We start from the raw sequence: 56,554 nt of genomic DNA on the forward strand, positions 1-56,554 counted from the left end.
TTTTAACCCCGCGGAGGCTTTCGGGTTTCCGTGCAGGTGTGTGGATGGGTAGGGGAGCGTCGTGCCGGGGGTGAAGCAGCCGAGTGATCGAGTTGTGGACGCGGCACGAGTGAGAATGCAGGCATGAGTAGCGAAAGAAGGGTGAGAAACCCTTCCGCCGGATGACCAAGGGTTCCAGGGCCAGGTTAATCCGCCCTGGGTGAGTCGGGACCTAAGGCGAGGCCGAGAGGCGTAGTCGATGGACAACGGGTTGATATTCCCGTACCCGCGAAGGAGCGCCCGTGATGAACCTCGTTGTGCTAACCACCCAAACCATTTGAGACCTTCGGGTTGATGGTGGGGAGGCTGGGAACCTGGCGGGTAGTAGTCAAGCGATGGGGTGACGCAGGAAGGTAGCTGAGCCCGGCCGGTGGTTGTGCCGGGGTAAGCGTGTAGGCCGTGTTGTAGGCAAATCCGCAACACATTGAGGCTGAGACGTGATGCCGAGCCGATTCAGGTGAAGTCAGTGATCCTATGCTGCCGAGAAAAGCCTCTAGCGAGTTCCGAGCGGCCCGTACCCCAAACCGACACAGGTGGTCAGGTAGAGAATACCAAGGCGATCGGGTGAACTGTGGTTAAGGAACTCGGCAAATTGCCCCCGTAACTTAGGGAGAAGGGGGGCCGGAGACGTGAAGCCCCGTGCGGGTGGAGCGTTGTATGGCCGCAGAGAGCAGGGGGAAGCGACTGTTTACTAAAAACACAGGTCCATGCGAAGAAGTAATTCGATGTATATGGACTGACGCCTGCCCGGTGCTGGAACGTTAAGGGGACCTGTTAGCTCTTCGGGGCGAAGCGGAGAACTTAAGCGCCAGTAAACGGCGGTGGTAACTATAACCATCCTAAGGTAGCGAAATTCCTTGTCGGGTAAGTTCCGACCTGCACGAATGGCGTAACGACTTCCCCACTGTCTCAACCACAGGCCCGGCGAAATTGCAGTACGAGTAAAGATGCTCGTTACGCGCGGCAGGACGAAAAGACCCCGGGACCTTTACTATAGCTTGACATTGGTATTTGAGTTAGCTTGTGTAGGATAGGTGGGAGCCGGTGAAGTCCATACGCCAGTATGGGTGGAGGCAATCTTGAAATACCACTCTGGTTGATTCGGGTATCTAACTTCGGGCCGTTATCCGGTTCAGGGACAGTGTCTGGTGGGTAGTTTAACTGGGGCGGTTGCCTCCTAAAAGGTAACGGAGGCGCCCAAAGGTTCCCTCAGCCTGGTTGGCAATCAGGTGTTGAGTGCAAGTGCACAAGGGAGCTTGACTGTGAGACTGACAGGTCGAGCAGGGACGAAAGTCGGGACTAGTGATCCGGCACTTGCGTGTGGAAGCGGTGTCGCTCAACGGATAAAAGGTACCCCGGGGATAACAGGCTGATCTTCCCCAAGAGTCCATATCGACGGGATGGTTTGGCACCTCGATGTCGGCTCGTCGCATCCTGGGGCTGTAGCAGGTCCCAAGGGTTGGGCTGTTCGCCCATTAAAGCGGTACGCGAGCTGGGTTTAGAACGTCGTGAGACAGTTCGGTCTCTATCCGCCGTGCGCGTAGGATACTTGAGAAGGGCTGTCCCTAGTACGAGAGGACCGGGACGGACGAACCTCTGGTGTGCCAGTTGTCCCGCCAGGGGCACGGCTGGTTGGCTACGTTCGGAAGGGATAACCGCTGAAAGCATCTAAGCGGGAAGCTCGCTTCAAGATGAGGTATCCCACCACACTTTGTGTGGGTAAGGCCCCCAGTGAGACGACTGGGTTGATAGGCCGGAGATGTAAGCTCGGTAACGGGTTGAGTTGACCGGTACTAATAGGCCGAGGACTTGACTACGAAGCTGCTACGCGTCCACTGTGCAACTCTTGACAAGCGAACAGCAGACCCGTGTGGGTGTTGTTTGATATGTCGATAGGGTTACGGCGGTTATGGCGGAGGGGAAACGCCCGGTTACATTCCGAACCCGGAAGCTAAGCCTTCCAGCGCCGATGGTACTGCACTCGGGAGGGTGTGGGAGAGTAGGACGCCGCCGGACATTCTTCACGTGAGGGCCACCCCTATGGGGTGGCCCTCACGTCGTTTTTCCCGGACCCGACAACCGGCCGACCGGGCTGCGGCTGGCCGATTCGTGGCCGTCCCGGACGGGGTGACCGGAATCCGGGCGTGCTTTCCGCCTCCTTGGTGATCGACCTTGCCGGTACGGGGTACCTGCGCAGGGACGGATCGAACCGGACCGCCCATGGGCAGGGCGGAGCAAGGAGACGCCATGAGGATCGGAATCATCGGGTCGGGCCACATCGGGGGCACCCTCACCCGCCGGCTGCGGGCCCTCGGGCACGAGGTGACCGTGGCGAACTCGCGCGGCCCCGAGAGCCTCACCCAGCTCGCCGAGGAGACCGGGGCCAGCGCGGGCACGGTGGAACAGGCCGTCGACGGGGCGGACCTGGTCGTGGTGGCCATCCCGCTGCTGGCCGTCCCGGCGTTGCCCGCCTCGATCTTCGACGGCACGGTGGTCGTCGACGCCAACAACTACTACCCCCAGCGCGACGGGGACATCGCCGAACTGCTCGACCGGAGCCTCAGCTCCAGTCGCTGGACGGCCGACCACCTCAAGGGCGCCCGGGTGGTCAAGGCGTTCAACAACATCCAGGCCCGGCACCTGCTGGAGCAGGGCCGGCCGGCCGGCTCCGGGGACCGGATCGCGCTGCCGGTGGCCGGTGACGACGCCGAGGCCAAGCGCCTGGTGATGGATCTGGTCGACGCCCTCGGGTTCGACCCCGTCGACGCGGGCAGCCTCGACGGGAGCTGGCGGCAGCAGCCCGACACCCCGGTCTACGGCACCGACCGGGACGCCGCCGGGGTGCGCCGGGGGCTGGCCGAGGCCCGTCCCTGAGGCCCGCAGCGACGCCGGGGCCACCCGGATGTGGTGAGGCCCCGCCGGCGGCTGCTGGCGGGGCCTCACGTCGTTCGGGTACCGGTCAGGAGGACGGCGCCCGCCCGCAGATGAAGCGCGGCTCGGCGTCGTAGCGCCAGCTGAACTTCTCCCGCTTGACGACCTTGCCGTCCTTCTTGATGATCCGGAAGGCGTCCTGGGCGAAGCCGTCGATGCCGTTGGCCGGGATGCAGGACGGGCCGGGTTCGAGGTAGACGACCTTCGGCTTGGTGATGTCCCGCCGGGGGCCGTACTCGGTCCTGACGCTGTCGTAGATCTTCGTGCTCCAGATCGACACCGTGATCGAACTCGACGTGTACGAGGTGTCGATCAGCACGCCGTACTCGGTGTTGTTGCGGAACTTGAAGTCCAGGTGCGGCCAGAAGATGGTCGACTCGATCACCGCCGGGTACCGGCTGAACCAGTACGAGTGCGGCTTGTGCTCCACGTCCTCCAGGCCGGCGTAGTACGTGGCGTTGAAGAGCGTGGTGGTGAACTGCGAGGTGCCGCCGCCGACGCCGGGGACGAGCTTGCCGTTCATGATGACCGGCGCGTCGTGGTACCCCTGGGCGTAGCCGCGCTCCCCGGTGTGGCCGTTGAGCGAGAAGGTCTCCCCGGGCAGGACGACGGTGCCGTCCACGTCCTTGGCGATCTGCACGATGTTCTTGCTGCGCGGCGAGGAGAGACCACCGGTGAAGTGGGTGGTGAACCGCGACACCCGCTCCTTGATGCCCAACTCGCCGATCTTCTCGGCGGTCACCTTTGGCTGCACCGGCTTGAGGTCCGCGGTGACCGTCCGGTCGTCGGCCTGCGGCAGCACCGCGAGCAGGTTCTTGCCGAGGTCCCCGGTGTCCAGCCGCTGACCGGGACGGCCGTCGTCGACGACCCTGGGCTCGCCGGCGGTCACCGCCATCCGGGCGTTGCGCGGCTCCACCTCGATCGCGTCCAGCTTGCCGTCGAGGGCGCTGCGCAGCCGCTTGACGTCGACCTTCGGGGTGAGCTTGCCGGCCTTGTCGGCGGTGAACCGCAGGCTCTTCGCGATGGCGGCCGGCGGGATGCTGACCGAACCCTTGTCGGTACGCAGCGTCACCGCCTTGGCGACCGCCGGGCGGGCCAGCTCGGCCACCATCCGGTCGACCTCCTCGGCGGTGGTCGCCGGGTGCTTCTCGACCAGCGGCACGGTGATCGGCTCCCCGGCCAGCCAGCCGACCCGGACGGCCTCGGCGGAGCGCTGCGGGTCCAGCGTCAGGCTGGGCTTCGGATGGGTGGCCTTCGGGGTGGTGCCCTTCCAGCCGATCGCCGGCATGGTCATCTTGCGGCCCTGGTTGCCCAGGACCTTGCGCAGGGCGGCGTCGAGCCGCTCGGTGTCCACGGTCACCACCGGCTCGACCGAGCGGGTGCCGACCAGGCGGCTGACCGGGGGCGCCTGCGCCTCGGAGGCCGCCGCCACGGTCGCGTCGACGTCCACCGCCAGCCCGACCGTGGCCGGGTCGATCTCGGCGGTGTTCTCGCCGACCCGGACGGTCAGCGGGGCGGAGAGGGCACCGGAGCGCCGGTCCAGCTCGGCCCGGAGCTGGTCGGCCGCGTCCGTGCGGCTGCGCCCGCCGACCTCGGTGCCGAGGACCATCGTGCCCCGGGGCACGTCCCCGGCGTACGTGTAGGCGCCGACTCCGGCGGCGACGGCGAGCAGGCCGACGGTGACCCCACCGGCGATCAGCAGGCGGAGCCGCCGCGAGCGGGGTGGACCGGCCCCCGGGCCGGCGGCCGGGGGCGCCGGCTGGGCCGGCTGCGCGGGCGGCGCGTCGCTGCCCGGCCAGCTCACCGCGGTGACCTGCACGGTGGGCCGGTCGTCGGCGGGTGGTCGTGGTTCACCGTACAGAGTCAAGGTCACCTCGATCGGGACGTACCACACGGGGACGCACTTCCCCGCGAAGACACCTACGGTAGCCAACCGCCGGTGGCCGTGGCAGCCGCCGCCCCGTCCGTGGTACGACCGGGGCCGGTCGGAGGCGTCGGCGACCCGTTCGACCGCAGCGGCGGTACCCGCTGGTGACGGCGCAGGCCCGCCCAGCGAACCGGCAGCCTGTCGTTATCGAAACGTAACGCACGGGCCGCCGCCCGACCCCGGGAGGGGGCCGGGCGACGGGCACTCAGAGCCGGGCGAGGGCCTGCCGCAGCGGGTCGAGCCCGAGCGCGCCCAGGTCGAGCGCCTGCTGGTGGAACTCCTTCAGGTCGAAGTCCGGACCCTTGCGGATTTTCGCGTCCTCCCGGGCCTGGAGCCAGATCCGCTCGCCCACCTTGTACGCGGGGGCCTGCCCCGGCCGGCCCAGGTACCGGTTGAGCTCGAAGCGCAGGTTCTCGTCCGGCACCCGGCAGTGCGCCCGCATGAACTCCCAGCCCAGCTCCGGCGTCCACCGCTCGCCCGGGTGGAAGTCGAACGGGTTGCCCTTGGGGATGGTCAGCTCCAGGTGCATGCCGATGTCGACGATCACCCGGGCCGCCCGGAAGGCCTGCCCGTCGAGCATCCCGAGCTTGTCGCCCGGGTCCTCCAGGTAGCCCAGCTCGTCCATCAGCCGCTCGGCGTAGAGCGCCCACCCCTCGCCGTGCCCGGAGATCCAGCAGAGCAACCGCTGCCAGCGGTTGAGCCGGTCGGCGCGGACCGCGGTCTGCCCGATCTGGAGGTGGTGGCCCGGCGCGCCCTCGTGGAAGACGGTGGTCACCTCCCGCCAGGTGGAGAACTCCGTGATCCCCTGCGGCACCGCCCACCACATCCGCCCGGGGCGGGAGAAGTCCTCGCTGGGCCCGGTGTAGTAAATTGCGCCGTCGCTGGTGGGCGCGAGGCGGCACTCGATCCGGCGGACCTGCTCGGGGATGTCGAAGTGGAGGCCGTGCAGGTCGTCGATGGTCCGGTCGGCCAACGCCTGCATCCAGTCCCGGAACGCCTCCTTGCCCTGGATGGTGCGGGCCGGGTCGGCGTCCAGCGCCGCGACCGCCTCGTCGATCGTCGCGCCCGCGCCGGCGATCCGGGCGGAGACCGTCCGCATGTCGGCCTCCAGCCGGGCCAGCTCCTCGAACCCCCAGGCGTACGTCTCGTCGAGGTCGACCTGGGCACCGAGGAAGTACCGCGAGGCCAGCTCGTACCGCTCCCGGCCGGCGGCCTGCTTCTCCCGCCCCAGCGGGGCCAGTTCGGTGCGCAGGAACTGGGCGAACTCGGCGGTGGCCGCGGTGGCCGCCGCCGCGCCCCGGCGCAGCTCGGCACCGATCGTGCCGTCGGCGTCGAGCCGGGCCACCAGGCTGTGGAAGACGTCGTCACCGTCCGGGTCGACCCAGGCGTCACACTGCTTGGCCACCTCGACCACCTGCACCCGGGGCGTGACGTGGCCGGCGGCGGCGGCCTCGCGCAGCGTGGTCTTGAAGCCCTCCAGCGCCCCGGCGTACCGGTTGAGCCGGGCCGCGATGTGGGCCCGCGCCTCGACGCCCTCGGTGGGCATCAGGTCGAAGACCGCCCGGAGATCGTGCAGCCCGCTGGAGAGCACGTTGAGCTCGCTGGCGGTCTCGCCGCTGTCGTACATGGCCAGTTGCAGGCCGAGCCGCTCGCGCATCGCCTCCCGGGCGTTGTGCTCCGCCGCCGACTCCGGCTCGGCGGCGTCGAGCGCGGCCAGCGTCCGCCGGTCCAGCTCGGCACGGGCGGCGAGACCGGCCGGGGTCAGGTCGTCGAGCTGGTCCTCGTGGCCGGCGACACCGGCGAACGTGGCACCCGTCGGGCTCAGGGCGGCCCAGTCGACCACGTACTGGTTGGCGAGGTCATCGATTCGTCCCACGAGGCGAACCCTACGTGACCGTGGCGCTGCCGCGCCGACCCTGTTCGGGGTGTTCCGGGGCGGCGTCCGGCCGGGTCGTGGCCCGGCCCACCGACCTTGGGAAAAGGTGGCGACAACGTCGTACCCCGGGTGGAGAGTGTCAGGTGTGACCGCGCAGACCGCTCCTGACCGGTCCGGGCTCCGTGCCTGGTTGCCCGGCTTCGTCGCCCTCGCCGCCATCTGGGGTTCCAGCTTCCTGTTCATCAAGGTCGGCATCCGGGAGCTGCACCCGGTGCACCTCGCCGGGTACCGGGTCGCCACCGCCACGCTGACCCTGCTGGTGGTGCTGGCCGTGCTCCGGGACCGGCTGCCCCGGGAGGGCCGGACCTGGCTGCACCTCACCGTGGTCGGGGCCTTCCAGGTGGCGCTGCCGTTCACCTTCTTCGCGTACGGCGAGCAGCGGATCGAGTCGCTGCTGGCGGGGATCTGGAACGCCACCACGCCGCTGGTGGTGCTGCCGATGGCGGTGCTGGTGTTCCGCACCGAGCGGCTGGACGCGCGCCGGGCGGTCGGGCTGGGGCTGGGCTTCGTCGGGGTGCTGGTGGTCCTCGGCGTCTGGCAGGGCGTCGGCGGGGTGCACTTCGTCGGTCAACTGTTCTGCTTCGCGGCGGCGGCCTGCTACGGCTTCGCCATCCCGTACCAGAAGCGCTTCCTCGCCGGCGGCACGCACAGCGGGGTGGCGCTCTCCGCCGGGCAGTTGGTGACCGGCACGGTCCTGCTGGCGCTGGCCGCACCGCTGGGCGGGACGCCGCCGCTGCCGACCGAGTTGTCGATCGAGGTGCTGGGCAGTGTGCTCGCGCTGGGCGCGATCGGCACCGGGCTCGCCTTCGTGATCAACATGCGGAACATCCGGCTGATCGGGGCGAGTCTCGCCTCGACGGTCACGTACCTGGTCCCGATCTTCGCGGTCGTGGTCGGGGTCGTCGTCCTCGACGAGCACCTCGCCTGGTACCAGCCGGTCGGCGCGCTGATCGTGCTGGCCGGGGTGGCGGTCTCGCAGGGCCTGCTCGGCCGCCGTCGGGCCCGGCGACCGGAGCCGCCGACCGAGGTGCTCAGCGTCCCCGCGCCCACTGCACCAGCAGCTCCGCCGGCCACGAGTTGACCACCCGGTCGGCGGGCACCCCGCACCGGGCCGCCCGCTCGCACCCGAACCGCTGCCAGTCGAGCTGACCGGGGGCGTGCGCGTCGGTGCTGATCGCGAACCGGCAGCCCGCCTCCAGGGCCCGGCGGATCAGCCGCTTCGGCGGGTCCTGCCGCTCCGGCCGGGAGTTGATCTCGACGGCCTTGTCGTGCTCGGCGCAGGCGGCGAAGACCGCGTCCGCGTCGAAGTCGCTCTCCTGGCGGGTCCGGGCCCGGTGCCCCCGGTCGCCGGGGCCGGTCACCCCGGCCGGCCGGGACGACACCATCCGGCCGGTGCAGTGGCCGAGGATGTCCAGGTGCGGGTTGGCGACCGCGGTCAACATCCGGCGGGTCATCCTCGACCGTTCGTCGTTCAGGCCGCTGTGCACCGAGCCGACCACCACGTCGAGCCGGGCCAGCAGCTCCTCGTCCTGGTCGAGGGAGCCGTCGGGGAGGATGTCCACCTCGATGCCGGTGAGGACCCGGAACCCCTCGGGCAGCGCCGCGTTGAGCTGCGCCACGTGGTCGAGTTGACGGCGCAGCCGGGCGGCGGTCAGCCCCCGGGCCACCTTCAGCCGGGGCGAGTGGTCGGTCAGGACCAGGTACTCGTGGCCCAGCTCGACCGCCGCGAGCGCCATCTCCTCGATCGGCGAGCCCCCGTCGGACCAGTCCGAGTGGGTGTGGCAGTCGCCGCGCAGCGCGGTCCGCAACGCGGTCGCCTCGGCGTCCAGGTCCGACCCCTCGGTGGCCACCAGCCGGCGCAGGTAGACCGGCTCCTCCCCGGCCAGCGACTCGGCGACGCAGCGGGCGGTGACGTCGCCGACCCCGGACAGCTCGGTGAGCCGCCCGTCCCGGGCCCGCTCGGCCACCTCCCCGGCGGGCAGCGCGGAGAGGGTGGCGGCGGCCGAGCGGAACGCGCGCACCCGGTAGGTCGCCTCGTTGGCCCGCTCCAGCAGGAAGGCGATGCGGCGCAGGTCGGCGATGGGGTCCCGGTCGCTCACGAGGACGAATCTACGCCCGGGTCACGGTTCGCGGGGGCAGCCGTGCTCGCGCTGCCAGCGGATCACCTCGGCGGCCGGCTCCCGGTTGCCGCCCCGACGCCACGAGTCGAGGTACTTCGCCGGCCAGATGACGCCCCGCCGGATCCACCAGTCGTCGCTGCCGGTGCACGGTGGGGAGATGCCGAAGTGCACGTGGCAGACGTTGTTGGCGTTGCCGGTGCGGCCCACCTCGCCGAGTTGCTGCCCGGCGCGGACCCGGGCCCCCTCGTCGACGCCGGAGGCGATCACCCTGAGGTGGGAGCCGTAGTAGCGGACCCCGTCGTCGCCGAGCAGGGAGACCGAGAGCCCGCCGTTGTTCGGCCCCTGCGGGCCCCGCTTGGAGTACCGGTCGACCCGGCTGACCTCCAGGATCCTCCCGTCGGTGACCGCGACGAACGGCTCGCCGCAGTCGGCGAAGAGGTCGGTGCCGGGGTACGCCGAGTGGGTCGGGTGGTAGTCGACGTCGTCGGCGCGTACCGGGAAGACGTGCCGCAGCCCGGAGCGGGTCGGCGACGGGTCGACGGTGGGCGTACCGGTCGCGGTCGGCGTCGCCGACCGGTCCGCCGGGGCGGCCTGGTCGGCGGTGAGCGGGGCGCCCGGGCTCTCCCAGCGCGGCGGCTCGGGCAGTTCGCGGCTGGTGGCGCAGCCGGCGGCGACCGTGGCCACCGCGAGCAGCAGCACCGGGTACGCCGAGCGGAGGCGGCGGTGGGCGGCGGATCGCGGGCGCATCCGGTCATCCTGGCAGACGACTAGGCTTGGAGGGGGTCGACGACCCGCCCGGCGCACGACGCCGCTGGCAGCACCAGCCCCCGGACGGCCCGACCGCAGAGGAGCGACGGCGATGACCCACCCGGCCTTCCGCCCCGACCCGGCGGCCGGCGTGCGCCCGCTGCCGCGTACCCCGTCGGGGTTGTTCCCGTCGGCGCCGCCCTCGCGGCCCGCCTACCGCGAACCGCATCCGGTCACCGGCAGCGGGGTCGCCGCCGGTGCGGCGATGGCCGCCGCGTGGCTGGTGCTCTTCGCCCTGCTCGGCGCCGACGTCACCGGCTACGCCCGGTGGACGCTGTTCGCCGGCACGATCGCCTGGCTCGCCGCGTTTCTGCTGGTCAGATCCGGTGACAGGGGGGTGGCCACGGGCATCGCGATCGTCACGTCCGGGGGATGGAGCATCGCCGCCACGGTGGTGGCGACGCGCTGGGTGGGCAGCGGAGACTGGCCGTTGTGGTGAGGTGTCGCTGCCGTGGGTGACCGACCGAATTCGATAAGAAACCCATCTTGACGTACCGGCGGCGCTGGGCGACCCTCGGCACTATGGCCTGGACCACCCCGCGGCTCGACCCGGACCGCAGTCGTCGCCGCCTCCAGATCCTCGCCGAGTTGGCGGGGGCCCGTGCGGTGCGCCAGCGGGAGCGACCGCAGCGGGCCCGTTCCGCGCAGCTCCGGCAACTCATCGCCATCCGTCGCCGGGTCACCGGCTGACGGCTCCGCTCAGCTCCACCCATTTTCTCGGCTTTGCCCACCCACTCGGGGCGTTGACCGGCCGCTCGCCGAGCTGACCGGTTACCGTGCACCCGTAACGAGTCGGCGTGGCAGTTTGGGGGGACCGTGTCGTACTTCGCTGCGGCCGTGGTACGCGACGACAGCGGCTGGACCGCTGCCGAGATCAGCCTCCGGGGCGCCACCGACGTCGAGGAGGTCGCGGAGCGGCTCCGGGACGTCGACCCGGACGCCGGGCTGTCCCTGCTCTTCGTCGAGGCCGACGACGCGTACCTGGTGATCCTGCGGCTGGACGAGGGCGAGGACCTGCGCATCTTCGGCTCGGACTCGGCGTACGCCGAGGAGTCCCGGCTGGGCGCGATGCTGGTCGGTGACCTGAAGACGTCGGTCACCGGGCTGGACGACGTCGAGGAGCCCCGGCCGGCGGCCGGTGGTGACGACGACGCCGAGCAACCGGCGATCGACCCGGAGGCCGACCCGGTCGGGGAGGCGGATCTCCTCGCCGACCTGGGCATCTCCGCGCAGCGCCTGCTCTCGCTCTGCGGCCACGAGGGCATGCTGCCGGCGGACGTCACCGCCGAGGTGTGCCTGGTGCTCGGCTGCGCGGACCAGGTCGAGGACCTGCGTGAGGTCTGAGCCACCCGGCTCCGACGGGTCGGCTGCGGGCGGGCCGACCGGGGGCGGGCCGGCTCCGAGCGGGCCGGCTCCGGGCGCTGGACCGTGGGCGGGGGCGGTGGGTGGGCCGGCCGACGCCACCGATCCGGCGCTGGAGACCGTCCGGGCCGGGCAGCCGACCCCGGGCAAGCTGGGCCGGGTCGGGCCGGGCGCGCACGAGAGCCTGGCCGAGGCGACCACGACCGGCCGGCGGCAGCGGCACGAGGTGTGGATGCGGCGGGCCCTGGAGGTGGCGGTCACCGGCCCGGACGTCCCGCCGGACCACCCGCCCCCTGGCCCGCTCCGCCCCGCCCCGCTCTCCGCCGACCCGCTCGCTTCCGACCCGTTCCTCGCCGACGGCGGCGAGCCGGCCGGGGACGTCCCAGTCGGTGCGGTGCTGTACGGCCCGGACGGGTCCGAGGTGGCGATCGGGCGCAACGAGCGGGAACTGACCGGTGACCCGACCGCGCACGCCGAGGTGCTCGCGCTGCGGCGGGCGGCCGGGCGGCTGGGCCGGTGGCGGCTGGACGGGTGCACGCTGGTGGTGACCCTGGAGCCGTGCACCATGTGCGCGGGTGCGCTGGTGCTGGCCCGGGTCTCCACCGTGGTTTTCGGCGCGTGGGAGCCGAAGACCGGTGCGGCCGGTTCGCTCTGGGACGTGCTCCGGGACCGGCGGTCGAACCACCGCCCCGAGGTCTACGGCGGGGTGCTGGAGCGCGAGACGGCGGCCGTGCTGCGGGCCTTCTTCCGCTGACCGGTCGCTTCTACTGGTCCGGGTGTGTCGCGGTCTCCGACGACGATGTGCGTGACCGGCATACCTGTTGGGTATTTTCATACCCGACAGGTATGCCGGTCGTCAGGGGACATCACCTCGGCGGCGGTGACAGGCTCAGGCGACGATGGTGTCGAGCGCGATCTCCACCATCTGGCTGAAGGTCTGCTCCCGCTCCTGGGCGGTGGTCTTCGCGCCGGTCTTGATGTGGTCGCTGACGGTCAGCACGGTCAGCGCCCGCGCCTTGAACCGGGCCGCGATCGTGTACAGCGCCGCCGACTCCATCTCCACCGCCAGCACGCCGTAGTCGGCGAGGGTGTCGTACAGGTCCGGCCGGTCGGTGTAGAAGGCGTCGGCGGCCAGGATCGGCCCGACCCGCATGGTGATGCCGCGCCGCTCGGCCACCTCGACCGAGGTGCGCAGCAGCCCGAAGTCGGCCACCGGGGCGTAGTCGATCAGCCCGTCGAAACGCATCCGGTTCATGTTCGAGTCGGTGGCGGAGCCGATCGCCGCCACCACGTCCCGCAGTTGCAGGTCCTCGGTGAGGGCGCCGCAGGAGCCGACCCGGATCAGCGTCTTCACGCCGTACTCGTTGATCAGCTCGTGGGCGTAGATGCTGGCCGACGGCATGCCCATGCCGGACCCCTGGACCGAGACGGCCACGCCGTTCCAGCGGCCGGTGAAGCCCAGCATCCCGCGGACCGTCGAGTAGCAGGTCGCGTCCTCCAGGTAGGTCTCCGCGATCCACTTGGCCCGCAGGGGGTCACCCGGCATCAGGACCCGCTCGGCGATCTCTCCCGGCTTCGCGCCGATGTGCGTACTCATGGCGAAGATCCTGCCAGGCCGGGCGCGGGGATACCGGTTCGGCGTCCGGGACCGGGCTGCTGTACCCTTCTCGGCGGTGGTGTGTCCGAGTGGCCTAAGGAGCACGCCTCGAAAGCGTGTGAGGGTTCACGCCCTCCGCGGGTTCAAATCCCGCCGCCACCGCTCGTGAGGTGCGAAAACGCCCGGTCGATCCGTCAGGACCGACCGGGCGTTCGCTGTCTCTGTCACAGGGCCGCCCGAGGCGGTAACTGACCTTCTCCGGGGTGCCGGGCGACCCGGAGAGCGGGGACCTCTTCGGGGGGACCCTCGCGGTCGGTGACGTGACCGGGGACGGCCGGGCGGACGTGTTGGTCGGGGCCCCGGGGGAGGCGATCGGCAAGACGGCCGGGGCCGGCCTGGTGACGCTGCTCAAGGGTTCCTCGGGCGGGCTGACCGGCGCCGGGGCCCAGGCCTTCGACCAGGGGCACGCGGTGGTGCCCGGTTCCCCGGAGAAGGACGACACCTTCGGCGCCTCGCTCGCCCTGCTGAACCTGAACGGCGCCGGTGGCCTGGACGCGGTGGTCGCGGCCAGCCACGAGGAGGTCACCGGCGACAAGGTCGGGCGGGGTTCCGGAATGATGGTCCGTTTCCACGGGTCGAAAAGTGGCCTGGTGCCGCAGACCACCTCGTGGAGCGGTCGCTCCCTGAACACGGACTGGTTCACCCTGCACGGTTACGGGAGCAGGGTCGCCGGATCTTAGAGCGGCGGCCGGCGCCTTCCGAGAAGCCGGCCGGCCGCCCTGGTGTCCGGCTGTGCAGCGGCGCTGCGGGGCGTCGGTCCGGCACCGCTCGTGAGGTGCGAGAACGCCCGGTCGGTCCGTCAGGACCGACCGGGCGTTCCGCTGTGCTGACGTCCGTCGGGGTGCCCGCGCGGTCAACCTCCGACGGTGTGCCGGGTCAGCAGGTGGTGTTGCGGCCCGGGACCCAGCCGTCCTGCGACGGGTACTCGGCGCCGTGGCCGTACAGCCAGATGTCGTCGTCGAGCCCCCAGACCTGGCCGTGCCAGCGGAACCCGCGCCCGGCGGTGAGGGTACGCAGGACGAAACCGCTCTGCGGGGCGGCCCGCAGCCAGGTGTTCTCCCTCAGGTTGCAGACGATGCCCCAGGCGTCGCTCGCCGAGGCCGGGGCGGGGACCGCCATGGTGCCGGCCAGGACGACGACCATGGTCGTCAGTGCGTGCAGGAGTCGGCGCTTCACCGGTGTCCTCTCGATATGAGGCAATGACGGTTCCCGATTCTTGTCCAGCCCCGCCCCGGACACCAAAACGACTGCTCAGCACGGGCCGTGGCCCTCGCGGAGGAGGTTTCGGGCCCAGATCCCACCGCGGCGTCGGCCCACGGCCCGGGTTGATCGTGCCTTCCGTCGATGGAATCTTGGGATCGACCGCGCCGCGAGAGAGGACCCCCGCCCGCGATGACTTCCACCCCGTACCTCGACGGCCGGCTCCGGCACCCCTTCTACCTGGACGGGGAGGGGATCAACCGACCGCCGGGGCCGGACAAGCACCGGTGGTACGCCGAGTTCGCCGCCGACGGCCCCGGGGTGGTGCCGATCGTGCGCGAGGTGGCCGGCGAGCCCACCCCGGCGTGGCTGGTCTGCCGGTACGCGGACGTACGGGAGGTGCTGCGCCGGCAGGACGTCTTCTCCCGGACCGCCGCTGCCGACGTCGACCCGGTGGACGTCTCCGGGACGATGCTCGGGATGGACGGGCCGCAGCACGCGCGGGTACGCGGCAGCGTGAAGGACGCCTTCACCCCGGCGGCGGTGGCCGGGCTGCGCGACCGGGTGGCGGCCGAGGCGCGGGCGCAACTGGCCGTGCTGACCGGGCGGGGCCGGCGGGGTGACCTGATCGCCGACTTCGCGCTCCCGTTCACCCTGCACGTCATCTGTGACCTGCTGGGGCTGCCGCCGGAGGATCGGCTGCGGTTCCGCCGGTGGGGCGACGACTTCCTCGCCGACGGCGGGGTGCCGCCGGAGCAGGTGGCCCGTTCGTCGGCGGAGATGGCCGGGTACCTGTGGGAGCAGGTGGAGCGGCGGCGGGGCTGCCCGGCCGACGACCTGATGACCCGGATCGCCGTCGAGGCCGGCGACCAGCCGGTCGACGTGCAGGTGAAGCTGCCGATCGCGCTGGTGGTGGGTGGCTGGGAGACGACGGCCGGCTCGATCGGCACGTTCACGTACCTCCTGTGCAGCCGACCGTACGGTGACCATCCGACGGGGTGGGCGTACCTGCGGGAGCATCCGGAGCGGCTGGACTCCGCCGTGGCCGAGCTGGAGCGGCTGTACTCGACCAGCAACGCCGACGAGCTGCCCCGGCGGGTGACGGCCGACGTCGAGCTGCCCAGCGGGTTCCTGCTGCGGGCCGGGGAGGTGGTGGTGCCGTCGCACGACGCGGCGAACCGGGATCCCCGGGTCTTCCCGGACCCGGAGCGGGTCGACTTCACGCGGGACCCGAACCCGCACCTCTCCTTCGGGCACGGCCCGCACCGCTGCATCGGGGCGCACCTGGGCGCCCTGGAGGTACGGGTGGCGCTGCGGCTGCTGCTGCGGGAGCTGCCCGGGTTGCGCCTCGCCGTGCCGCCGGAGCAGATCCGGTGGAAGGCGGGTCATGTGGTCCTCGGCCCGGAGGAGATCCCGGTGCAGTGGTGAACGGACTCAGCAGGGGCCGTGGCCCTCGTGGAAGAAGCGTCGGGCCCAGTCCGCGTACCCGGTGATCACCTTGCGGACCACCTCGCCGTCGTGCAGGAAGAGGTACGCCCGGTCGCCCCGGCGGGCGAGCAGGCCGTCGAACCGGTACGTCCCCTGTGGTGCGTCGAGACGGCTCAACGCCGGGTAGCGGGCCCGGACCTCGGCCACCGGCGAACCGGCGGAGACCCCTTCCGGGGTGCTCATCGGCTCGCCGGCCCAGAGCAGGACGAGCCGGTCGTCGACGAAGACCGGGCTGACCGTCTCGTGCCCGGCCAGCAGCGGCCCGCAGGCGTCGACGTCGGCACGGAGGATGCCGCGCGCGGCCAGTTCCTCCTCGGTGGCGCCGATCTCGACGTCCGGCAGCCCGTTGAGGTCGACCACCTCCGTGTGGCTGACCGGTTCGGCGTTGGCCGGTCCGCTGTCGACCGGAGCCGGGCCGGCCGACCGTGGCCCGCTGCCGGCGATCGCGGCGGCCGTGAGTAGCGTGGCGATAAAGACGAATTGTCGCAATTTCATGGAAGCCCCCAGTCCCCAACGTGGCGGGGGCGCCCAGGTTGCTGGTCGGTGCCGGATTCCTGCTCTTCCCACTCTTCGGCCAGCTCGTCCCAGTAGTCGGCGCTCAGTCCGCGCCGCCCGTGCGCCAGCCAGCCGGCCGTGTTCCGCTCCAGGTGCAGCCCCACCTCGGCGAACGGGTCGATCCACCGGCCCCGTTCCACGCCCAGCCGGTGCAGCGCCGCGTTGATCGGCCACTGCTCGCGGGGGCCGTCCAGCGCGGCGTCGAACACCGGCCCGAACCCGACCGCGCCGCCGAGCCACACCACCGACGCCTGCCGCCCCAGGCCGCCGAGGAACTCCGCCTCCAGGTACGCCACCGGCCCCAGGCGGGACCACCCCGCCAACGTCCCGGTGAACGACGCCGGGAGCACCACCCCGAACGGCTGCTCCGGGCTCGGGTCGCCGGCCGCGAAGTCCGGTGGGGTGCCGGTCAGCTCCTCCACGAGTTGCGGGGTCACCGGCAGCAGCGCGAAGTCCTGGCGCAGCGCGGCGAGGACCGCGTGATCCAGGTCGCCGGTCTGCTCCCGCAGCAGCTCGACATCGGCGACGACCGCGCTGAGCTGGTAACTCATCCCACTCCCTCGCCATCCACAAGCTGTGGATAGAACATGTGTACGACGGTCGTGCGCGTCCGGACGACAACGGCCCGCGCACGCCCGGACCGTACCGAAGGAACGCACGCACGGGCGGCCGGTCCGGGGACCGGCCACCCGTGGCCGCGCCGAGGGGCGGTGACCTCGTCAGGACGGGGGCGGGGAGGCGGCCTGGTGGGTCACCCGGTAGGTGGCGTCGACCGCGTCGGCCTGGAGGAGCACGGTCACCGGACCCGGGGGCAGGGCGCAGGTGACCGTCCGGGTGACGGCGTAGATCCCTGGCGCGCAGGGCTGCGTACCGTCCCCGGTCCAGAGCCACAGGCGGGCCCGGCCGGTGCCGGACGTCCGGGTCCAGGTGAAGCTCTCCCGTGCGGCATGGTCCCCGGCGGGGAGCGAGAAGCAGGCCACGAACCGGTCCGGGCCGGTGGCGACCGTGCTGCCCGCCGGGTCCGAGGCCAGCGCCGGGCAGGCCGGTGGCTCCGTCACCCGGACGAAGGCCAGCCGGTACGGGGCCGCCGGCACCCCGTTCGCCGCCTCGACGACCACGGAGAACGGGGCCACGCCGGTCAACTCGCAGCCGGACTCCCGCAGTTGCCAGTCCTCGCAGACCACCGTGCCGGCGGCGTCCACCACGCTCGTCCGCGCAGCGGTCGAGGTGCTCGCGTTCCCCGGGGCCAGGGCCAGCACCCGGGCACCGACCGGGCTGGTCAGCTCCCGGCAGTCGTACTGCCCGACGGCACCGAAGGTGCCCTCCTCCGGATCGGTCTGCCACCCCGCGTCGGAGGCCTGCGGACACGCGGACGGCGTCCACGGGAGCAGGGCGACCGCGTACAGGTGGTCGTTGTCGATCACCGTGCTGGTCGAGTTCGCCCCCAGCACCAGGGTGTACGTCCCGGCGGCGGGGAACTCGCACCGGACCTCGGCGCAGACCCGCAGCCCGGCGGCGTCGTACACGACCGGGTACTCCTGGTGGTTGTCCGCGCTCACCGCCTTGACCCGGTACGTCCCGGCGGCGGGGATCTCCAGGCTGCGGCAGCGGACGCCGGCCACGCCCCCGGCGGGCGCGGCGTTGTACGCGCCGGGCGTGACCGTCGGGCAGCCGGTCGCGGCGGAGAGCCGGCGGATCTGCACCCGGTACATCAGGTCGGTGCTGCCCGCGCTCCACTCCGCGAGGTGTGAGATCAGCCGGTAGGTGCCGGTGGCCGGCAGCACGCACCCGGTCTCGCCGCCCGGGGAACTGGTGCAGACGGGCGTGCCGGACGGGTCCAGCAGCCAGGAGCGGACCCGGTTGTAGTGCTCCGGCGCCAGGTAGGTGACCATCCGGTCGCCGGCCTCGCCCTGGAACGGCTGGCAGTTCGTCTGCACCGGCGAGGTCTGCCGCACCTGGAGGGCGTCGGGGGCCCAGGAGGTGTCCACGAGCGCCGTGCAGCCCTCGGTGCCGCCGAGCCCGGTCACCGCCACCTGGTAGGTGGTCGGCTCGATGAACCAGTGCGTATTCCTCGCCAGCACGGTGTACGCGCCAGCGGCCGGGAGCGGACAGTGCCGGGCGTTGGCGTACGACTCGCACACCTCGTCGCCGGCCGAGTCGTACACGCTCCAGAGCAGGTACTGCGCGTGGAACGGGTCGACGCGGACCACGACGGGCCCGGCGCCGCTCGTGGCCAGCGCATGACAGGTCACCTCACCGGGCTTGTGGACCGTGCCGTCGCCGACCGCGGTGCCGGGGTCCCCGAAGGTCGACAGCGGCAGCGCCGGGCAGCCGGTGGCCTGGGAGAGACGGGGCATCCGCAGCGTGTAGGTGGTCTCGGTGCCGTAGTACTCGCCGAGCAGCAGACGGTACGGGCCCGGCCCGCTGAGTTCGCAGCGCTCGACGTACCGGACGGTGCAGAGCGCCTCGTGGTCCGCGTCGAGGATCTGTCCCTGGAGGTCCTCGGGACTGCCCATGTCCCGCACGTGCAGCACCGAGTCAACGGGCTGGTCGAACCGGAAGCAGCGCGCCGCCGTGCCGGCCGGCATCGTCCCGGTGATCCCCGGCGAGGCGAAGGAGAAGAACGACTCCGGCAGGTCCTGACACCCGGCCGGGGTGCGGGTCGACTGCACGGCGAGGGTGTAGCTGCCGCTGCCCGACGGGTACGGCAACCGCACAATGACCGTGTACGTGCCGGCCGGACCGAGCTGGCAGGTGCCGGCGTCGACGGAGAAGAAGCAGACCTGGTTGTCGCTGCTGTCGGTGACGACGGCCCCGGCCTGGACGCCGGTGCCCCGGGTGAGCTTGGTGATCAGGCTGTCCTGGTCGACGGTGGTGGTGACCGTGAAGGCGTGCTCCTGCCCACCGGAGATCGCCGGGCAGTCCGCGATCACGCCGAAGGGCAGCGGCCCTCCACAGCCACTGTCGGCTTCCCGTGACGTGTCGGCGGTACCCGCAGTGCCGGGTGCCGGCGTCGCCGCCGGTTTCGCGGGGGCTGGTTTCGTTGCTGGCTTTGCGGCTGGTTCCGGGACGGCCGGCGGCTGAGCCGATGGCGGGGCGACAGCCGCCGGGGCGGGCGTCGCCGGTGCTGGTGCCGCCTGTGCCGGCGTCGCGGTTGCCGGCGTCGCGCCGATCAGCAGCGGAACGGCTGTCGCGACGGCAAGCGAGAGAGCCCGCAGCCGGCTGCGGGTGCTGTGTGGTCGGCGGACGCTGTGCGGTTGATGCGATGAGTGTGCGGACAGGAAGGTGCCCACTGGATCCCCGTTCTCCCCGTGCGCCGCGCTGCTGCGCAGGCGAGGAGATATTTTCACGGTGATCGATCATTCGCAATGGGTTGACCAGCAGATACCCTCGGTCACCGGGGATCGTGTCCGGTGGACAGCCGCCTGGTCATGGCCCCGCCGCGCTGCGGGCGACGGCGTCGTAGAGAACCGCGACCCGTACCACCCGTCCGCACCTCCAGTGGTGCCGCGCCAGGCAGGCCCAGGTGGCTTGCCCGCTCTCCCGGGGCGAGGGAGAGGGCGGTGCCCGCCGGTACCGTCAGCGGCGTCACCGGACCCCGCCAACGCCGGCGGCGTTCGCTAGGGCGAGCAGGTGTGGATCGGGTCGGTCCTGCGCGGTGAGCACTCCGGCCAGCGCCGCCCTGCCCGCAGGCCGAACCCGGACCTCCGCCGGCACGAGGCGGTCCGCTGTCAACAGCGCCCGCCCAGCCCCGGCGGGGTCGCCGCTGCGCACGTAGGCCGGTGTGACGTCGACCAGGTGGGCGGCCCGGTGTTCGAGGGTCAGGAGCGGCCATCCGGGGCCGGCCGTGAGGGCTTCGTGCAGGTCGACAGCGCGCCGACCCTCGCCCAGCGCTGCCGCTGCGGCGACTCGGGTGGCCTCGACGGCGGCGCGTTCTGGCCCGGCCGGCCCGGTCATCTCGTGGGCGTCGTCCAAGAGTTCGGCCACCGTCGGCGGGTCGTGCCCCTCGGCGGCGGCGAGCGCGGCTTGGAGCAGCAGTGTCACGCATGCGGCTCGTTCGGCGGGTGTGCCCTCGCTGTTGCTGAGTGGCGCGATCTGGTGTGCGCCGATGATGGTTGTCTCGAAGGCGTGGCGGTGTCGGCCGGCGGCGCGCAGGGCCTGGCCGAGTGGCGCGGTGGCGAGCGCCGCCAGTAGTGGGTCGTCCGTGCTGGCGGCGATGGCCAGGCCTCGGTCGGCGGTCAGCCATGCCAGGTCGGTAGCGCCGAGTTTGACCAGGGCCAGGGTGGTGAGCCGGTACGTCTGTACCCGTTGGTCGATCTCCGTTCGGTGGCTGTCGTGGAGCAGGTCGGGCAGGAGTCCGAGCAGCATTCCGTACCGGCCGTGCTCGTATGCCGCGTTGGCGTGTGCGGTGCGTGTCCGGTACCGGTCGGGGTCGGGTGCCGGTGTGGTCGGGTGGGTCGTCAGGGCGGGGTGCCGGGTCAGCGCTGCCCGGACGGCCTGTACGGCGTCCGCCGTCTCGGCAGGGGACTGCGCCGCCTCGCTGGGGGAGGCTGGTTCGGGGCGGCCGGCACCGGCGAGGAGGGTGTCGGGGTCGAGGGCGAGCACTGCGGCGACGTCGTGGATCACTGACACCCGGTCGAGGGAGCGGACGCCGCGTTCGACCTTGTCCACCCAGCTTTTCGACTTGCCGAGCCGGTCGGCGAACTGTTGTTGCGACATGTTCCGCCGGCCGCGCCAGTAGGCCACCCGCCGCCCGATCGGACCGTTCACCGAGCCACCCACTCCCGGAACCAGGCAAGCTCCGTACAGTCGGCGACGGTGTCACCCGTGCAGCGCCAGCAGGGCCGGCCCGCCTCGTGTGCGGCCACGACCCGGCGGCCCACGATGGCGACCGAAACCGGGTCGACGGCCTCGTCGACGCTCACCGGCCCTTCCTGCCGCCCCGCCGCCCGACAGGCACGGCCTCGGTCGGGGTCGGCATGTCGACCCGGGTCCGCTCGGCCTCCGCCAGGTCGAGGAGCCGCTGCTTCGCCGCCTCGTGCTCGGCGGCCTGGATTGCGGTGCCGGATAGTGGCGGGTCGGACTCCCGCCGGGTACGTCCTTTGGTCATGCCGTCCCCCTGCACTGGTTAGCCGGGGCGACACCGAGACCTCGCCGCCCCGCAGGATGTGGAGGGGCGGCGAAGGCTGTGGAAGGACTGTCACCGCTGCCCCTGAGCAGGACGGTAGGGCCGTTGGGTGATGACGCTATTACTGTTGGTTATGGCCGTACGGTGAGGTTCACCCGGGCAGCCAGCACCCGCAGGTCCTCCGGCACGCCCCGCCGCTGGGCACGGCGCACCATCGCCACCACCGCGCCCCTGGCCAGCGGGTTGAGCGCAAACGGCACCGGTGCCGCCCGCTCCGCTCGCACGAACGCGGCGAGAGCCTCCCCGTCCCGCCGCCCCGAACTGGCCAGCGCCCTGCCCAGTTCCAGCCAGTACGCCTGCCGCCGGTTACTCGCGATCAGCACCTGCGGCTGCACGGTGCGGGACAGTTCGATGACGCGGCCGTACTCGCCCAACTCGGCGGCGATCGACATCTCCCACAGGCCCACGTTGGTCGGCCCGAACCCGCACCCGTTGAAGCCGGAGCCGTCGGACGGATCTCCCAGGGTGGCCGCCTCGCGGGTGGCCTCGGCGAGGTGATCCCGGGCGACGTCCGGCCGACCGCTCACCGTCGACGTCAGCGCCGCTGAGAGGTGCAGTTGGCCGAGCATCTGCCGGACCCGTGTGTCGTCGGCATCCGCCTGCAACTCGGCCAGCGACCTGTCGGCCGTCCTGGCGGCCAGCGACGCTGACTCGATGGGCAGGCTCTGGGCGTACGCGAAACGGGCCGCCCCGATCCACGCGGCGTCGCCGCAGGCCTCGGCGGCGGACGCGGAGACCCGGGCCGCGTTGAGCGCCAGGTGCCGCCAGCCCAGGTGCCGCAGACACGTTGACGCCTGGTAGGCGACCCGTGCCAGCGTGGCACCGCCCCGGGCGGCGGACTCGATGAGCAGGTCGGGCAGGAGCCGGGCCATCGCGGGATAGTCGGAACTGGTGCGGAGCTGGTCGCTGCGGGCGATGCCGGCCGCCAACTCCTCCGGGGTGCGAGCCGGCTGCCGGCGTTCGCCCTCCTCGATCTCGATCAGGGCCGACCAGATGGCCGGGACCCATGCGGCGGCACTGTCCCGGGCCGGATCACCCGGCTCGCTGCCCTGGCCGAGCAGGTCGGCGACGGTGACCTGCAGGGCGGCAGCGATGTCGACGAGGGTGGACCGGCGGTCGATGGTCTTGCGGCCGGACTCGACCTGCGAGATGTAGGACTGGCTGACCCCGGCCAGGCCGGCAAGGACGGCCTGACTCATGCCGCCCCGGAACACGCGCCAGTACCGGATGCGGGCCCCGATGGTGTCGGTGACGGGCATGCTGCGCCTCTTCCCAGCTAGGGCCTGTGTCGAAGTCAGTGGTGGCGCCTGAACTGGTGTGACCGTTCGGCGTGTCGGAGGTCGAGACGCGGCGAGGTCTCCGGTAGATGGTTCAGCGACCAAGCAGAACCGGAAACCGGAGACCTCGTGGACACCTTAGCGGTGACGAGGCGGTTCGACCTGACCGACGTGCAGTGGGCGGTGCTGGAGCCGTTGCTGCCGGTGCCGAAGCGGCCGGGTCGTCCGTCGTCATGGACCAGGCGGCAGTTGATCGACGGGATCCGGTGGCGGATCCGGGTGGGTTCCCCGTGGCGGGACGTGCCACCGCACTACGGCTCCTGGTCGGCGGTGTATGCCCTGTTCCGGCGGTGGCAGCGCAATGGGTCCTGGCAGCAGGTCCTCACCGTGTTGCAGGCCCTCGCCGACGAGGCCGGCAGGATCACCTGGGACGTGTCGGTGGATTCCACCAGCGCTCGGGCCCATCAGCATGCGGCCGGGGCCCGGAAAAGGGGGATCTGCAGGTCGAAACGCCCGGGGGTGTCAGCGTCGAGCCGGACGACCACGCCCTGGGCCGCTCCCGCGGTGGGTTGACCACGAAGCTGCACCTGGCGTGTGAGCAGGGACAGAAGCCGCTGTCGATCGTGGTGACCGCCGGGCAGCGTGGGGACAGCCCGCAGTTCATCCCGGTCCTGGCCGCCATCCGCGTCCCTCGCCTCGGCGTCGGCCGGCCGAGGACCCGACCGGACCGGGTCCTGGCCGACAAGGCGTACACGTCGAAGGCCAATCGGGCCTACCTGCGCCGACGCGGAATCGCCGCGACCATCCCGAGCAAGGCCGACCAGGACGCCCACCGACGGGCCAAGGGATCCAAAGGTGGCCGACCCCCGGCCTTCGACCCGGTGATCTACCAGCAGCGCCATGCTGTGGAGTGCGGCATCAACCGGCTCAAACGCCACCGGGCCGTCGCCACCCGCTTCGACAAGCTGGCCGTCCGCTACCAGGCCACGGTGCAGATCGCCGCCATCAGCGAGTGGCTGTGACGGACTTCGACACAGGCCCTAGCGGTCCCGGTAGCGGCCCGCCGCCCGCTTCGACCGGCGGAACCGACACATCGGACGGTACGCCCGTGTCACCGAACGTGCCGACCCCCGGACAGGCGTTTCGCGCCGGGAGCGATTCGTCACGCGAGGTTGACCGGGCGCGGCGCGTGAGCCGGTACGCCCGGACGCGATGCTCGGTGATCCCCACAACCCAACTACCCGCGATCTTGCACTTTGGGCCCCCGGTAACTCCGACATGCCCCTTTTGCTGGGGCGTCAACTGCAAGATCGCGGAGGGGCCCGGTGGGGTCGGGTTCTTGGTCGGCGGGCGCAGGGGCGGGGTGATGTGACGGGGTGCGTGGGGTGACGGCCCGGGCTGCGGTGGCAGAGGAGTGCCCGGCCAGTCCCCTAAAGATCGTCAGGCCCGGTTGAGAAACCGGGCCTGACGTGCATCTTTGCGCCGATGCGGCGAGCGGAGGATACGAGATTCGAACTCGTGAGGGTGTGAACCCAACACGCTTTCCAAGCGTGCGCCCTAGGCCTCTAGGCGAATCCTCCGCGAGCCAGGATACAGGTCTTCGTCGGGTGGGCCAGCCCACCACCCCCTGAAGATCCACGACGGGTCGGGTAGGGTTGGGGGCACCTCCCGTGCGGCGGTATCTCGTGAACCTCCCCAGGGCCGGAAGGCAGCAAGGATAAGCGAGCTCTGCCGGGTGCACGGGAGGCCTTTCTTTTCTCCGGTGGTGCCCTGCGTGCCGCCCTGCCCTCCGGGCCTCGGGTGTGAGAAGGGGACCCTTCTCTACCGTATGCGTTAACAAGGGGCCCTTCCTTACCCCGCGGCGGCGGGGTGGGTGGTCAGCCGGGGCGGAGCGGCGCAGAATGGCTCGGTCGAGAGGAGGCGGATCGGGTGGCACTGGCGCTGTACCGCAAGTACCGGCCGCGTACCTTCGCCGAGGTCATCGGCCAGGAGCATGTCACCGAGCCGCTGTCGCAGGCGCTCCGCAGCGGGCGACTCAACCACGCGTACCTCTTCTCCGGTCCGCGCGGGTGCGGTAAGACCTCCAGCGCCCGGATCCTGGCCCGCTCGCTCAACTGCGCGCAGGGGCCCACCCCGGAGCCGTGCGGGCAGTGTGACTCCTGCCGCGCCCTGGGCGGCGACGGGGCCGGGTCGATCGACGTCATCGAGATCGACGCGGCCAGCCACGGTGGTGTCGACGACGCCCGGGAGCTGCGGGAGAAGGCGTTCTTCGCGCCGGCCAACAGCCGGTTCAAGATCTACGTCATCGACGAGGCGCACATGGTCTCGTCGGCCGGCTTCAACGCCCTGCTGAAGCTGGTCGAGGAGCCGCCGGAGTACGTCAAGTTCATCTTCGCCACCACCGAGCCGGAGAAGGTCCTCGGCACGATCAAGTCGCGGACCCACCACTACCCGTTCCGGCTGATCCCGCCGAAGGTGCTCCGGCCGTACCTGGAGCAGCTCACCCAGGCCGAGGGGGTCACCGTCGACCCGGCGGTCTTCCCGCTCGTGGTGCGGGCCGGCGGCGGAAGCGCCCGGGACAGCCTCTCCGTGCTCGACCAGTTGATCGCCGGGGCCGGCCCGGAGGGGGTCAGCTACGCCCGCGCCGCCGCGCTGCTCGGGGTCACCGACTCGGCGCTGATCGACGAGATGTGCGACGCGCTGGCCGCCGGGGACGGCGCCGCCGCGTACGCCACCGTCGACCGGGTCGCCGAGGCCGGGCACGATCCCCGCCGGTTCGCCTCCGACCTGCTGGAACGGCTGCGGGACCTGATCGTCCTCCAGCAGGTGCCGGACGCCGCCGAGAAGGGCCTGATCGACGGCCCGACGGACCAGATCGAGCGGATGACCGCCCAGACGCAGCGGCTCGGTCCGGCCACCCTGTCCCGGTGCGCCGACATCGTGCACAACGGCCTCGTCGAGATGCGCGGCACCACCGCGCCCCGGCTCCTGCTGGAGCTGATCTGCGCGCGGATGCTGCTGCCCGGCGCCGACGACTCCATCGGTGGCCTGCTCCAGCGCCTGGAGCGGATGGAACGCCGGATCACCCTGGGTGGTCCGGTCGCCGCCGACCCCGCGCCGGTCGCCCCCACCGCCGCGGTACGCCCGCAGTCGCCCGCCCCGACCGCGGCTGCCGCCGCGCCCGACCCGGAGACCGCCGGCCCGCCGGCGGCGGCCGGTGGGCCGACCGGGGTGGCCGCCGCGCGGGCCGCCGCAGCCGCCGCAGGGGCCCGTCCCGCCGCAGCCTCCGCCCGTCCGGCCCCCGCCGCTCCGGGCGGTGCCGCCCTGCCCGGTGCTGCCCCGTCCAGTGCGGTGCCGTCCGGTGCCGCCCCGGGCGGTGTCCCGGCCACCGCGCCGGCCGTTGCCGCGTCGGAGCCGGCGTCGGTCGCCCCGACCCGTCCGGCGGTGCCGCCGTCGGCCGTGCTGCCCGATCCGGCCACCCCCGCCCCACCCCGCCCCGGCACGGAGCAGCCCGGCGCGCTCGACGCGGTCGCGGTACGCCGGGTCTGGAACGATGTGGCGGCCAAGGTCAAGCGGAGCAACGTCAGGAGCAACAACCGGATCGCTGCCCTGATGCTGGACGCGGTCGTCCGCGACCTGGACGGGGAGACTCTGGTCCTGACCCTCAAGTCGTCGGTCCTGGCCAAGATGATGACGGACTACGCCCAGGTGGTCGCCGACGCGCTCTACGAGGAGTTGGGTGGCCGGTGGCAGATCCGGTGCGAGGTGGCCGGGGAACGGGGTGGCCTCCGTGCCGCCACCGCACCGGCCCGGCCGAACCCCGCACCACCACCCGCACCACCCGCCGCCCGGACGCCGGCCCGGCCGGCAGCCGGCGGGGCCGGGGGCAGCGCGCCCGCCGAGCCGACCGGCGGTGCCGCCGACGACGAGTGGCCCGAGCCGGCCCGCCCCGGCGGGGCCGCCCCGGCGGACCCGGGGCCGGGCGGGGCGGACGACTGGCCGGAGGCCGCGCAACCCGGTGGCAACGGTCGGGGCGCTGCGGCCGGTTCGGCTGCCGCCCCCGGGGCGGCCCCCGGCCCGGCGGCCGATGCCGGGCCGAACGGCACCCCCCGGCAACCGGGCGGTGCGGGCCAGCCGGGCAACCTGGGCCAGCACGGTGCCCCGGGCCAGCACGCTGCCCCGGCCCGGCCGGGCAACCCGGGCCAGCACGGCAACCCGGGCCAGTCGGGCGGCGGCCGGGAGAACGGTGGCCCGGCGCGGTCCGGTGGTGCGCCGGTCAGCAGCGCCATCGCGGCGGCGCGGGCGGCTGCCGCTGCGGCCGGCAACCGGCAGGGGCAGGCGGCGACCCGGGCGGGCCAGGGCGCGGCCCGGCCGACCGCCGACGCCGACTGGGCCGGGGAACCACCGTACGACCCGGACTTCGACGGGCCGGTACGCGGTGGGAGCCGGCCGCAGGCCAACGGCCAGCCGGCGGCGTACGAGGGGTTCGACCCGGGGGACGAGCCGCTGGACGACGTGATCGACGAGCGGGCCGCCCGCCAGTCGAGCGAGGAGCAGGCGGTGCAACTGCTCCGGGAGGCGTTCGGCGCCGAGAAGATCGACGAGGTCGACGCCCGGTAGCACCGCACCGGGTGCGAGCGGGCGCAGCGGCTAGGCTGGTCGCGGCCGACAGACGAGTGCGAGAAGGAGCCCTCCGTGCGCCCAGGTGGACAGCCGAACATGCAGCAGATGCTCAAGCAGGCGCAGAAGATGCAGCAGCAGCTCGCGAAGGCCCAGGCCGAGCTGGCCGAGGCGGAGCTGACCGGCACCGCGGGCGGCGGTCTGGTGACGGCCACGGTCTCCGGCAGCGGCGAGCTGAAGGGCATCCGGATCGACCCGAAGGCGGTGGACCCGGAGGACGTGGAGACCTTGGAGGACCTGGTCGTCGCGGCGATCCGCAACGCCAACGAGGCCGCCCGGGACCTGACCGAGCAGAAGATGGGCCCGGTCGCCGGCGGCATGGGCGGCCTGGGCATTCCCGGGTTCTGAGCCGACCGATGTACGAGGGTGCCATCCAGGACCTGATCGACGAGCTGGGCCGGCTGCCGGGCGTGGGCCCGAAGAGCGCCCAGCGGATCGCCTTCCACGTCCTGTCGGCGGATCCGGCCGACGTCAACCGGCTGGCCGGCGCGCTGCGCAAGGTCAAGGAGCTGGTGCGGTTCTGCACGAGCTGCTACAACGTGGCCGAGTCGGAGCGGTGCCGGATCTGCCGCGACCCGCGCCGCAGCGACGAGGTGCTCTGCGTGGTCGAGGAGCCGAAGGACGTGGTGGCGATCGAGCGGACCGGCGAGTTCCGTGGCCGGTACCACGTGCTCGGTGGCGCGATCAACCCGCTGGAGGGGATCGGCCCGGACAACCTGCGGGTCCGGGAGCTGATGGTCCGGCTCGGCCAGGGCGGGGTACGGGAGCTGATCCTGGCCACCGACCCGAACACGGAGGGTGAGGCGACGGCGACGTACCTGGGCCTGATGGTGAAGCCGATGGGGATCGCGGTGACCCGCCTGGCCAGTGGCCTGCCGGTCGGCGGCGACCTGGAGTACGCCGACGAGATCACCCTCGGCCGGGCCTTCGAGGGGCGCCGGAGCATCTGACAGCGGGTGGACTGGCCCGTTCGTTTGACGTAACAATCTCGCATCGCAGCCGACGAATTTTCGGCGTGCTGCCGCTTTCGCTTGCGATTCTTCGGTCTGGTGTGGACAAAGACACGATCCGATACCAACCCGTCTGGCAAGAGTTTCCCGCCGGTCCGAACGAGGGCTAAGGTTCCCGCCATCGGTGACCACCCTGTCACCACGTTGTCCGTACCCCTTAGGACGAGGTGAAGCACCATGCGTGCAACCAGGCCGAAGGCCGCCATCGCGGCCGTCGCGGTCGCGGCCCTCGCGGTAGCAGGCTGCGCCGAGAGTGACCGCGAAGAAGGCTCCGGCGGTAGCAAGAAGGACACCCTCGTCTTCGGCGTCGCCGGAGACCCGAAGGTGCTCGACCCCAGCCTGGCCAGCGACGGCGAGTCGCTGCGGGTGGCCCGCCAGGTCTTCGAGACCCTGCTCCGTGCGGAGGAGGGGGGCACCAAGCCGAGCCCCGGCCTCGCCGAGTCCTGGACCCCCGACTCGACCGGTACGGTGTGGACCTTCAAGCTCCGCTCCGGGGTGAAGTTCCACGACGGCACCGACTTCAACGCCGAGGCCGTCTGCGTCAACTTCAACCGGTGGTACAACGCCAAGGGTCTGATGCAGAGCCCCGACGTGACCGCCTACTGGCAGGACGTCATGGGCGGCTACGCCGAGAACGAGAGCCCCGACCTGGGCGAGAGCCTCTTCAAGTCCTGCATCGTGAAGGACCCGACCACTGTCGACCTGGCCTTCACCCGGGTCTCCAGCAAGATCCCGGCCGCGCTGATGCTGCCCTCGTTCTCCATCCACAGCCCGAAGGCGCTGGAGGAGTACAAGGCCAGCGACGTCACCGGCACCGCCGAGGACATCAAGTACCCGACGTACGCGCTGGAGCACCCGACCGGCACCGGTCCGTTCAAGTTCAAGGGCTGGGACATCGCCAACAAGACGCTCACCATCGAGCGCAACGAGGACTACTGGGGCGAGAAGGCCAAGCTCAAGACCCTCATCTTCAAGACCATCTCGGACGAGAACGCGCGCAAGCAGGCGCTGCGCGCCGGCGACATCCAGGGGTACGACCTGGTCGGCCCGGCGGACGTCGAGCCGCTCAAGGGTGAGGGCTTCAACATGCTCACCCGCCCCGCGTTCAACATCCTCTACCTGGCGATCAACCAGAAGGGGAACCCGAAGCTGGCCGACCTCAAGGTCCGCCAGGCGATCGCGCACGCGCTGAACCGGCAGGCGCTCGTCGACTCGAAGCTGCCCCCGGGCGGGCAGGTCGCGGTCAACTTCTTCCCCGACACTGTCGAGGGCTGGAACGGCGACGTCACCAAGTACGACTACAACCCGGAGAAGGCCAAGCAGCTCCTGGCCGAGGCCGGCGCGGCGAACCTGACCCTGCGGTTCCACTACCCGACCGAGGTCACCCGGCCGTACATGCCGAACCCGAAGGACCTCTTCGAGCTGCTCTCGGCGGACCTCCAGGCGGTCGGCATCAAGATCGAGCCGATCCCGCTGAAGTGGAGCCCGGACTACCTCAACGCCACCACCTCCGGTAACGCCCACGACCTGCACTTCCTGGGCTGGACCGGTGACTACGGCGACGGCTACAACTTCATCGGTACCTTCTTCGACCGGCAGAAGGACGAGTGGGGCTTCAACAACCCCGAGCTGTTCGCGCAGTTCAAGGACGCCGACTCGACCGCCGACCCGGCGGCCCGGGTGGAGAAGTACAAGGGCCTGAACAAGTCCATCATGGACTTTTTGCCCGGTGTGCCGATCTCGCACTCGCCCCCGGCGATCGTGCTCGGCAAGGACGTCACGGGGGTCACGGCGAGCCCCCTGACCGACGAGCGGTTCGTCACCGCCGAGTTCAAGTCCTGACCTGAGGCACGGACGCGGGCGGGCGCTGTCACCACGGCGCCCGCCCGCGCCCTCCGCACCCCTTTCCGAGGCCGCCCGTGTTCCGGTTCATCGTCCGACGCCTGTTGCAGCTGATACCGACGCTGTTCGGGCTCTCCATCCTGCTCTTCATCTGGCTTCGCCGGCTGCCCGGCGGTCCCGAGACGGCGATCCTCGGCGAGCGGGGCACGCCGGAGATGCGCGCCGAGATCCGCCGCAACCTCGGCCTCGACGAGCCGATCCTGGTCCAGTACGGGCGCTTCGTGCGCCGGATGCTGCAACTGGACCTCGGCACCTCCACGTCGACCAAGCGGGCGGTCACCACCGAGTTCCTGGAGCGGTTCCCCGGCACCGTCGAGCTGACCGTGACCGGCATGATCATCGCGATCGGCGTCGGTATCCCGCTGGGCTACCTGGCCGCGCGCAAGCGGGGCCGGATGCTGGACCACCTGTCGGTGGGCGGCTCGCTGATCGGCATCTGCATCCCGGTCTTCTTCCTGGCGTACGTGCTCAAGGCGATCTTCGCGGAGAACCTCGGCTGGTTCCCGGCCAGCGGCCGGCAGGACCCGACGATCGGCGCGACCCGGGTCACCAACTTCTTCGTCCTCGACGGGCTGATGACCCGGGAGTGGGACGCCGCCGCCGACGCGGTCTGGCACCTGGTCCTGCCGGGCCTCGCCCTGGCCAGCATCCCGCTGGCGATCATCGTCCGGATCACCCGGGCCAGCGTGCTCGAGGTGCTCAACGAGGACTTCGTCCGCACCGCCGAGGCCAAGGGCCTCACCGAGAACACGGTGCGCCGCCGGCACGTGCTGCGCAACGCGATGCTGCCGGTGGTCACCTCGATCGGCCTGCTCACCGGTGGCCTGCTCTCCGGCGCGGTGCTCACCGAGACCGTCTTCGCGTTCAGCGGCATCGGGGCCTTCGTCGCCGACTCGATCAGCCAGCGTGACTACCCGGTCCTGATGGGCTTCATCCTGATCATCGCCGTGGTGTACGTGCTGGTGAACCTGATCGTGGACCTCTCGTACAGCCTGATCGACCCGAGGGTGAGGGTGCGGTGACCGTCAACCTGGGCCGCAAGGGCGAGAAGATCGACCGGCTCGCCGAACTGGCGGCCGTCCGTGACGACGAGCGCGGGGTGAGCCTCTGGCAGGAGGCGTTCCGCCGGCTGCGGCGCAACCCGGCCGCGATCGTCGGCGCGGTGATCCTGGTGATCTTCGTACTGGTCGCGCTGGTCGGGCCGTTCTTCGTGCCGTACGGGCCGACGGACTCGATCGGCATCCGGGAGGGGCTGGTCCGCTCCGGCCAGGGCATCATCCCCGGCCCCTCCGGCGAGCACTGGCTCGGCTTCGACCACCAGGGCCGCGACGTGTTCAGCCGGATGGTCGTCGGGGCCCGGCAGACCCTGCTGGTCGGGGTGGTCTCCACCCTGATCGGGTTGGCCGTCGGCGCGGTGATCGGCGGCGTCGCCGGTGCCGCCGCCGGGCTGGGCGGCCGGTGGGGGCGCTGGATCGACAGCACCCTCATGCGCTTCGTCGACATGCTGCTGGCGCTGCCCAGCCTGCTGCTGGCGGTGAGCATCGCGGCCCTGCTCGGGGCCAGCCTGACCACCGTGATGATCGCGGTCGGCGTGGTCTCGGTGCCGGTCTTCGCCCGGTTGCTGCGCGGGTCGATGATCGCCCAGTCGAACAGCGACTACGTGCTGGCGGCCACCTCGCTGGGCGTCCGCAAGTCGAAGATCGCCCTCACCCACGTGGTGCCCAACTCGCTCGCCCCGGTGATCGTGCAGGCCACGCTGACCCTGGCCACCGCGATCATCGAGGCCGCCGCGCTCTCCTTCCTCGGCCTCGGCAACCCCGACTCACGGGTACCGGAGTGGGGGGTGATGCTCGCCGACGCGCAGCCGTACCTGGGCATCCGACCCGGACTGGCGATCTACCCGGCGGTGGGCATCATCATCACCGCGCTCGGCTTCACGCTGCTCGGCGAGGCGATGCGTGAGGCGCTCGACCCGAAGCTGCGGAAGTAGGCCGGTGCCGATGTACCCCCGGTACCGGACGGGCCGGCCGACCGGGCCGGCCCCGCAGTCGCGAACGAAAGGCCGATGATGGCACTGCTCGAAGTGGACGACCTCGCCGTCACGTTCGCCCGGCGCGGCCAGCGCGTGGTGCGCGCGGTCGACGGGGTGTCCTTCTCGGTCGACGCCGGCGAGGTGGTCGGCCTGGTCGGGGAGTCCGGCTGCGGCAAGAGCGTGACCTCCCTGGCCATCATGGGCCTGCTGCCGAGGCAACCCGGGCTGACCGTCGGCGGCCGGGCCGTCTTCGACGGCACCGACCTGCTGCGGCTCGACGACCGCTCCCGGCGGGACATCCGGGGCCGGGACGTGGCGATGATCTTCCAGGATCCGCTCTCCTCGCTGAACCCGGTCGTGCCGATCGGGTTGCAGGTGACCGAGGTGCTGCGCCGGCACCGGGGGATGAAGGGCGAGGCCGCCGCGAAGGAGGCCGCCGCCCTGCTCGACCGGGTCGGCATCCCGGACCCGCGTCGCCGCCTCAAGGAGTACCCGCACCAGCTCTCCGGCGGGATGCGGCAGCGCGCCCTGATCGCCATGGCGGTCGCCTGCCAGCCCCGGCTGCTGATCGCCGACGAGCCGACCACCGCGCTGGACGTGACGATCCAGGCGCAGATCCTGGAACTGCTCAAGGACCTGGTCCGCGACTCGGGCACCGCGCTGGTCATGATCACGCACGATCTCGGGGTGGTCGCCGGGATGTGCGACACCATCAACGTGCTCTACGGCGGGCGGGTGGTGGAGACGGCCCGTCGCCGGCCGCTGTTCCGCGAGCCCCGGCACCCGTACACGGTGGGGCTGCTCGGCTCGGTGCCCCGCCTGGACGCCGGGCGGGGCGAGCGGCTCGTCCCCATCCCGGGCTCGGTCCGGGACCTGCTGCCCTGGCCGGACGGGTGCGCCTTCGCCCCGCGCTGCGTCAACCGGATCGACGACTGCGTGGGCGCGCCGCCGGAGATGGTGCCCACCCACGACGGACGCGCCTACCGCTGCGTCAATCCGGCCCCGGCCGGCGGCACCACCACCCCCGCCGCCGCGGCCGGGTCCGCCGGCACGACCGTCGCCGCCGCTCAGGCCGGGTCCGCCGCCGCCGAGACGGCCGGCACCGCCCCGGCGGCCACCACCCCGCAGCCGGCGGCGTCGGCGGGCGCGGTGCCCGCCCCGCGCGAGGAGGAGAAGCCGTGACCGGGACCGACGTCCTCGTCGAGGTACGCGACCTGAAGGTGCACTTCCCGATCAAGCGGGGGGTGCTCTTCGACCGGACGGTCGGGCACGTGAAGGCCGTCGACGGGGTCGACCTGACCATCGTCCGGGGCCGGACGTACGGCCTGGTCGGCGAGTCCGGCTGCGGCAAGTCCACGCTCGGCCGGGCCCTGCTCCAGCTCACCCCGCCCACCAGCGGTGAGGTCACCTTCGACGGCACCGACCTGACCCGCCTGCCGGCCGGGAAGCTGCGCGCGATGCGACGCCGGATGCAGATGATCTTCCAGGACCCGATGTCGAGCCTGGACCCCCGGCAGAACGTCGAGTCGATCCTGACCGAGGGCCTGCACACCCACGGCATCGGCGGCAACCGGGACGAGCGTCGCCGGATCATCGGCGAGACCCTGGACAAGGTGGGGCTGCCCCGGTGGGCGCTGTCCCGCTACCCGCACGAGTTCTCCGGCGGCCAGCGGCAGCGGATCGGCATCGCCCGCGCCCTGGTGCTCGGGCCGGACCTGATCGTCGCCGACGAGCCGGTCTCCGCGCTGGACGTGTCGATCCAGGCGCAGGTGGTGAACCTGCTCGACGAACTCCAGGACAGCCTCGGGCTGACCTACCTGGTGATCGCGCACGACCTGGCCGTGGTCCGGCACATCTCCGACACGGTCGGCGTGATGTACCTGGGCGCGCTGGTCGAGGAGGCGCCGAGCGACCGGCTCTACACCGAGCCGCTGCACCCGTACACCCGGGCGCTGATGTCGGCGGTGCCGGTGCCGGACCCGGACGTGGAGGACCGCCGGGAGCGCATCCTGCTCGCCGGGGACCTGCCCTCACCGGCGAACCCGCCGTCCGGCTGCCGGTTCCACACCCGCTGCCCGTGGGCCCAGCCGACCCGCTGCGCCGACGAGCGGCCGGCGCTGCGCGAGATCGGCGACAGCCGGGTGGCCTGCCACTGGGCGGAACGGATCGCCAGTGGCGAACTCCGGCCGCACGACGTCCGCCCCCAGCTCACCCGCCCCGAGGGCGAGGGCGAAAACCCGTCCGTGGTCTCCGCCCCCACCGAACCAGGCTCGTACGTCTGACCGGACCGGCCGTGGCCCCGGCGGCTGTGGCCGCCGGGGGAGTCGCCCCGCCCTCCGGGCGCTGCCCCCGGCGTGAGCCGGTCAGCCCTCCGGGCGGTCGAGCAGGCCGACGGCCACGGCGTGCACCGCGTCCAGCGCGGCCGGGTCGGCCAGCGGGGCGCTGCCGCCGGTCACCGCGTACCACTCGTCGGCGTCCTTGTACTGCACCCGGACGGTGACCCGGCCGTCGGCGTACTCGGTGCGCAGGGTCAGCTCGCCGGTGACCACCCCGACCTCGTCGGTCATCACCCCACCCGGGCCGGGCACGATGTCGGTGCTCCGGCTCGGCCCGGTGGCGTCGGCGGAGCCCTCCGGGGCGGCCGGGCCGCCGGTCGGCGCCTGGCCGCTGCCGGTGGCCGCCGCCGCGTCGTCACCACCGGCGTCCGGCATCTTGTCCGGTGCCGGCGCGCCCCCGGCACCGGTCGTGGCCTGTTCCCCCATCAGCAGCCCTTCAGCATGTCGGTCAAGGCGTCCTTCTCCGCACTGGTCACCGAGAGTTCCCAGTGGTGCTTGACCTCAATCCAGTGCCCGGCGTACGTGCACCAGTATGACTGATTTGACGGCTTCCACTGGGACGGATCCTGGTCACCCTTGGACCGGTTGGAACTGGCGGAGACCGCGAACAACTGCGGCCGGTCCAGGTCGTTGGCGAAGTCCCCGCGCTTCGAGTCGTCCCACTCGTCGGCCCCGGAACGCCACGCGTTTGCCAACGGGACCATGTGGTCGATGTCCACCTGGGAGGGGTCGGTGAAGCTCCGGCCGTCGTAGACGCTCTCCCAGCTACCGCCGACCACGTTGCAGTCGGAGAGCTGGATGTTGCTGCCGTCGCGCTGGAGCACGGTGTCCCGGACGTCGCAGTTCTTGCCGGTCTTGCGCCAGTGCGGGAACCGGTTGCGGCTGTAGCCCTTCATCGCACCGGCGCTGGCCACGGTCAGCTCGCCGAGCATCGTCGTGGCGTTGCCACCACCGCCGGCCGGTGTCGACGGGCCGGCTCCCGGCTCCTCCAGTTCGACGCAGCCGCTCAGGGCGAGCAGCACGCTCGCCGCGACGGCCACCACCACACGGGATCCTGATCTGAAAGGCACGGACGACACCCCTTTAGCTTGCCGGGCTCCTGGCGAACCCGCACAGTACCCGGCGTGTGATTCGCCGCCGGAGTTGGCGATCCGTCCCGCGTGGCCGGATCGCGACGTGGGGTACTTTCGGCGTTTCCCGTCGTCGGGCCGCCCGGCCCGGCCAGATTGGTACCCATGACCCGATCCGCGCCCGCGCTGCGCCTCGCCGAACCCGCCGGCCGGGGCACGCTGCTCGCGGCGGTGCTCGCCTCCGGGATGGTCTTCCTGGACAGCACCGTCGTCAACGTCGCGCTGCCCCGGCTCGGCGCGGACCTCGGCGCGACCGTCGCCGATCTCCAGTGGACGATCAACGGGTACCTGCTGGTGCTCGCCGCCTTCGTGCTGCTGGGCGGGGCCCTCGGCGACCGGTTCGGCCGGCGCCGGATCTTCCTGCTCGGGGTGGTCTCGTTCAGTGTCGCCTCGGTCGCCTGCGGCCTCGCCCAGGGCACCGGCTGGCTCATCGTCGCCCGCTTCCTCCAGGGGGCCGGGGGCGCGTTGCTCACCCCGGGCTCGCTCTCCGTGCTCCAGGCCAGCTTCCACCCCGACGACCGGGGGAAGGCGATCGGCGCCTGGTCCGGGCTGGCCGGGGTCTCCACCGCCCTCGGCCCGCTGATCGGCGGCTGGCTGATCGACTCGCTGTCCTGGCGGTGGATCTTCTTCATCAACCTGCCGGTGGCGGTGCTCGTGATCCTCGCCGCGCTGCGCTGGGTGCCGGAGAGCCGGGACGAGAACGTGTCCCGGGCCGGTGGTCGGGGAGCCGGGCACCGGCGGTTCGACGTCACCGGCGCGGTGCTCGGCGCACTGGCCCTGGGCGGCGTGACGTACGCGCTGATCGACGCCCCGGTCCGCGGCTTCGCCTCGTGGGCGATCCTGGGGTCGGTACTGGTCGGCGTCCTCGCCGCCGGAGCCTTCGTGGTGGTGGAACGGCGCCGGGGCGACGCCGCGATGCTGCCCACCGGGCTGTTCCACAGCCGGCTCTTCTCGGCGCTGAACGTCTTCACCGTGGTGGTGTACGCCGCGCTCGGCGGGTTCACCTTCTTCCTCGCCGTCTACCTGCAGAACGTGGTGGGCTGGTCGGCCCTGCTGACCGGGCTGTCGACCCTGCCGCTGACCGTGCTGCTGCTGGTCGGCTCGCCCAAGGCGGGGGCGTTGTCGCAGCGGATCGGCCCCCGGCTGCCGCTGACCGTCGGGCCGGTGGTCGCGGCGGTCGGGCTGCTCCTGCTGCGCCCGGTCGGGCCCGGCGCCTCGTACTGGACGGACGTGCTGCCCGGGGTGACCCTCTTCGGAGCCGGGCTGACGCTGGTCGTCGCGCCGCTGACCGCCTCGGTGCTCGCCGCCGTGGCCGACCGGTACGCGGGGGTGGCGAGCGGGTTCAACAACGCCGCCGCCCGCGCCGGGGGCCTGCTCGCGGTGGCCGCGCTACCGCTGCTGGTCGGGCTGCGGGGCACCGGGTACGACCAGCGCGCCGAGCTGACCACCGCCTACCGGGGAGCCTTGCTCTGGTGCGCCGCCCTCCTCCTGGCCGGCGCCGCCCTGGCCGCCCTCCTCGTTCACCGTCCCCCCACCGCGAAGGAAGGGCCCCCTCTTAACACTCAGCGGTGAGAGGGGAACCCTTCTCTACCGTATGCGTTAAGAGGGGGCCCTTCCTTGCACCTCAGGCGTGGGCGCGGTTGACGGCGCTGGTGACCGCCTTCACCGAGGCGGTGACGATGTTCGCGTCGGTGCCGACGCCCCAGACGGTACGGCCGTCCACCTCGCACTCGACGTACGCGGCGGCGTGCGCGTCCCCGCCGGAGGAGAGCGCGTGCTCGTGGTAGTCGAGCACCCGTACCGCCACGCCGACCGCCTGGAGCGCGTTGACGTACGCGTCGATCGGGCCGTTGCCGACGGCGGTGAGCGAGCGGCGCTCGCCGCCCACCCCGACCTCGGCGCTGATCTCCACCTTTCCGTCGGCGGTGCCGATGGTGTAGTCGGCCAGCGCGACGGTGGGGGAGACCTGGTGGTCGACCAGGTAGTTGCGGGCGAAGATGTCCCACATGGTGTTCGGGTCGACCTCACCACCGGCGTGGTCGGTGACCTGCTGGACCACCCCGGAGAACTCGATCTGGAGCCGGCGCGGCAGGTCGAGCTGGTGCTCGGTCTTCATGATGTACGCGACGCCGCCCTTGCCGGACTGCGAGTTGACCCGGATCACCGCCTCGTAGCTGCGGCCCAGGTCCTTCGGGTCGATCGGCAGGTACGGCACCGCCCAGGTGACGTCGTCGACCGGGGTGCCGGCCGCCGCCGCGTCGGCGTTCAGCGCGGCGAAGCCCTTGTTGATGGCGTCCTGGTGGGAGCCGGAGAAGGCGGTGTAGACCAGGTCACCGGCGTACGGGTGCCGCTCGTGCACGGGGAGCTGGTTGCAGTACTCGACGGCCCGCTTGATCTCGTCGATGTCGGAGAAGTCGATCTGCGGGTCGACGCCCTGGGAGAACAGGTTCAGCCCGAGGGTGACCAGGTCGACGTTGCCGGTGCGCTCGCCGTTGCCGAACAGGCAGCCCTCGATCCGGTCCGCGCCGGCCAGCAGGCCCAGCTCGGCGGCGGCCACGCCGGTGCCCCGGTCGTTGTGCGGGTGCAGGCTCAGCACCAGGCTCTCCCGCCGGGGCAGGTGCCGGTGCATCCACTCGATCGAGTCGGCGTACACGTTCGGGGTGGCCATCTCGACGGTGGCCGGCAGGTTGATGATCAGCTTGCGGTCCGGGGTGGGGTCGATGACCTCGATGACCTTGGCGCAGACCTCCAGCGCGTACTCCAGTTCGGTGCCGGTGTACGACTCGGGGGAGTACTCGTAGTGGATCTCGGTGTCCGGGGTGTGGATCTCGGCGTACTTCTGGCACAGCCGGGCCCCGGTGGTGGCGATGTCGGTGATGCCGTCGCGGTCCAGGCCGAAGACCACCCGCCGCTGGAGCGTGGAGGTGGAGTTGTAGAAGTGCACGATCGCCCGGCGCGCGCCGCGCAGCGACTCGAAGGTGCGTTCGATCAGGTGCTCGCGGCACTGGGTGAGCACCTGGATGGTGACGTCTTCGGGGATCAGGTCCTGCTCGATGAGCTGCCGGACGAAGTCGAAGTCGGTCTGGCTGGCCGACGGGAACCCGACCTCGATCTCCTTGTACCCCATCTGCACCAGAAGCTGGAACATCCGGCGCTTGCGCTCGGGGGACATCGGGTCGATCAGGGCCTGGTTGCCGTCGCGCAGGTCGACCGCGCACCAGCGGGGCGCGACCTCCGTGCGCCGGGTCGGCCACTGCCGGTCCGGCAGGTCGATCCGGAACTGCTGGTGGTACGGCTGGTACCGGGTGTACGGCATCCGGCTGGGGCGCTGCCGGGCGATCGGATCGGTGTCGGTGTGCGCGGCGATCGGATCGGTGTCGGCGCGGCCGGCGGATTGAGCCATGGTGGAACGCTCCTGGTGAAGATCATGTGACGTCAGCGTCGGTGGTTCGGCACGGGTGCCGAGGGCGGGGACCTGGGCGGCCCCGCGAGGACGGATCGGCTGGTCGGCGCGCGTCAACTCCGCGACGAGGTGCCGGCCGGTGAGGCCTCGCCGCGGCAACGAAGAAGGAGGCTCGCCTGCCACATGACAGTCGTGACCCTACGTGATCAGGGTGGGCTCCGGTAGCCCGGTCCGGAATTTGGGACGCATGTCCCATTCGGCGGCTTCGGTGCGGTGGTCCGGCAGCTCAGCACAGCAGGAGGTCGTCGAGGGGGCGCCGGTGGCGCAGCGCCGTCTCCCGGCGGAGCAGGTCCTCGGGGAGGCTGAACGGGTCACCCAGCCGGCCGACCGCCACCACCGCGTGCGGGCGTACCCCGTCCGGCAGGTCCAGGTCGGCGACCAGCCCGGCGTGGTCGACGTCGACGAGTTGGTGGACGTAGAGCCCGAGCGCGGTCGCCTGCACGGTCAGGTGGGCCACCGCCTGCCCGAGGTCGTACGGGCCGGCCGGCGGGTCGGTGAGGTGGGCGGCGAGCAGCAGCACGGCGGCGTGCCGGGCCCACCGCTGGTCCCGGGCGGGCAGGTTGGCGAGGATCCGTTTGCACGTCTCGTCGTCGCGCCGCCCCACCGCGAACCGCCAGGGCTGCGCGTTCCCGTGGGACGGGGCCCAGCGGGCGGCCTCCAGCAGCGAGGAGACCTCGGCGCCGGAGAGTTCCGCCACCGGGTCGAACGCCCGGGGGCTCCAGCGGACGGCGAGCAGCGGTGTGAGGTCGACCATGCCACCGAGCCTCCCCTATGCCGCATTTCAGGCGCAAAACGGGCAGGGCGGATGTGAAGAAAACCACCCGTAACGCCCAGAAGGGTCAGGACGTTCCCGCGCCCCCGAGCACGGGGGTGACCGTCGAGCCCGCCTCCGGTCCCGCCACCGCCAGCGGCTCCCCGTCGATGACCGGGCCGGCCAACTGCACCGTGGCGGGCGCCGGGCCGGGCGGGCCGGCCAGCGTCAACGTGCCGGTGGCGGTCCGAACCGCGGTGAGCGTCCCGTCCCGGTCGTAGCAGTAGATCCCCACGTCGAGCGGCGGGGTCAGGGCCGCCGTGGTCGACTCGACCGAGAAGCACGCGCCGCTCGCCCCGGCGGCCCCGTCCGGTGGCCGCGCCGGTGAGACCGCCAGCGGTGCCCGCCGGTCGGTGAGCACCGCCAGCCAGTCGGTGAACGGGTGCTGCACCCGGGGATCGAGCCGGTACGGCACGGTGCCGTCCCGGTCGCCGAGGCGGACGCAGCCCGCCGCCCGCCCGGCCGACGGCAGGACGCACTGGTACAGCCCGTCCGTGGTGGCGGTGAGCGAGACGTCCACGGTGCCGCCCAGCGCCCCGCCGGCGACGTCCACCCGCCAGGTGCCGTCGTCGGCGCTGGTCACCACGACCACCCGGTCCGGCAGTCCCGGGCTGCGCAGCGTGTACCGGGCGGTGAGGTGCCGGTCCTGGGCCGTCGCCGCCAACGCGGCCAACTCGTCGCGGGCCGCGTCCAACCCCTGCGGGGTCGGCACCGGGGAGGGGGGCGGTGGGGCCGGTGGCCGGTCGGACGCGCAACCGGCGACCCCGAGCGACAGCACCAGGGCCAGCGGACCGGTCATCCGGCGTACCGGGGACAGACGGGCGGACACCGGCCCATTCTGCGGCCCGGCCCCGGCGGGGTGGGCCCCGGCCCGGCCCCGACGACCCGGCGTGTCGCGCGGGTCACGTCGCCCGGTGGATTCCCCGGTCGACGCGGCGTTTCCGCCGGCCGGACGCGGTCCGCCCGCCGGCTGTCCGGGCCGGATGGTGGGATCACCCGACCCGGCGTCGCAGGCCGCCCGATACCCTGATGGCGTCCGACCCACGCCGCCGGCCCACATCCCGGCGGCGTCGGCACGCTCAGGGACGCTGGGAGGGAGAGCACCGTCGTGGCACTCGTGGTGCAGAAGTACGGCGGGTCCTCCGTCGCCAATGCGGAGCGGATCAAGCGGGTGGCGGAGCGGATCGTGGCCGCCCGCAAGGCCGGTGACGACGTCGTGGTGGTGGTCTCCGCCATGGGCGACACCACCGACGAGCTGCTCGACCTGGCCAACCAGGTCAGCCCGCTGCCGCCCGGCCGCGAGCTGGACATGCTGCTCACCGCCGGGGAGCGGATCTCCATGGCGCTGCTCGCCATGGCCATCCACAACCTGGGGTACGAGGCGCGGTCGTTCACCGGCTCGCAGGCCGGCGTGATCACCACCTCGGTGCACGGTCGGGCCCGGATCATCGACGTCACGCCCGGGCGGCTCAAGGGCGCGCTGGACGAGGGCGCGGTGGTCATCGTCGCCGGCTTCCAGGGCGTCTCGCAGGACACCAAGGACGTCACCACCCTGGGCCGGGGCGGCTCGGACACCACCGCCGTGGCGCTCGCCGCGGCGCTGCACGCCGACGTCTGCGAGATCTACACCGACGTGGACGGCGTCTTCACCGCCGACCCGCGGATCGTGCCCAACGCCCGGCACATCAAGCACATCACCTACGAGGAGATGCTGGAACTGGCGGCCTGCGGCGCGAAGGTGCTGCACCTGCGCAGCGTGGAGTACGCGCGCCGGGCGGGGTTGCCGATCCACGTCCGTTCGTCATACTCGACCAACACCGGCACGATGGTCACCGGATCGATGGAGGACCTTCCTGTGGAGCAAGCACTGATCACCGGGGTCGCCCACGACCGCAGCGAGGCGAAGATCACAATCGTCGGGGTGCCGGACGAGCCGGGCGCCGCCGCGCAGATCTTCGACACCGTCGCCGGTGCCGAGATCAACATCGACATGATCGTGCAGAACGTGTCGACCGAGGGCACCGGGCGCACCGACATCTCGTTCACCCTGCCCAAGGCCGACGGCCCGACCGCGATGGCCGCGCTGAGCAAGATCCAGGAGCAGGTCAAGTTCAAGGGCCTGCTCTACGACGACCACGTCGGCAAGGTGTCGCTGATCGGCGCCGGGATGCGGTCGCACCCGGGCGTCGCGGCCGGCTTCTTCGCCGCCCTCGGCACCGCCGGGGTGAACATCGAGATGATCTCCACCTCGGAGATCCGGGTCTCCGTGGTCTGCCGGGACACCGACCTCGACAAGGCCGTCCGCGCCATCCACGAGGCCTTCGACCTGGGCGGCGACACCGAGGCCGTGGTGTACGCGGGGACCGGGCGGTAACCGACGGTGCGGGCGCTGCCCACCCTGGCCGTGGTCGGGGCGACCGGTGCCGTCGGTACCGTGATGTGCCAACTGCTCTCCGCCCGCCGCAACGTGTGGGGCGAGATCCGGCTCTTCGCCTCCGAACGCTCGGTCGGCCGGCGGGTGCGCTGCCGGGGCGAGGAGTTGACCGTCCAGGCCCTCACCCCGGAGGCCTTCGACGGCGTCGACGTGGCGATGTTCGACGTGCCGGACGAGGTCTCCGCCGAGTGGGCCCCGATCGCCGTCGCCCGGGGCGCGGTGGTGGTGGACAACTCCGCCGCGTTCCGGATGGACCGGGACGTCCCGCTGGTGGTGCCCGAGGTCAACCCGGACCAGGTACGCCACCGGCCCCGGGGCATCCTCGCCAACGGCAACTGCACCACCCTCGCGATGATCGTGGCGATCGCCCCGCTGCACCGCGAGTACGGGCTGCGTGAGCTGGTCCTCGCGTCCTACCAGGCGGCGTCCGGGGCCGGGCAGGTCGGGGCGGACGCCCTGCACGCCCAACTCGGCAAGGTCGCCGGGGACCGGATGCTCGGCTCCCGCCCCGGCGACGTCCGGCAGGCGGTCGGCGACGAACTGGGCCCGTTCCCCGCCCCGCTGGCGCTCAACGTGGTGCCCTGGGCCGGCGGTCTCGCCGACGACGGCTGGTCCTCCGACGAGGTCGACCTGCGCAACGAGACCCGCAAGATCCTCGGCCTGCCCGACCTGAAGGTCTCCGCCACCTGCGTCCGGGTGCCGGTGGTGACCGGTCACTCGGTGGCGGTGCACGCCGTCTTCGCCACCGAGGTCGACGCCGAGGAGGCCCGCGAGGTGCTCCGCAACGCCCCCGGCGTGATCATGGTGGACGACCCCGCCACCGGCGAGTTTCCGATGCCGATCGACGCCGTCGGCACCGACCCGACGTGGGTCGGGCGGCTCCGCCGCGCCCTGGACGACCCGCGCGCCCTCGACTTCTTCATCACCGGCGACAACCTGCGCAAGGGCGCCGCCCTCAACACCACCCAGATCGCCGAACTGGTAGCCAAAGAACTAACCCCCCGCTGACCCCCGGCTCTCTCCTGCCCCCCGCCCCGGGCCCCGCCCCGCCCCTCGCGCGATCTTGCACTTTGCGCCCTGGTTATGTCCCGAAAGCGCCTTTTGCCTGGGCGGCAACTGCAAGATCGTGGGGATGCGGGTGCGCAGGGACGCGGGTGTGTGTGGAAATCCCATGAGTGTTACTTCCCATGGGGTGGTCGAGCGTTGTTTGTCGCCGCAATTATGTGTTTCCGTATTGTGTCGCGCGAACCTGATCGTAGGCGGCGGGTCCCGAGCCGCCACGCGCATCGCCGCGATGAGTTGTTGCATCGAGACACGCCGATTGTTGAGTGGGGTGGCCGCCCTGCCAACTCGCCCGGTGACTGGGGCTGATGGGTGCACGTAGACATGCGTCACTTCCTGGCGAGCGGCCGATGGAGGTCCCGGGCCGCTCCCGGCGCGCGTTCGGTCGCCGCCCGAGGTGGAAATGAGAGGGCGTCGCGGGGTGGCCCGAATGGACGATGCGGGTCGACCGAAAGCGTCAAGAATTATGCGGTACGTCTGCGTTCGGTGGCGGGCGGCTGGTCTTTGTCGCTGCGTTCGGGAACCCCTATGGGCTAATTGCTTGGCCCGTACGGGCAGTCTAGGGCCTTGGCCCTGATCGTGCTTGCCGGGTGTGGTCGGGCTCGGGTGCCGCCGGGCCGCCCGGATGCGCGGTGTGCGTGTTCACGTGATTGCTCTGCGTGAAAAATCTTTCCATTCATTCCTGATGAATGCCTATATATGGGTCATTAACCACGTGGAAGGCGAGTGGAAGTTGCACCGACTCGCGTCTGTGCGTCGATGTGTTTCAGAGCGTTGCAGGACGTGCTGCGTGGTTGAGATACCCGTCGCTATCGGCGAACCTGTAGCCGACTCGGCCGTTGTCCGGCCGGATGCGCGATGCACGGCTTTCTCGTGTCGGGAAGGCCGCCGGGTTGCTGCCTGCTGGTCCGGGTGAATTCGGAGTGACGCGCATTGGAGACCCCCCGTTGCAGCGGGGGGTTTCCGTATTTGCGACAGCATTTAATTCGCCATTTCCGTGAGCGCCACGAAACATGACGTACGTACGGTTTCGTGGAGGGCGCGGCATTGACGGCGACCCCTTGCGGTACCCGGCGGCGCACCCGACGTTTCACTCTGGTGCAGTAGCTGCGCGGGTGGCATCTGTGCCTGATGATGGTCGGGTGTCGCGGATCTGCTTCTGGCTGCAACCAGGAAACGACACGTGGTTCCGCTGGGACGGAACCACCGCTTGACACATCCCCCGACCTTCCTGGAAGGCCCGGACCAGCAGGACGAGCGAAGGATCCCCTTCGCCGGCACAGACGGGGCGGCTCTCGCCCCGACCGGTGGTGACCGCGACGACGGTCGCTGTCCCGAGAAGAAGAGGAACAATGCAGGCTTTCCCCTCCCTCGGCCCCGACAACGGGCCGACCGTGACATGCGGGCCGCACGAGCCACGGCGGCAGCCCCGGCCCTGGCTGCCCGGGGTCATCGTGGTCATCATCGTCACCGCGGCGTCGGCGGCGCTGCTCACGGCAGGTCTGCCGATGGACCAGGCGCTGTTCGCCGCCGCCGCGCTGGTCCTGCTCTCGGGCGAGGTGGCGCGACGGATCGTCGGTACGGCAGGGGCCCTGCCCACGGTGGTGGTGACGGCGGCGGTGGCGGCGTGCGCGGGCCTGCTCCTCCACACCGGGCGGTCGCTGACCGAGGTGGTGGTCGCCGTCGGCCTCACCGGCGTGCTCGCCGGTGAGGTCGCCACCCGGCTGCTCGGCTTCCCGCGCCCCCGGTGGGGGGTGTAGCGCCGGTGACTTCTCGCCGGTGCGGGCCGCCCGTTCGTCTGGCGGACGGCGGCCGGCACCGGCGAGAACGGCGCGCGACCCGATGCCGACCGTGCTGACCGACGTACCTGCCGGCGACAGTGCCGTGCCCTCGACCGGCGGAAGTCCCAGTCCCTACCTCGACGAGCTGCTGCGGCGGCTGAAGCTGGCCTACCGTCAGGCCGGCAACCCGTCGTACCGGACCATCATCCGGACCACCGCCATCGCCATCTCCACCTCGACGATCAGTCGTACCTTCAACGCGAAGACGCCGCCCAAGTGGGAGAACCTCACCGAGTTGCTGCTCGCGCTCGGGGTCGCCCGGGAGGAGATCGAGACCACCTGGCACCGGCTCTGGATGTCCGCGGTCAACGAGGTGAACCCGTTGACGAAGGACGACAAGGCTGCCGGTGAACTGCTGCCCGCCGGGCGTCGACCGAAGGACGTGGTGGCCTGCCCGCGGTGTGGATCCTGGGTTGCGGACATGCTCCTGCACCGCAGGTGGCACGGCCTCGCCTCGCCCGACGTGCCCTCGGCTGACCTGCCACCGGCCACGGTGGCGCCCCGACGCCGTCGATGACCGCCGGAGACGAGGGGGTTCAGGTGGCCGGGGCGAGGTGGACGGCGTCGCGGCCGGTGCGTTTGACGGTGTAGAGGGCTTGGTCGGCGCGGCGGAGCGTGGCCTCGGGGGACTCGCGGGGCTCGGCGACCGCGACCCCGACGCTGATCGTCTGACCGGTACGGCGGGCCGCCTCGGCCAACCGTTCGCCGATCCGGACCGCCTCGGCGGGGCGGTTGACCTCGATCACCGCCACGAACTCGTCGCCGCCGACCCGGAACAACTCGTCGCCCTGGCGCAGTGCCTCCTGCAGGGCGCGGGCCAGTCCGACCAGCAGTCGGTCACCGGCCTGGTGGCCGTACGTGTCGTTGACGCTCTTGAAGCCGTCCACGTCGATCGCCAGCAGGGCGGTACGGCCCGGGGTGGCGGTGGCGATCCGTTGGCCGAACGGGCCGGTGTGCCGCAGCCCGGTCAGCGGGTCGGAGTTGGCCTGCTCGGAGAGTTGGGCCAGGGTACGGAGCCGGTCCAGGCAGGTCCACGCCTGCCCGGCGAGCAGCTCCATCAGGCTGACCGTGGTGGGGTCGGGGCTGAGCAGCCGCTCGTCGGCGACCAGCAGTACGCCACCGGTGTCCGGCGAACCGACCGGCACCACGACCAGGGTGCGTACCCCGGCGCGGGCCAGCGGTGCGTAGTCCACGGTCGGCGGGTGCCCCGCCTCGCCCAGCGTGTACGCCGCGCCGTGACGGTGCGCCCGACCGATCATCCGGCCGAGCGCCGGCGTACCCGCCTCGGCCAGCTCGGCGCGGAGGCGGTGCTCCAGCTCGCCCGGGGTGCGGGTGGGCGCGCCGAGCCGGGGTCCGTCCCGGCCGCCGAGGACCAGGACGGCCGCGGCGAGGGTGGAGACGTCCCGGGCCGCGCCGATCGCCGCGGTCATCAGCTCCCAGTCGGTCTGCGCGGCGGTCATCGCGGCGGCGTGCCGGAGCAGCTTCTCGCTGCGGCTCTCCGCCGGTGGGCCGCCGAGGGCCACGATCCGGGCGCCGAGCCGGTTGGCCAGCCGCTCGGCGGTCTCCCGCCACGGGCCCAGCTCCACCGGGTCCGACCACTGGAGGTCGAGCACGCCGATCGGCCGGCCCGCCGGGTCGAGCACCGGTACGCAGATCTCGGCCGTCACGTCCGGGCGCAGCGGCAGGTAGTCGGGGTCGTCGGCGACCTGCGCGACGGTGGCCCCGACCCCGGAGGCGTAGACCCGGCCGACGATGCCGGCCTTCGGCGGCACGGTGGAGAAGACGTGCCAGGAGCCGGTGGCCGCGATGCAGCGGAGCCGGTCGTGCACCTGGAGCAGGACGGAGATGGTGGCCGGGGCGTACCGGGCGAGCGCGTCGACGGTCCACTGGCACGCCTCGACGGCGGTCGACGCCATCGGCAGGCGGACCGTGACGTCACGGATGACCCGGTTGTGATCCAATCGCACGTCGTTCCAGGTAGAGGGGCGCCCGGCGGGGGTGCCGGGCCAGGTCAAGGGTACTCAGCGCCGGGCGGTCACCTCCCGTCGTACACATGTTCCATCCACAGGCTGTGGACGGGCGGCCGGGCTGGTCGCGGCTGGTCCGTCCGGGGCCGGGCCGGCGGCGGCCGGCCGGTCGGGGCCGGGCGCTGAACCGTCGGTGCGGCGATCTGCACGGCGGCGGGTCGCCGACCGTTCGTGCCGGCCGGCTCGACGTTCGGTGATCTCCTGCTCAGCCCGGCAGGTCCAGTTGCCGACGCGGGCCCGGCACGGTCCACAAGAGACGACACACGTCGGTAACCTCAGTCGCCCACGCCTCGGGCGTGGGGCGGACCGGCCGGGCAGTGGCCGGTCGTCATTCATCATCCGTGGGGGAATCGCGTGAGGAAGTTGCTGGGCTTCGCCCTGGCCACCGCCGTCGGGATCGGGGCGGCGGTGGCCGCCGCCGGACCGGCCCAGGCCGCCCCGCCGGCCATCGAGATCACCAGGGTGTACGTCAACGCGCCGGGCTCCGACACCCGGGCGAACAAGAGCGTGAACGGTGAGTACGTCAAGCTGACCAACCGGCGCTCCAGCACCATCAGCCTGAAGTCCTGGACGGTCCGGGACAAGGCCAACCACGTTTACAAGTTCGGTGACGTCAAGCTGAAGCCCAAGGCCAGCCTCTACCTGCACAGCGGGAAGGGCACGAACACCTCGACCAAGCGGTACTGGGGTTCCGGCTGGCACATCTGGAACAACACCGGGGACACCGCGTACCTGCGCAACTCCTCCGGGAAGCTGATCGACTCCTGCTCCTGGGGCAAGGTCAGCAGCTACAGGAACTGCTGAGGTGCCCGCTCTTCGGCGCCGGCCCCGGTCCCGGGGGTCGGCGCCGAAGGCGCGTCCGGGCCGTGGCCGGGGGCGGGTCAGCGGTCCCGGTTCGGGTTCCGGCGGAAGAAGGCCGAGTAGAGGTCCGTCAGGATGATCGCTCCGCCGAGCCCGGCCCAGGCGTACGGGAACCAGCCCATCCGCTCGCCGAGTCCGAGGAACGCGACCCACTCGGAGTGCAGGAAGAAGTTCAACCCGAACGCGATCACGCCGAGCCCCACGAGGGCCCCGATCACCGCGCCGGTCCGGCTCGGCGGCCCGGACCGTCGCCGCATCGGCCACCCGTGGTCGTACCCCGGCCGGTCGTCGTGCCCCGAGCGCGTGTCGACGGACCGGTGGTCGACGGGCCCGTGATCGGCGACCCTGTGGTCGAGGTGATCGGCGATCCGGGGGCTCGGGTCGGTGCCCCGGAACCCTCCGGCCGACTCGCGGAACCGCCCCGCCGACTCCCGGAGTCCGGTGGCCGACTCGCGGAGCCGCCGGATCCGAGCGGCCCAGCCCACCTCCTCGATTGGGCTGGTGATCCGGGCCCCGCCGACCTCCTCGATCGTGGACGGTCGGTCGTCGAGATGGTGGCGCACCCTGCGCAGTCCGCGCAGCGCCCGCGCGCCGACGAAGCCGACGATCAGCAACCAGAGCAGGCCGAAGGTCGAGAAGCCGTTGTCGAGCAGGTTGACGCCGCCGGCGATCAGCATCACGGTGGCCACCACCACCATCAGCACGGCCTGTGACCTGCTCGGCGGCACTCCTCGCGACGACATGGCGCCGACGGTACCCCGGGTCGTCCAGGGTCATCCCAGGTCGGAGCGGTCGGGCTCGAAGGTGGCGGCCAGGTGGAACCGGTCCACGCCGAGGAGGCGTACCCCGGCCATGCGCTGGACCCGGTCCCAGAGCGGCCCCCGCCCGACGCTGCCCCCGCCGGCCGCCAGCGCGGCGGCGTGCGCCTCGACGGAACTCCACTCGGCGTAGTTGAGCACCTGGGTGCCGTCCGTGCTGACGTGGAAGAAGCCGCCGATGCCACCCGCCGCCGGGTCGCTGGCGTCGAGGGCGGCGAGCACGGCGTCCACCCAGGCCCGCGCGTGGGTCTCGTCCTCGGTCTGGACCCGCACCGTGACCAGCGCGCCGGGCCGGGGCGCCGGCTGTGCCCGCCGACCCTGGTAGAGCCGGTACCGGATCAGCTCCAGCCGTTCGATGCCCGGTACCGCCGCGTCGATGTGGTCCACCCGCTGCTGTCGGCTGTCGGCGACGAACGCGTGGTACGCGGCCTCGTCCCGCCAGAGGGTGTAGTGCCGGAGGGTGTCCCCGTCGGTGCCCGGGAAGACGCTGTACGACAGCAGCCCGGCCGGCCCCGGCCGGTCGGCGTACGCCTCGACGATCGCGTCCACCGCAGCCTGTTGCCGCTGCGGGGTGCCCACCCGCCAGACACTGGCGAGGATCATTCCGGCATCCGGCCGGGCCGGATCCGGCCAGGCGTCGGTGCGCCGCATCGTCGGCGAATCGGGCCGCTGCGGCGGGTGGGACGGTGCGCTGCTCATCGCTGCTCCCCAGGCGTGACGGAGGGTGACCCGGCCGACGCTAGGCGCTCAACCGCGGTTGAGGTCAAACCCGTCGATCCGGAGAGCGGGACACCAACACCTGGGGGACCGGCCGGCACGGTGCGGCGGGGCGCGCCGGGTCGACCGGTCGGACGCGTCACGCCGACCGGTCGGGCACGGCGGGTCAGCCGGCGCGGGTCAGCCGGGCCGTCTCGGTGCCCTGGCCGTCGACCAGGACCAGCACCCCGTCGGCCAGGCCGACCCGCCGGGCGTCGTCGAGCCAGCTCGCCACCGGCACGTTCGCGCAGCCGATCAGGGTGGTCGGCCCGGTGACGGCGAGGAACGCGCCCGCCGGCCCGAGCACCCAGCGGCCGGCCTGGCCGTTGCAGCCGTCCGAGCCGCGCCACTCACCATCGGCGCGCAGCTCGACGTACGCCGCCCGGGGGCCACCCAGGGCCCCGCTGGCCGGCACCCACCGGCCCAGCACGCCGTCCCGGCCGGGTACGACGAGCGTCCCCGGAAGCCGGGCGGCCGGGTCCAGTCGCCGCCGCGCCTCGTCGGTCACCACCGGCGGCTCGGTGTCGGCCGGGGGGAGGTACGGCCCGGCGGTGGGCCGGGCACCGGGCTGGAGCCGGGCCACCACCTGCTCCTGCTCGTCGACGAGGACCCGGGCGTCGCCGTCGCTGCGGAAGCCGGTGGCCCGGGACAGCCACCCGGGGGTGACCGGATCCGCGCCGGTGCAGCCCCGGTCGCCGTCGAGGCTGCTGAGGTACGCGACGAAGAGCCCGTCCGGGTGCGCCCGCCACTGGCCGCGCCGGACGCAGTCCGCGACGAGCGTCAGGCCGTCCGGGGCGAGCCGCAGGACGCTGCCGGCAGCCCCCTCGACCCCGGCCACGGTCCACGACCCGATCAGCCCGGTCGGCTCGCCGACCGCCCACCCGACCGGGCCGCCGGGCGGCGCGTCACCGGGCGTGTCCTCGCCACCATCCGTGCTGAGGCAGCCGGTGAGCAGCAGCCCCAACACGGCCAGCACGCCCACGATCCGTGCGCTGGGTCGCATCCTGTCCTCCGATCCCCGTGTTCACCCCTGCTTGGACGCCGTGCCGGCACCGACGGTTCCCGGCCGACCCCGCTGGGTGAGCCGGCCACCGTGCCGGGCGGGCCGCAGACCGTGCCGGGCGGGCCGCAGACCGTGTCGGGCGGGCCGTCCCGGTCGGGCGGGGGCGGTCAGCGGTCGGGGCTGTCGGCGGCGGCCATCACCCGCAGGGCGTTGGCGTCCAGGCCGATCCGGATCGGCGTGCGACCGCACAACTCGCCGTCCACCTCGACCCGCGCCGGTCGGTCGGTCTCCACCCACAGCTCGCCGACGGCCAGGAACGGATCGTCGCCGAGGGTGCGCCGGTGGCCGGTCACCGCGTTGCGCGCCGTCTCCCGGAGCAGGCCACGCCGGGTCGGGCCACCCACCGGGTACGCGACCAGCAGCCGGTCGTCGGCGTCGGCGTCGGCGGTGATCGGCCGCCCGGCCTGGAACCCGCCGTTGGCCACGAAGAGCTGGTGGGTGACGAACTCGTACTCCTGACCGGCCGCGCGCACGGTGGCCCGCATCGGGCGGTGCCGGGACAGCAGGGCCAGGGCGGTCGCCGGGTACGCCAGCCGCCCGGTGGCCCGCTTCAGCCGGTGCGGGGTGTGCCGCATGATGTCGGCGGAGAGCCCGATGCCGACGTGGTTGGCGAACGGCATGTCACCGGCGAGCCCCAGGTCGACATCGATGACCTTCCCGTGGGTGAGCACGTCGACCGCCCCGTCCAGGTCGATCGGCACCCCGACGGTCCGGGCGAAGTTGTTGGTGGTGCCCAGCGGCAGCAGGCCCAACGCCATGTCGGCGTGGGCGAGCAGCCGGGCGGCGGCGCTGAGCGTACCGTCGCCACCGCCCGCGACCAGGAGGTCCGGCCCCAGGTCGACCGCTGCGGCGAGGCTGCGTTCCAGCTCGCCCGGCCGGTCCACCGGGTACGTGCCGAGCAGGTCGAAACTGGCCGCCAGCAGCCGTGACCGGGCCTGCTCGTAGAGCCGGCGACCGCGCCGGGACCGGGCGTTGATGACCAGTGCCGCCCGTCGGTGCCGCCGGATCGCCGCGCTCAGCTCCTGCTTGGTCCGCATGGCCTCCGACCCTAGCGGGGAGAGGTGAAGACCCGGTTCGGGCCGGTGGTCCACCGCCGGTCGCGGGGCGGCCCGTCGTCGGATACCCGTCCCTCGTGGCGTGCCCTTGGTCACGGCGCCGCCGGACGCATCGGCTACGAGCACGTTAAATGTCTTTCCGCCCGGCGGAAAACGCCAGCCGGGTGTCACCCCCTCGTGGGATCGTGTCGGGTGGCCGTGGGGCCGTGGGGGCCGGCGCCCCGGCGGAACGGGGCCGACGACCGAACAGGAAACGGGCAGCCGCGCACGGTGTGGTGCGCGGCCCAGCGGCGTTTCCCGTCGCCTGATCAGGAGATTCCGTGAGCAGTCAACCCGTGGCAGTGTCGGATCGGCTCGACGCTGCCGTACTCAAGGTCGCCGGGGTCGTCGTCCTCGGCGCGATCATGTCGATCCTCGACGTGACCGTGGTCAGCGTGGCGCTGCCCACCTTCCAGTCCGACTTCGACGCCTCGTACGCCCAGGTCGCCTGGACGATGACCGGTTACACGTTGGCCCTGGCCACGGTGATCCCGCTGACCGGCTGGGCGGCGGACCGGTTCGGCACGAAACGGCTCTACATGGCCGCGCTGGTGCTCTTCACCCTCGGCTCCGGCCTCTGCGCCACCGCCGACTCGATCGGCCAGCTCATCACGTACCGGGTGTTGCAGGGGCTCGGCGGCGGCATGCTGATGCCGCTCGGCATGACCATCATGACCCGGGCGGCCGGCCCGGAGCGGATCGGCCGGTTGATGGCCGTCCTGGGCATCCCGATGCTGCTGGGCCCGATCGGCGGCCCGATCCTCGGCGGCTGGCTGATCGACATCGCGAGCTGGCACTGGATCTTCCTGATCAACCTGCCGATCGGCGTCGTCTCGCTGGTCTACGCGCAGAAGGCGCTGCCGAAGGACGCCCCGGAGCCGTCCGAGTCGTTCGACTTCGTCGGCATGCTGATGCTCTCCCCGGGCCTGGCCCTCTTCCTGTACGGCGTCTCCACGCTGCCCGAGACCGGTACCTTCGTCGACACCAAGGTCTGGCTGCCGATGCTCGTCGGCGGGCTGCTGGTCGTCGGCTTCGTGCTCTACTCGTTCACGCCGAAGCACCCGCTGCTCGACCTGCGCCTGCTGCGCAGCCGCAACCTCACCGTGGCGTCGGTGACGCTGGCCGTCTTCACGGTCGCGTTCATGGGCGCCGGCCTGCTCTTCCCGAGCTACTTCCTCCAGGTACGCGGTGAGTCGACGCTCGACGCCGGCCTGCTGATGGCCCCGCAGGGCATCGGCGCGATGGTCACCATGCCGATCGCCGGGATGCTCGCCGACAAGATCCCGGTCGGCCGGACCGTACCCTTCGCCATCGCCCTGATGGCGGCCGGTTTCTTCGCCTTCACCCAGGTCGGCACCGACACGTCGTACCTGCTGCTGTGCGGGGCGCTGTTCGTGATGGGGCTCGGCATGGGCGGCACGATGATGCCGATCATGACCTCGGCGCTGAAGACGCTCACCAACCACGAGGTCGCCCGGGGCACCACCCTGCTGAACATCCTCCAGCAGGTGGCCGGCGCCGTCGGTGCGGCGATCATGTCGGTGATCCTGACCAACGAGCTGAACGGCTCGCCGGCGATCCCCGGCATGGTCGACCCGCGCACCGGCGCGCCGGTCACCGAGGCCGGCCTGGCGATCGCCGTCGAGCGCGATCCGGCGCTGGCCCAGCAGCTCCCGGTGGAGCCGGGCCTGCTGCAACGGGGCCTGGAGTTCGTGGCCGACTCGTTCGCCACGACGTTCCTGGTCGCCTTCGTGCTCATCCTGGTGACCTTCGTGCCGGCCTTCCTGCTGCCCCGCAAGCGCCAGGAGTCCCACCTGCTCGACGACGAGGCGGGCGGCGACGGTGAGCGCCCGGCCGCCCCGGTGCTGATCCACTGACCCACCCGCACCCACCAACGGGGTACGCGCCTGTCGCGCGTACCCCGTTGCCGTGTCCGGGCGGGTCACGCCGGAGGTCAGGCCGCGCCGATGGCGGTGGCCAACCCGAGCAGGCCGGCCGGTGCGGCCCCGCTGCGGGTGACCGTGGTGACCAGGTCCCGGGCCACCGGACGGACCCGGACCTCGGCGGGAGCGATCCGGTCCGCCTCGACCAGCAGGCGACCGGCGGCGGAGGGGTCACCGGAGTCCAGGTACGCGCGGGCGACGTCGAGCAGGTGGGCCGCCCGGTGCTCGACGGGTAGGCGCTGCCAGGCATTCCGGCCCGTTGCCCGCTCGTACCGGTCGACGGCGTCGCCGGGGGCACCGAGAAGCGCGGCGGCGGTGGTCCGAGCCAGCTCGACGGCGGTCGGCCCGAAGCCCGTCCACTGGTGGTCGTGACCGTCGCCGACCAGTCGAGCCAGCTCGGCGGCTTGTTCGAGCAGGTCGGCGACGCCGTCGGGCTCCGGGCAGTCGGCGGCGGCGAGGGCCGCCTCGACGAGCAGCGTCCCGCACACCGACAGCTCCACCGGGGCGGCCTGCCCCAACATCGGCGGTGCGGCCCGGTCTGCGGCGGCGAGCGTCGCCGCCAAGGCCAGCCGGGGACGATCGAGGGTACGCAGGGCCGCTCCGAGCGGCACCGTGGCGGCGGCTGTCAGCAGGGGGTCACCACCGGCAGCGTTGACGGCCCGGTCGGCGGCGAGCCAGCCGAGATCCGCCTCGCCGAGCTTCACCAGCACCTGCGCGGTGATCCGGTACGCCTGTACCAGCAGACCCGTGGTCGGGTCGGCATCGCCCGCGTACCGGTGGCGGGCGGCGCCGAGAAGATCCGGCAGGAGCCGGAGCACCTGCGGGTACCGGGCGTGCTGATAGGCCAGCCAGGCATGCTCGACCTGCCGTGCCACGGCGTCGGCCGACGGCACCAGCCGGCCGCCGGGTCGGCTCGGGGCGGCGTCGCGGATGGCGAGAGCCGCCCGCACCCCCTCGACGCCGTCTGTCGCGGCGGCGGTGACCGGCGGTGGGGTGCCCTGACCGAGCAGCGTCACCGGGTCGACACGCAGGACCTCGGCGACCTCGTTCAGGACCGATACCTTGTCGAGGGCGCGCACGCCGCGTTCGACCTTGTCCACCCAGCTCTTCGACTTGCCGAGCCGGTCGGCCAGCACCTGCTGTGTCATCCGGCGGCGCACCCGCCACTGCGCCATCCGGCGGCCTATCGGCAGTTCGCCGCCGGGCGGCTGATCATCGCTGGCCACGGCGTCCCCGCCGGTCCGGCACGGCCCGGGTGGTCTCCTCGACCGGTATCCGCTCCGCCTCGGCCAGCGCGAGGATTCGCTGCCTGGCTGCCTCCCGCTCGGCTTCCTGGATCCGCTCACCCAAGGTCCGTACCGGGTCCTTGTCCTTCTTACCCATCGCCGACTCCTGTCCGATCTTCCGTCTGCCGCTGTCCGGTATGAGCCGTGAGCGACCTGCTGTTACGTTTGCGGATGCGCCGGGTGGCTGACGAGTGTCATCTATGAGGACAGGACGTTGTCCCCTTCCTGCCACCCCGACCGGGGCGCGATACTCGGGGACATGGCGAGCGGTGGCGCACCCGACGACCCTCGACCTGCCTGGGCGCGGCGCTTGCGAGCCGAGAGACAGGCCCGAGGCTGGTCCCAAGGGGACGCCGTTCGTGCGCTGGAGAGTCACGCCGACAAGCCCCTCCCGTCTGCGGCGAGCCTCCTACGGAACTGGAAGAGGTGGGAGACGGGCGAGGTCGAGCCGGACAACTTCTACAAGCCGCTCATCGCTCGGACCTTCGGCACCGTGAGCGCCGCCATGTTTCCCCGCCCGGGAAACCGGGACGCCGACACCGGACTGGTGTCCGGCGGCGGCCTGGACACACTTGAACTCGTGTCGCGACTACGCGTCTCGGACGTCTCCACGACGACGCTCGAAGCGCTGCGCATCACGGCCGACCGGCTCTGCTCCCAGTACCCGTACCTCGCCCCCGGCCAGCTCGCCGTCGAAGGGCATGCCTGGCTGCGGCGGATCGGTAGCCTGCTCGACCGGCGGCTGACCCTCGCACAGCACCGGGAGGTGCTCTCCCTGGCGGGCACGGTGTCCCTACTCGTCGGGTGCGTCGAGTACGACATGGGCCGGCGACAGGAGGCCAAGGCGACCCGTCGGGCGGCGCTCTCGCTGGGTCAGGAGGCCGGCGACGTCGACGTGGTCGGCTGGGCGTACGAAATGGCCGCCTGGTTCGCCATCACGCAGGGCGACTACCGTGGTGTCGTCGCCGCTGCCGAGGCCGGTGAACGGGCTGCCCCCGGGCGTAGCGTGACCGTTCAGCTAGCCGCCCAGCGGGCGAAGGCGTGGGCGCGGATCGGGGATCGTCGGGAGATGGAGAAAGCCCTCGACCATGGCCGCGCCATCCTTGAGACGCTGCCGTACCCGGAGGACGTCGACCACCACTTCGTGGTCGACCCGGCCAAGTTCGACTTCTACGCGATGGACTGCTACCGACTGGCCGGTGAGAACGACCGAGCAGTCGTGTACGCCGACGAGGTCATCCGCTCGTCCACCGATCTCGACGGCACGCTGCGCAAGCCGATGCGGATCGCCGAAGCGGAGATTACCCTCGCCGTCGTCGCTGCCCGGCAGGGTGACGTCGAGCGAGCGGTGGCTCTGGGGCGACGGGCGATCTCCGGCGAACGGAAATCCCTGCCATCCCTGCTGATGGTCTCCGGTGAGCTGAGCAGGGTGCTTTCGGCCGACTATTCGGACGTGTCGACGTCGGCGGACTTCCTGGAAGAGCTGCGTGCCCTCGGAACGGGCAGCGTCGACCTGTA

At 72.1% G+C, this 56,554-nt stretch carries 50 protein-coding genes, 2 tRNA genes, 2 rRNA genes and 1 other RNA gene (2 of these 55 running past the window's edge); 29 read left to right on the top strand and 26 right to left on the bottom strand.

Annotated features, from left to right (window positions below):
• The 3 genes from ACQUFX_RS27725 to ACQUFX_RS27735 all read left to right on the top strand — a co-directional run.
• Positions 1–1,856, top strand: a 23S ribosomal RNA gene (locus tag ACQUFX_RS27725); it begins 1,256 nt to the left of the window's first position.
• A gap of 82 nt (positions 1,857–1,938) precedes the next feature.
• Positions 1,939–2,055: ribosomal RNA gene (gene rrf / locus ACQUFX_RS27730) — 5S ribosomal RNA — on the top strand.
• Positions 2,056–2,286: 231 nt separating this feature from the next.
• Positions 2,287–2,913, top strand: a complete 627-nt coding sequence (locus ACQUFX_RS27735; RefSeq protein ID WP_428963161.1) for an NADPH-dependent F420 reductase — start codon at positions 2,287–2,289, stop codon at positions 2,911–2,913.
• Positions 2,914–2,998: 85 nt separating this feature from the next.
• On the opposite strand, the gene ACQUFX_RS27740 is transcribed toward ACQUFX_RS27735, so the two are convergent.
• Positions 2,999–4,843, bottom strand: coding sequence for a VanW family protein (locus tag ACQUFX_RS27740; RefSeq protein WP_428963162.1), 1,845 nt, complete (start codon positions 4,841–4,843; stop codon positions 2,999–3,001).
• A 259-nt stretch (positions 4,844–5,102) separates the two neighbouring features.
• Positions 5,103–6,773, bottom strand: coding sequence for a DUF885 domain-containing protein (locus ACQUFX_RS27745; protein ID WP_428963163.1), 1,671 nt, complete (start codon positions 6,771–6,773; stop codon positions 5,103–5,105).
• 145 nt (positions 6,774–6,918) lie between these two features.
• On the opposite strand from ACQUFX_RS27745, the gene ACQUFX_RS27750 reads away from it, so the two are divergent.
• On the top strand, positions 6,919–7,914 hold the full coding sequence (locus tag ACQUFX_RS27750; RefSeq protein WP_428963164.1) for a DMT family transporter: 996 nt from the start codon (positions 6,919–6,921) through the stop codon (positions 7,912–7,914).
• Here the strand turns inward: ACQUFX_RS27750 and ACQUFX_RS27755 are convergent.
• Together ACQUFX_RS27755 and ACQUFX_RS27760 are read right to left on the bottom strand one after the other, a co-directional pair.
• Positions 7,865–8,932 carry a PHP domain-containing protein gene (locus tag ACQUFX_RS27755; protein ID WP_428963165.1) on the bottom strand — a complete coding sequence of 356 codons (1,068 nt, stop codon included), beginning with the start codon at positions 8,930–8,932 and terminating at the stop codon, positions 7,865–7,867. The genes ACQUFX_RS27750 and ACQUFX_RS27755 overlap by 50 nt on opposite strands.
• Positions 8,933–8,953: 21 nt before the next feature.
• Positions 8,954–9,700: a M23 family metallopeptidase gene (locus tag ACQUFX_RS27760; RefSeq protein ID WP_428963166.1), complete on the bottom strand. Its 747-nt coding sequence runs from the start codon at positions 9,698–9,700 to the stop codon at positions 8,954–8,956.
• Between the two features lie 112 nt (positions 9,701–9,812).
• Here ACQUFX_RS27760 and ACQUFX_RS27765 point away from each other — a divergent pair, with 112 nt between their 5' ends.
• The 4 genes from ACQUFX_RS27765 to ACQUFX_RS27780 all read left to right on the top strand — a co-directional run bounded on the left by ACQUFX_RS27765 (position 9,813) and on the right by ACQUFX_RS27780 (position 11,876).
• Positions 9,813–10,199, top strand: coding sequence for a hypothetical protein (locus ACQUFX_RS27765; RefSeq protein WP_428963167.1), 387 nt, complete (start codon positions 9,813–9,815; stop codon positions 10,197–10,199).
• 83 nt (positions 10,200–10,282) lie between these two features.
• On the top strand, positions 10,283–10,450 hold the full coding sequence (locus tag ACQUFX_RS27770; RefSeq protein WP_169807172.1) for a hypothetical protein: 168 nt from the start codon (positions 10,283–10,285) through the stop codon (positions 10,448–10,450).
• A gap of 126 nt (positions 10,451–10,576) precedes the next feature.
• Positions 10,577–11,104, top strand: coding sequence for a tRNA adenosine deaminase-associated protein (locus ACQUFX_RS27775; RefSeq protein WP_428963168.1), 528 nt, complete (start codon positions 10,577–10,579; stop codon positions 11,102–11,104).
• 169 nt (positions 11,105–11,273) lie between these two features.
• Positions 11,274–11,876, top strand: coding sequence for a nucleoside deaminase (locus ACQUFX_RS27780; protein WP_428967102.1), 603 nt, complete (start codon positions 11,274–11,276; stop codon positions 11,874–11,876).
• 135 nt (positions 11,877–12,011) lie between these two features.
• Here ACQUFX_RS27780 and deoD read toward each other — a convergent pair whose 3' ends face one another.
• Positions 12,012–12,719 (bottom strand): purine-nucleoside phosphorylase, encoded by a 708-nt coding sequence (deoD, locus tag ACQUFX_RS27785; protein ID WP_428963169.1) that lies wholly within the window; start codon positions 12,717–12,719, stop codon positions 12,012–12,014.
• Between the two features lie 75 nt (positions 12,720–12,794).
• On the opposite strand from deoD, the gene ACQUFX_RS27790 reads away from it, so the two are divergent.
• Together ACQUFX_RS27790 and ACQUFX_RS27795 are read left to right on the top strand one after the other, a co-directional pair.
• Positions 12,795–12,881: transfer RNA gene (locus tag ACQUFX_RS27790), tRNA-Ser, on the top strand.
• A 101-nt stretch (positions 12,882–12,982) separates the two neighbouring features.
• Positions 12,983–13,459, top strand: a complete 477-nt coding sequence (locus tag ACQUFX_RS27795) for an FG-GAP repeat protein (RefSeq protein WP_428963170.1) — start codon at positions 12,983–12,985, stop codon at positions 13,457–13,459.
• A gap of 196 nt (positions 13,460–13,655) precedes the next feature.
• On the opposite strand, the gene ACQUFX_RS27800 is transcribed toward ACQUFX_RS27795, so the two are convergent.
• Positions 13,656–13,955: a hypothetical protein gene (locus tag ACQUFX_RS27800; protein ID WP_428963171.1), complete on the bottom strand. Its 300-nt coding sequence runs from the start codon at positions 13,953–13,955 to the stop codon at positions 13,656–13,658.
• 216 nt (positions 13,956–14,171) lie between these two features.
• On the opposite strand from ACQUFX_RS27800, the gene ACQUFX_RS27805 reads away from it, so the two are divergent.
• Positions 14,172–15,407 (top strand): cytochrome P450, encoded by a 1,236-nt coding sequence (locus ACQUFX_RS27805; protein ID WP_428963172.1) that lies wholly within the window; start codon positions 14,172–14,174, stop codon positions 15,405–15,407.
• Positions 15,408–15,413: 6 nt separating this feature from the next.
• Here the strand turns inward: ACQUFX_RS27805 and ACQUFX_RS27810 are convergent, their stop codons facing one another.
• The 7 genes from ACQUFX_RS27810 to ACQUFX_RS27840 form a co-directional block, all read right to left on the bottom strand.
• Complete coding sequence (locus ACQUFX_RS27810; RefSeq protein WP_428963173.1) at positions 15,414–15,962, bottom strand: hypothetical protein; 549 nt, start codon at positions 15,960–15,962, stop codon at positions 15,414–15,416.
• Positions 15,959–16,573 carry a hypothetical protein gene (locus tag ACQUFX_RS27815; RefSeq protein ID WP_428963174.1) on the bottom strand — a complete coding sequence of 205 codons (615 nt, stop codon included), beginning with the start codon at positions 16,571–16,573 and terminating at the stop codon, positions 15,959–15,961. Before ACQUFX_RS27815 ends, ACQUFX_RS27810 begins: the two co-directional genes overlap by 4 nt.
• A gap of 168 nt (positions 16,574–16,741) precedes the next feature.
• The gene (locus ACQUFX_RS27820; RefSeq protein WP_428963175.1) at positions 16,742–18,955 is read right to left on the bottom strand and encodes a hypothetical protein; all 2,214 of its coding nucleotides are present in this window, start codon (positions 18,953–18,955) and stop codon (positions 16,742–16,744) included.
• A 655-nt stretch (positions 18,956–19,610) separates the two neighbouring features.
• Complete coding sequence (locus ACQUFX_RS27825) at positions 19,611–20,792, bottom strand: helix-turn-helix domain-containing protein (protein WP_428963176.1); 1,182 nt, start codon at positions 20,790–20,792, stop codon at positions 19,611–19,613.
• On the bottom strand, positions 20,789–20,947 hold the full coding sequence (locus tag ACQUFX_RS27830; protein WP_428963177.1) for a hypothetical protein: 159 nt from the start codon (positions 20,945–20,947) through the stop codon (positions 20,789–20,791). The genes ACQUFX_RS27825 and ACQUFX_RS27830 overlap by 4 nt, the downstream gene beginning before the upstream one ends.
• Positions 20,944–21,132, bottom strand: a complete 189-nt coding sequence (locus tag ACQUFX_RS27835) for a hypothetical protein (RefSeq protein ID WP_428963178.1) — start codon at positions 21,130–21,132, stop codon at positions 20,944–20,946. The genes ACQUFX_RS27830 and ACQUFX_RS27835 overlap by 4 nt, the downstream gene beginning before the upstream one ends.
• A gap of 149 nt (positions 21,133–21,281) precedes the next feature.
• Complete coding sequence (locus tag ACQUFX_RS27840) at positions 21,282–22,469, bottom strand: helix-turn-helix domain-containing protein (RefSeq protein WP_428963179.1); 1,188 nt, start codon at positions 22,467–22,469, stop codon at positions 21,282–21,284.
• Between the two features lie 162 nt (positions 22,470–22,631).
• Here ACQUFX_RS27840 and ACQUFX_RS27845 point away from each other — a divergent pair.
• Positions 22,632–23,509, top strand: a protein-coding gene (locus ACQUFX_RS27845; RefSeq protein ID WP_428963056.1) for an IS5 family transposase whose coding sequence is annotated in 2 segments (ribosomal slippage) — positions 22,632–23,025 and positions 23,025–23,509 — 879 coding nt in all. Because the reading frame shifts where the segments join, the coding sequence is not laid out codon by codon here.
• 473 nt (positions 23,510–23,982) lie between these two features.
• Here ACQUFX_RS27845 and ACQUFX_RS27850 read toward each other — a convergent pair.
• Positions 23,983–24,067: transfer RNA gene (locus ACQUFX_RS27850), tRNA-Ser, on the bottom strand.
• Positions 24,068–24,149: 82 nt separating this feature from the next.
• Between ACQUFX_RS27850 and ffs the strand changes: the two genes are divergently transcribed.
• The 9 genes from ffs (at position 24,150) to ACQUFX_RS27895 (ending at position 34,393) form a co-directional block, all read left to right on the top strand.
• Positions 24,150–24,239, top strand: an RNA gene (gene ffs, locus ACQUFX_RS27855) — signal recognition particle sRNA small type.
• Positions 24,240–24,416: 177 nt separating this feature from the next.
• Positions 24,417–27,107 carry a DNA polymerase III subunit gamma and tau gene (locus ACQUFX_RS27860; protein WP_428963180.1) on the top strand — a complete coding sequence of 897 codons (2,691 nt, stop codon included), beginning with the start codon at positions 24,417–24,419 and terminating at the stop codon, positions 27,105–27,107.
• Between the two features lie 99 nt (positions 27,108–27,206).
• The gene (locus tag ACQUFX_RS27865) at positions 27,207–27,515 is read left to right on the top strand and encodes a YbaB/EbfC family nucleoid-associated protein (protein WP_067374029.1); all 309 of its coding nucleotides are present in this window, start codon (positions 27,207–27,209) and stop codon (positions 27,513–27,515) included.
• Between the two features lie 8 nt (positions 27,516–27,523).
• A complete protein-coding gene (gene recR, locus ACQUFX_RS27870; RefSeq protein WP_428963181.1) occupies positions 27,524–28,117 on the top strand; it encodes a recombination mediator RecR in 594 nt (197 codons plus the stop codon).
• 237 nt (positions 28,118–28,354) lie between these two features.
• Entirely contained in the window at positions 28,355–30,019 is a 1,665-nt protein-coding gene (locus ACQUFX_RS27875) for an ABC transporter substrate-binding protein (RefSeq protein WP_428963182.1), read from the top strand.
• A 77-nt stretch (positions 30,020–30,096) separates the two neighbouring features.
• Positions 30,097–31,101 carry an ABC transporter permease gene (locus tag ACQUFX_RS27880; RefSeq protein WP_067374021.1) on the top strand — a complete coding sequence of 335 codons (1,005 nt, stop codon included), beginning with the start codon at positions 30,097–30,099 and terminating at the stop codon, positions 31,099–31,101.
• On the top strand, positions 31,098–32,069 hold the full coding sequence (locus tag ACQUFX_RS27885) for an ABC transporter permease (protein ID WP_067374018.1): 972 nt from the start codon (positions 31,098–31,100) through the stop codon (positions 32,067–32,069). Before ACQUFX_RS27880 ends, ACQUFX_RS27885 begins: the two co-directional genes overlap by 4 nt.
• Positions 32,070–32,147: 78 nt before the next feature.
• Complete coding sequence (locus tag ACQUFX_RS27890; RefSeq protein WP_428967103.1) at positions 32,148–33,293, top strand: ABC transporter ATP-binding protein; 1,146 nt, start codon at positions 32,148–32,150, stop codon at positions 33,291–33,293.
• Positions 33,290–34,393, top strand: coding sequence for an ABC transporter ATP-binding protein (locus ACQUFX_RS27895; protein ID WP_428963183.1), 1,104 nt, complete (start codon positions 33,290–33,292; stop codon positions 34,391–34,393). The genes ACQUFX_RS27890 and ACQUFX_RS27895 overlap by 4 nt, the downstream gene beginning before the upstream one ends.
• A gap of 81 nt (positions 34,394–34,474) precedes the next feature.
• Here the strand turns inward: ACQUFX_RS27895 and ACQUFX_RS27900 are convergent, their stop codons facing one another.
• A complete protein-coding gene (locus tag ACQUFX_RS27900) occupies positions 34,475–34,873 on the bottom strand; it encodes a hypothetical protein (RefSeq protein WP_428963184.1) in 399 nt (132 codons plus the stop codon).
• Entirely contained in the window at positions 34,873–35,517 is a 645-nt protein-coding gene (locus ACQUFX_RS27905) for an HNH endonuclease family protein (protein ID WP_428963185.1), read from the bottom strand. Before ACQUFX_RS27905 ends, ACQUFX_RS27900 begins: the two co-directional genes overlap by 1 nt.
• Before the next feature lie 165 nt (positions 35,518–35,682).
• Between ACQUFX_RS27905 and ACQUFX_RS27910 the strand changes: the two genes are divergently transcribed.
• Entirely contained in the window at positions 35,683–37,149 is a 1,467-nt protein-coding gene (locus tag ACQUFX_RS27910; protein WP_428963186.1) for a DHA2 family efflux MFS transporter permease subunit, read from the top strand.
• A 52-nt stretch (positions 37,150–37,201) separates the two neighbouring features.
• On the opposite strand, the gene leuA is transcribed toward ACQUFX_RS27910, so the two are convergent.
• From leuA to ACQUFX_RS27925, 3 genes are all read right to left on the bottom strand, one after another.
• Entirely contained in the window at positions 37,202–38,980 is a 1,779-nt protein-coding gene (gene leuA / locus ACQUFX_RS27915) for a 2-isopropylmalate synthase (RefSeq protein WP_428963187.1), read from the bottom strand.
• 286 nt (positions 38,981–39,266) lie between these two features.
• The gene (locus tag ACQUFX_RS27920; RefSeq protein ID WP_428963188.1) at positions 39,267–39,794 is read right to left on the bottom strand and encodes a nitroreductase family protein; all 528 of its coding nucleotides are present in this window, start codon (positions 39,792–39,794) and stop codon (positions 39,267–39,269) included.
• Between the two features lie 85 nt (positions 39,795–39,879).
• On the bottom strand, positions 39,880–40,680 hold the full coding sequence (locus ACQUFX_RS27925; RefSeq protein ID WP_428963189.1) for a hypothetical protein: 801 nt from the start codon (positions 40,678–40,680) through the stop codon (positions 39,880–39,882).
• Positions 40,681–40,959: 279 nt separating this feature from the next.
• On the opposite strand from ACQUFX_RS27925, the gene ACQUFX_RS27930 reads away from it, so the two are divergent.
• The 4 genes from ACQUFX_RS27930 to ACQUFX_RS27945 all read left to right on the top strand — a co-directional run bounded on the left by ACQUFX_RS27930 (position 40,960) and on the right by ACQUFX_RS27945 (position 45,705).
• Positions 40,960–42,225 carry an aspartate kinase gene (locus ACQUFX_RS27930; RefSeq protein WP_067370821.1) on the top strand — a complete coding sequence of 422 codons (1,266 nt, stop codon included), beginning with the start codon at positions 40,960–40,962 and terminating at the stop codon, positions 42,223–42,225.
• A 6-nt stretch (positions 42,226–42,231) separates the two neighbouring features.
• Positions 42,232–43,293 carry an aspartate-semialdehyde dehydrogenase gene (locus tag ACQUFX_RS27935; RefSeq protein WP_428963190.1) on the top strand — a complete coding sequence of 354 codons (1,062 nt, stop codon included), beginning with the start codon at positions 42,232–42,234 and terminating at the stop codon, positions 43,291–43,293.
• A 1,406-nt stretch (positions 43,294–44,699) separates the two neighbouring features.
• On the top strand, positions 44,700–45,107 hold the full coding sequence (locus ACQUFX_RS27940; RefSeq protein WP_428963191.1) for a hypothetical protein: 408 nt from the start codon (positions 44,700–44,702) through the stop codon (positions 45,105–45,107).
• 82 nt (positions 45,108–45,189) lie between these two features.
• Positions 45,190–45,705 (top strand): hypothetical protein, encoded by a 516-nt coding sequence (locus ACQUFX_RS27945; protein WP_428963192.1) that lies wholly within the window; start codon positions 45,190–45,192, stop codon positions 45,703–45,705.
• 19 nt (positions 45,706–45,724) lie between these two features.
• Here the strand turns inward: ACQUFX_RS27945 and ACQUFX_RS27950 are convergent, their stop codons facing one another.
• Positions 45,725–47,149: a GGDEF domain-containing protein gene (locus ACQUFX_RS27950; protein WP_428967104.1), complete on the bottom strand. Its 1,425-nt coding sequence runs from the start codon at positions 47,147–47,149 to the stop codon at positions 45,725–45,727.
• Positions 47,150–47,569: 420 nt separating this feature from the next.
• On the opposite strand from ACQUFX_RS27950, the gene ACQUFX_RS27955 reads away from it, so the two are divergent.
• On the top strand, positions 47,570–48,019 hold the full coding sequence (locus ACQUFX_RS27955) for a lamin tail domain-containing protein (protein ID WP_428963193.1): 450 nt from the start codon (positions 47,570–47,572) through the stop codon (positions 48,017–48,019).
• Positions 48,020–48,096: 77 nt separating this feature from the next.
• On the opposite strand, the gene ACQUFX_RS27960 is transcribed toward ACQUFX_RS27955, so the two are convergent.
• The 4 genes from ACQUFX_RS27960 to ACQUFX_RS27975 form a co-directional block, all read right to left on the bottom strand.
• Complete coding sequence (locus tag ACQUFX_RS27960; protein ID WP_428963194.1) at positions 48,097–48,819, bottom strand: hypothetical protein; 723 nt, start codon at positions 48,817–48,819, stop codon at positions 48,097–48,099.
• 30 nt (positions 48,820–48,849) lie between these two features.
• Complete coding sequence (locus tag ACQUFX_RS27965) at positions 48,850–49,593, bottom strand: hypothetical protein (protein WP_428963195.1); 744 nt, start codon at positions 49,591–49,593, stop codon at positions 48,850–48,852.
• A 184-nt stretch (positions 49,594–49,777) separates the two neighbouring features.
• Complete coding sequence (locus ACQUFX_RS27970; RefSeq protein ID WP_428963196.1) at positions 49,778–50,653, bottom strand: META domain-containing protein; 876 nt, start codon at positions 50,651–50,653, stop codon at positions 49,778–49,780.
• A gap of 167 nt (positions 50,654–50,820) precedes the next feature.
• Positions 50,821–51,750, bottom strand: coding sequence for a diacylglycerol/lipid kinase family protein (locus tag ACQUFX_RS27975; RefSeq protein WP_428963197.1), 930 nt, complete (start codon positions 51,748–51,750; stop codon positions 50,821–50,823).
• A gap of 338 nt (positions 51,751–52,088) precedes the next feature.
• On the opposite strand from ACQUFX_RS27975, the gene ACQUFX_RS27980 reads away from it, so the two are divergent.
• Positions 52,089–53,684, top strand: a complete 1,596-nt coding sequence (locus ACQUFX_RS27980; protein ID WP_428963198.1) for a DHA2 family efflux MFS transporter permease subunit — start codon at positions 52,089–52,091, stop codon at positions 53,682–53,684.
• Positions 53,685–53,761: 77 nt separating this feature from the next.
• Here the strand turns inward: ACQUFX_RS27980 and ACQUFX_RS27985 are convergent, their stop codons facing one another.
• Positions 53,762–54,976 carry a helix-turn-helix domain-containing protein gene (locus tag ACQUFX_RS27985; RefSeq protein WP_428963199.1) on the bottom strand — a complete coding sequence of 405 codons (1,215 nt, stop codon included), beginning with the start codon at positions 54,974–54,976 and terminating at the stop codon, positions 53,762–53,764.
• Positions 54,963–55,133 (bottom strand): hypothetical protein, encoded by a 171-nt coding sequence (locus tag ACQUFX_RS27990; protein WP_428963200.1) that lies wholly within the window; start codon positions 55,131–55,133, stop codon positions 54,963–54,965. The genes ACQUFX_RS27985 and ACQUFX_RS27990 overlap by 14 nt, the downstream gene beginning before the upstream one ends.
• Before the next feature lie 396 nt (positions 55,134–55,529).
• Between ACQUFX_RS27990 and ACQUFX_RS27995 the strand changes: the two genes are divergently transcribed.
• Positions 55,530–56,554, top strand: the 5' portion of a protein-coding gene (locus ACQUFX_RS27995; RefSeq protein WP_428963201.1) for an XRE family transcriptional regulator. 1 nt of this gene lie beyond the right edge of the window; the window shows 1,025 of its 1,026 coding nt (coding positions 1–1,025); it begins with the start codon at positions 55,530–55,532; its stop codon straddles the right edge of the window (only 2 of its three bases are visible, at positions 56,553–56,554).

The sequence above is a fragment of the Micromonospora fluostatini genome, assembly GCF_050410825.1.
Classification (GTDB): domain Bacteria; phylum Actinomycetota; class Actinomycetes; order Mycobacteriales; family Micromonosporaceae; genus Micromonospora; species Micromonospora rosaria.

What these genes read in the sequence shown, in the direction of transcription:
- ACQUFX_RS27970 (WP_428963196.1), bottom strand. Translation starts at nt 50,653, where the DNA reads ATGCGACCCAGCGCACGGATCGTGGGCGTGCTGGCCGTGTTGGGGCTG.
- ACQUFX_RS27975 (WP_428963197.1), bottom strand. Translation starts at nt 51,750, where the DNA reads ATGCGGACCAAGCAGGAGCTGAGCGCGGCGATCCGGCGGCACCGACGG.
- ACQUFX_RS27765 (WP_428963167.1), top strand. Translation starts at nt 9,813, where the DNA reads ATGACCCACCCGGCCTTCCGCCCCGACCCGGCGGCCGGCGTGCGCCCG.
- ACQUFX_RS27965 (WP_428963195.1), bottom strand. Translation starts at nt 49,593, where the DNA reads ATGAGCAGCGCACCGTCCCACCCGCCGCAGCGGCCCGATTCGCCGACG.
- ACQUFX_RS27840 (WP_428963179.1), bottom strand. Translation starts at nt 22,469, where the DNA reads ATGCCCGTCACCGACACCATCGGGGCCCGCATCCGGTACTGGCGCGTG.
- ACQUFX_RS27890 (WP_428967103.1), top strand. Translation starts at nt 32,148, where the DNA reads ATGGCACTGCTCGAAGTGGACGACCTCGCCGTCACGTTCGCCCGGCGC.
- deoD (WP_428963169.1), bottom strand. Translation starts at nt 12,719, where the DNA reads ATGAGTACGCACATCGGCGCGAAGCCGGGAGAGATCGCCGAGCGGGTC.
- ACQUFX_RS27875 (WP_428963182.1), top strand. Translation starts at nt 28,355, where the DNA reads ATGCGTGCAACCAGGCCGAAGGCCGCCATCGCGGCCGTCGCGGTCGCG.
- ACQUFX_RS27990 (WP_428963200.1), bottom strand. Translation starts at nt 55,133, where the DNA reads ATGGGTAAGAAGGACAAGGACCCGGTACGGACCTTGGGTGAGCGGATC.
- ACQUFX_RS27735 (WP_428963161.1), top strand. Translation starts at nt 2,287, where the DNA reads ATGAGGATCGGAATCATCGGGTCGGGCCACATCGGGGGCACCCTCACC.
- ACQUFX_RS27760 (WP_428963166.1), bottom strand. Translation starts at nt 9,700, where the DNA reads ATGCGCCCGCGATCCGCCGCCCACCGCCGCCTCCGCTCGGCGTACCCG.
- ACQUFX_RS27835 (WP_428963178.1), bottom strand. Translation starts at nt 21,132, where the DNA reads ATGACCAAAGGACGTACCCGGCGGGAGTCCGACCCGCCACTATCCGGC.
- ACQUFX_RS27770 (WP_169807172.1), top strand. Translation starts at nt 10,283, where the DNA reads ATGGCCTGGACCACCCCGCGGCTCGACCCGGACCGCAGTCGTCGCCGC.
- ACQUFX_RS27945 (WP_428963192.1), top strand. Translation starts at nt 45,190, where the DNA reads ATGCCGACCGTGCTGACCGACGTACCTGCCGGCGACAGTGCCGTGCCC.
- ACQUFX_RS27910 (WP_428963186.1), top strand. Translation starts at nt 35,683, where the DNA reads ATGACCCGATCCGCGCCCGCGCTGCGCCTCGCCGAACCCGCCGGCCGG.
- recR (WP_428963181.1), top strand. Translation starts at nt 27,524, where the DNA reads ATGTACGAGGGTGCCATCCAGGACCTGATCGACGAGCTGGGCCGGCTG.
- ACQUFX_RS27815 (WP_428963174.1), bottom strand. Translation starts at nt 16,573, where the DNA reads ATGAGTTACCAGCTCAGCGCGGTCGTCGCCGATGTCGAGCTGCTGCGG.
- ACQUFX_RS27865 (WP_067374029.1), top strand. Translation starts at nt 27,207, where the DNA reads ATGCAGCAGATGCTCAAGCAGGCGCAGAAGATGCAGCAGCAGCTCGCG.
- ACQUFX_RS27810 (WP_428963173.1), bottom strand. Translation starts at nt 15,962, where the DNA reads ATGAAATTGCGACAATTCGTCTTTATCGCCACGCTACTCACGGCCGCC.
- ACQUFX_RS27920 (WP_428963188.1), bottom strand. Translation starts at nt 39,794, where the DNA reads ATGGTCGACCTCACACCGCTGCTCGCCGTCCGCTGGAGCCCCCGGGCG.
- ACQUFX_RS27805 (WP_428963172.1), top strand. Translation starts at nt 14,172, where the DNA reads ATGACTTCCACCCCGTACCTCGACGGCCGGCTCCGGCACCCCTTCTAC.
- ACQUFX_RS27960 (WP_428963194.1), bottom strand. Translation starts at nt 48,819, where the DNA reads ATGTCGTCGCGAGGAGTGCCGCCGAGCAGGTCACAGGCCGTGCTGATG.
- ACQUFX_RS27940 (WP_428963191.1), top strand. Translation starts at nt 44,700, where the DNA reads ATGCAGGCTTTCCCCTCCCTCGGCCCCGACAACGGGCCGACCGTGACA.
- ACQUFX_RS27900 (WP_428963184.1), bottom strand. Translation starts at nt 34,873, where the DNA reads ATGGGGGAACAGGCCACGACCGGTGCCGGGGGCGCGCCGGCACCGGAC.
- leuA (WP_428963187.1), bottom strand. Translation starts at nt 38,980, where the DNA reads ATGGCTCAATCCGCCGGCCGCGCCGACACCGATCCGATCGCCGCGCAC.